Below are 57,515 nucleotides of genomic sequence, written 5' to 3' on the forward strand. Positions count from 1 at the left end.
GGCTACTGGCGCATATGACTTCGATTACCTGCTCGCTGGCAATTATGTGATTCAGTTTAGCGATTTGCCTGCTGGCTATGTGTTCACAACACCAAATGTTGGAGCCGACGACACCATCGATAGCGATGCAGACCCAGTTACTGGCTGTACTGGAATCATCAGCTTGGTTTTGAGCGAACACAACGAAACAGTTGACGCTGGGATTTATCAACCACTCGCGGTTGGCAATTATGTTTGGAACGATGCCAACAACAATGGTCTCTTCAATGTTGGCGAAACGGGCATTAGTGGGGTTGTTGTTAACTTATATCTCGAAGGCTCAAACACGATCCTGAGCACGACCACCACCAATGCTACCGGCTACTATCATTTTGCTGGCCTGACCGGTGGGAATTATGATATTGAGCTTGCTGCCAGCAACTTTAGCGGCGCAGGCGCGTTGATCGGCTATACCAGCAGCACCGGAACCGTTGGTAGCATCTCAGGTCCCTACGAAACCGCGCCCGATCCCGATAACAACGTCGATAACGACGATAATGGCACAATTGTTGGCACGCTAGGCACAACGGGCGTAATCCATAGCGCTAGCGTCACGCTGGCTGCTGGCAGCGAGCCAACTGGCGAAACCAATGGCAGTGGCGATTCAACGATTGATGCCAATAGCAACTTGACGGTTGATTTTGGGGTCTATCAACCACTCAGCCTTGGGAATCGGGTTTGGGAAGATACGAACAACGATGGCTTGCGCAATAACGGCGAAGCTGGAATCAACAATGTTACGGTTGATCTGTACATGGATCGCAACGGCAACGGCGTGATTGATGCCGCCGATGCACCAATCGTTGCGAGTGTTCAAACCAATCCAAATGGCTACTATCTGTTCAACAATTTGCTTGCTGGTAATTACTGCGTGGCCATTCCAAGCAGCAACTTCATCGGTATTGGCGCATTGCTTGGTAAGGGCAGCAGCACCGGTGCAACAGCCGCAACTGGCCCATTCGAGCCAGCGCCCGACCCAGATAGCGACAACGCCGATAATAACGATAACGGCTCAGTCGTGGGCACGCTCGGCAGTGGTGGCAGCGTTCAAAGTGCATGTTTCAGCCTCGCAGCTGGAGCCGAACCAACTGGCGAAGCCGATAGCAACGGCACGGGTGGTGCGATCGATGCCAACAGCAACTTGACGGTTGACTTCGGCTTTTACCATCTGCTTAGCCTTGGCGACTTGGTTTGGGATGATGACAATAATGATGGCTGGTACAACAATGGCGAAACTGGTATTGCTGGCGTAGCCGTAGACCTGTATGCCGATGATGGCGACGGTGTGTTTGATGCAGGCGATAGTTTAGTTGACCAAACAACAACCAGCGCTGGTGGATTGTATCACTTCGATAATCTCGTACCAGGCGAGTACATCGTGGTCTTACCTGCAACCAACTTTGCGACTGGCGGCCCATTACAAAGCATGGCCAGCTCAACTGGCGGCAATAGCGAACCAGCCAGCGATCCTGATACCAACATCAACAACGATGATAACGGCACGACGATTGGAACATTGGGCACAACTGGCGTGGTTGCCAGTCAAGCAATTAGCTTGAATGCTGGTAGCGAGCCAACCAACGATGGCGATACCGAAGCCGATAGCAATCTTTCGCTCGACTTTGGCTTATTCCACTTGGGTGGTTTGGGCAATTATGTCTGGTTCGATACCAATGGCAATGGCCTGCAAGACGGCTCGGAAAATGGCGTTGGCGGCATTCTCGTCACGCTTTACACGCCAGGCCCAGACAATCTGCCATGTACCGCCGACGATGTGGTCATTGCCAGTCAAACAACCAGCAGCACAGGCAACTATAGCTTCGGTCAATTAACGCCAGGCAGCTACTCGGTTCAGTTCAGTGGCTTGCCGACAGGCAGTGTCTTCACGACACCAAATGTTGGCGGCGACGACACGATCGATAGCGATGCAGACCCAGTTACTGGCTGTAGCGGCCTCGTCACGGTTACGGTCAACGGCTATAACGACACCATCGACGCTGGGATCTATCAATTGGCTGGCTTAGGCAACTATGTCTGGCACGATCTCAATGTCAATGGGATTCAAGATGGCAACGAACCAGGTATTCCAAATGTCACCGTCAACTTGTATCTTGATACTAACAATGATGGCATTCCCGATGGCGCAGCAATTAACACAACCGTTACTGGCGCACTTGGCGATTACTTCTTTGGTCTATTGTCACCAAACTCATATTTGGTTGAATTTGTTGCCCCAAGCGGCTACTTCTTCACCCAACAAGGTGCTGGCAGCGACCCAGCTCTTGATAGCAATGCCAATCCAACAACGGGCCAAGCTGCAACGGTAACCTTGGCGAGTGGTGGCTCTAACCCAACGATCGATGCTGGTTTGTATCAATACGCCAGCTTAGGCAACCTGATTTGGTACGATACCAATCTCAATGGACTCTTCGATGCTGGTGAAATTGGCGTAGATGGCTTGACGGTCAACTTGCTCGATAGCAGCAATGCAGTGATCGCCACGACCACAACCGTCAATGGAGCCTATCAATTCACAAACTTAATGCCAGGCGTGGGCTATTATGTTCAGTTCACCAAGCCAGCCAACTACAACTTTAGCCCAGTCAACGTCGATGCAAACGATACGATTGATAGCGATGCCAATCCAACAACGGGCGTGAGCGCCTTGATCATTCTCGCCTCAGGTGAGAATAATCCAAACATCGATGCTGGAATCTATGAACTCGCCAGCATTGGCAACTTTGTTTGGGAAGACAGCAATGGCAATGGGATTCAAGATGCAGGCGAGCCAGGGATTGCTGGCGTAACTGTCCATCTCTACAACAATAATGTGCTGGTCGACACCCAAATCACCGATGCCAACGGCAACTATAGCTTCACTGGCTTGATTCCAGGTAGCTATACCCTTGATTTCCAAGCGCCAGTTGGCATGCTCTTCACGACAGCAAACGTTGGTGGCGACGATACAATCGATAGCGATGTTGACCCAATTACAGGTGCAACAGCTGCGACCAGCTTGACCGCTGGCGAAGATGACCCAACCTGGGATGCAGGGTTCTACACGCCAGTCAGCTTAGGCGACTTGGTTTGGAACGATTTCAACAATAATGGGATCGTTGATGGTGCAGCCGTTGGGATCGACAATGTGACGGTTGATCTATACCGCGATCGCAACGCCAACAATCAACCAGATGCAGGCGAAATGCTCGATACGACCACAACCAATGCCGGTGGCAACTATCTCTTTGATAATCTCATGCCCGGTGATTATATTGTGGTACTGCCAAGCAGCAACTTTGCAGCAGGCGCAGCCTTGGAAAATTTCGTGAGCAGCACGGGCAACTTTGGCGCACAACCAACGCCATTCGAGCCAGCTAGCGATCCCGATAACAATATTAACGACGATGACAACGGAACTACCTTTGCAGGTGGCATCAAGAGCTTAGCCGTCACGGTTTTGGCCAATAGCGAGCCAACCAACGATGGCGATAGCAGCGCCAATAGCAATCTCAGCATCGACTTTGGCGTGTTTGTTCCCGCCAGCCTTGGCAATATCGTTTGGTACGACACCGACGCTGATGGCCAATATGTGCCAGGCGATGGTGGTGTACCAGGCGTGATTGTCACACTCTACGACATCAATGGCACGGCAATCATCAGCACAACCACCGATGCCAATGGCAACTATCAATTCGACAACTTGCCACCAGGCAGCTATATCGTTGGCTTCGACAACTTGCCAGCAGGCTTCGTCTTTACCCACGATGATACGGGCAGCGATGCAAGCGATAGCGACGTTGACCCCAACACGGGCACAACTGGCGTAATCGTCTTGAATCCAGGCGATAACAATGGCTCGATCTACGCAGGCGTAACCACACCAAATGCCATTGAGTTGGCTGATTTCAGCGCAATCCGTGAGGCAGGCAATGTGGTTGTTCAATGGACAACTGTCAGCGAATCCAAGACCTTGGGCTTCCATCTGTATCGCAGTAGCGACCGCAATCGGGCCAATGCTAGCCGCGTTACGAGCAGCATGATTGCAGCCCAAGGCCGCAGCGGCGGCGCAAGCTATCGCTGGCTCGACACCAACGTTGACGACAGCAGCACCTACTCCTATTGGTTGGTTGAAACCGAACTCGATGGCAGCACCAACGAGTATGGCCCAGCCAATACCAATAGTACCCAAGCCAATAAGTATCACATCTTCGTACCAATGACCACGCGGTAATCACGTCGGTAAGGGCTGGCTGGAATAATTCCAGTCAGCCCTTTGCGTTTGTTGTGTAGTTGAGGATCGGATTATGTGGCGTTACCTTATCCTTGTTTGTTTGCTCGGATCATGTATCTTTACCCAAGTGCCAGCGAGCGAAGCGCAACCATCGGCGCTGCAAACGCAGGCAACGCTCCAAGAAGCCCCAAATGGCATTATGGTCGAATGGCAAGCAGCCAAGGAATTACGACCTTTTGCCATTTTAGTGGCCGATGATTGGCAATTTCAGCCAACCCTGCAAGCACTCAGCCTCGATCAACAACCTATCAACAAGCTTGCAGAAGTGCTAGCACCACTCAATGTGCTACGCGAAGGCCGTTTTCGCGGCCAACGGATTGTTGTTTTGCAGCCCCAAACCACAATCAACCAGCAACGCATTAGCAAGGCAAAGCTGTATGTTGCCAATGCCCAATTGTTTGATCAGCCAAATCGTTTGATCGACCAACCGTTTCAGCTCAATCAAGCAGTACCAAGCCCGCAAATTGGCCAAGGCTGGCGCATTACAGCCAACCAAGCAGGGATGCAGCAATTAACTGGTGTCAGCTTAGCCCAAGCAGGCATTAACCTTGCCAACCTCGCACCCTATAGCCTTCAGCTGTGGTACAAAAATCAGCAACTTGCAATCGAAGAACGGGGCACGCTCGACGGCAGCTTTGATCAAAACGATGCAATTTGGTTCTATCTGCCCAGCATTGGCGATCGCTGGAACACCACCAGCAATCTCTGGCTCAAGATTGGGACGGCCAACAGTAGCCCCAAAATCGGGTCGATAACGCTTGATCCAACTGGCTTGCCAACCAGCACCCAAGCCTATCAAACCAGCCTCTGGTATAACCCACAAATCTACGATTCGTTGCAGGCTGGCACTGATGACGACCATTGGTTTAGCGCCGATTTGAAGGCTGGGCCAGAATTAAACCCAACAACCCAACAGCTTTGGCTCACCAGCACCTTGCCACTGGCGACAGGCCCAAGCACGGTTACATTAAACGGCATTGTTTACACCAGCAATCCAACCAGCATCGCCATCACCAGCAGCCAGCGAATTAACCTTGGCTTGAATAGCGGTGTTTTTACTAAATCGGCTCAGCTTGCGCCAAGCCACCAGCTGCAAATCGCAATTGCCAACACCCAACAGATTAGCGGCATCGCGCTCGATCGCGTGCTCTGGCAACGGCCTGTCGTGCTGAATGCAAACGCGCAAACAATCCAATGGCAAGCAGTCCGTAAAGCTAATTATTCAATTATTAATCGCCCAAACCAAGCAGTGAGTTATAACGTAAGCCAGCCTTGGCAACCACAGCGAATGCAATTTAACAATGATTTGCTGGCAGCTGAACCAGGCGATTATCTGCTGGTCAATCCGGCCAACCTGCCGCAACCAAGCATCGCAGCGAGTGCCCATGGCAATTGGCAAAACCCAGCCAAAACCATTTATCTTGCGCCCAAACAATGGCATAACCTACTGCAACCGTTGATCGAACGGCGTGAGCAGCAGGGTTTGCAGCCATTGCTCGTTGATGTGCAAGCAATTTATGATCGTTGGAGCAGCGGCAATGTTGATCCGTTGGCGATTCGCAATTTTATGCGCTACCTCGCTAACACTTGGCCACAAGCACCGCAAGCGCTGGTATTGGTTGGTGATGGCACGATTGATCCACGCAATTATTTGGGTCGCAATAATCCGAATCAGATTCCACCATTGCCCGTTAATAGCGACCCGTGGCTTGGCGAAATTGCCTGCGACACATGTTTTGTGCAACTTGATGGCGATAAGCCGCTGGCTGATCCGCTTCCTGATCTGCAAATCGGGCGTTTGCCAGCCAAAACTGAGGCCGAATTGACCAATCTGATCAATAAAATCGACAATTATGAAAGCGCTCCAGCAGATGTGCGCTGGCGTTCGCGCCAAATCTACGTTGCCGATAACTATAAAACTGCCAGCGGCCAAGCAGATTATGCAGGCGATTTTGCCGCGCTCAGCGACGCAATGATTGGCTATCAACCAAATAAGCTAGAAATTCAGCGCGTTTATTATGACCCGTGGCGCAAAACCAGCAACGGCTTGCCCCAAACCGACCCATGGCGGATTGCCAGCGCTGATCAAGCACGCCAACAAACCTTTGATCAATTGAATCAAGGGGCGGCAGTGGTGACTTACGTTGGGCATAGCCATCAATATCAATGGGCAATTACTGATTTGAGCAATAGCCAGCCCTATCTTTTGAGTTTATACGATAGTGATCGGCTGCAAAATAGCCCAGCCTTGCCGATGATCTTGGAGATGACATGTTTGACCAGTGCCTTTCAAACCATCGCGTGGAGTGGCACGAGCCTTGATGAACGCTTGGTTTTACAACCTAATGGTGGAGCAATTGCCACTTGGGGGTCGGCAGGTTTAGGCGTAGCCTATGGCCATGATCTGTTGAACGAAGGCTGGTGGCAACGCATGTGGAGCAACCCACGCCAAACCCAGATTGGTACGGGAGTCCTAGCTGGGCTTGTGCATTTGTTCAGCAATGGTGGCTGTTGCCAAGATAGCCTGCAAAGTTCGATTCTCTTGGGTGATCCCAACATATTATTACAACATCAGCAACGCGAAACGAGCTATCTCCCAGCAGTTATAAAATAATCATATAGGTAGAGAACTAGCTTCATCTAGGACTATCGGGCTACGCTATTGCAGTCACCTATGCCAACAAATATGGCTAGAGCATAGCTCATATATGCACACGAATGATTCAGCGGTTAAATCAGCTAAAACCCCTATTCTAGTATTAGTATGCTTCAACCAAGGATGAGCCAAATACCTAGGTGGGGGATATTTTGTACGTAAGCGTATCCCTCATTTATCAAAGCCATGACCTAAATCAAGATAGTACCTTTATGCTAGCTTTTTGGTGGAGTAAACAATGATAGCTACTACTATAATGCAAATGCATTTATTCAACACTTGATACTTAATTCTTAACTAACATTCATGTACGTTCTTCGGAAAGGCATCGTTGACGATGTTTTGCGACATAGAACTCTTTGGCTATGGAGCAAACATTTTTACTTCACCCAGCCATGCTGAGGAACTAGGAGCACCAGATGGTCGTTTTGATCACCGAGAGTAATGAACTTCGCCAACGGTTTATCGACCGTTTTGAAGTTTTGGCAATGCCATTAATGGTGACTACACCACGCATGATCAATGCATGCTTTCAACAATTTGTTCCCGAGCGTATTTTTGTCGATGCAAGCATTTGCACACCAGGTTTAATTCGTTGGCTTGATCAATGCGACGATGCAGAAATTATTCTGATCGCCAACTCGCGTGGCTCAATTCGACATGCACCGCGGGGGGCAATTATGTATATTCATCCTTCGTTAGAGCCAGAAGATATTATGCCGCTCTTGCCATTGCGCCAAGATGCCAATAGCGCCGCCTAACAGGTAGTTTCGCTCACCTCAGCCCTTCGTCTAGCACAGACGAGGGGTTTTTTTTGCGCATTCTTCAGGCCGCATGCGGATCAATCCAATTGCCTAGGCTGATTCAGGTAGAGATTTCACGAGAACTCGATGGTTTGCTTGGTGAAATGATGTGGATTATGCAATAATACAGCTCATGGTAGATTGTTCTTGGTTGCGAATTTTGAGGAAGCCCTATGTCGGTCTTGCAGGAATCATCTCCGTTGGTGATCGATCATCTCTATCTATGGGTTTCCAAAGATGGCACAGCCATGGATGCGCTGCGAAGTATTGGCTTCATCCCCAAAACGACAATTGGGATTCACGAGGGCGAGGGCACTGCTTCACACGTCATCTACTTCGACAACATGTACCTCGAACTCTTGTGGATTGAAGACCAAGCAGAGCTTGATGCTTCCTTGGCGAAACAACCGGATGTAATTCCAATTGGCGACACATGGCGCACAACAGGCCACTGTCCATTTGGGGTCGGGATGCATTATCGCACTCCTGATACAGCGCCCATGGGCTTTGAGACGCGGCGGCATACTGCGCAATGGATGCCTGATGATTCGTTGCTTGAACTGTTTCCGCAACCATCGTTATATGTGCCACCCTGCTCGATTCTGCATGGGTCGCTGGCCTATTGGGAAAGTCGCTTTGAGCACCCACATGGTCATGCCTTGGGCGTGCAGCAACTCACAGATTTCCAAATCACCGTGACCTCGCTCGATGCAGTGCCGCCGACGAACCCACTCCTGAGCCTTTTGCCGTTGAAACTTGGGGCTTATCCCTTGTTAGAACTGACCTTTGATGATCAGCGCCAAGGAAAAGTTTTTGACATGCGACCATTGCTGCCGCTTCGGCTCTATTGCTAACCAGCGACAGATTAGCCTGCTAATATGGTAGGGCTTGTTGTTTCAAAGATCTATCACGCTGAATCTTAGGGGCCATGCTTAAGGATATGCTTGTGTCGCGATGTGATCCAGCGCTGACAGGTATCTGCCACCTCAGGAAAGCGTTGGGCAATCCCTTCCAGCACTCGAAACATTTCATTGGCATCACGAAAGGGATAGGCTTCTCCATGGAGCGCAATCTGAATGCGGCGCAGATTTGTCCCTTCGCGCAACCAATCATCAGTTGTATCAAAATAAAGCTCCGCCATTATCACTCGTTTGCCAAATCAACATGCCAAATAAATCCGCGACAACTTCCCATGGCCATGTGTCAGCAATCGCTGCATCTAAGCGCTCAGCCAAGCGCTCCTCGCCTGCGTCGGCCACAAGCCGATCAACCCACTCATGGCTCGTATCAAAGCCGCCATGGATACGTTGGTCTTGAATTGCCTGCAATGTCTGCTCAAGAATCTCCTGATTCATCAATCACCTCTGTGGCAGTGAAAGCCGCCATTCATCTTATGCTCAGTTGAACCTGATAATACGCCATGGCTGGTTGTTTCGACAAGCAGCAAAACCGAGCGCGCAATGACGATCAGCACAATAATCATCGCTACGCCCCCTGATAACAAAAACGCACAATCCATTGCTGAATTGCGCGCTCGCCGTTAGATGTACTGATACATCAGGTTAACCACCGCCTGATCCCCTCACCCCAACCCCGCTCCCGTGGCGCGGGCGAGGGGCTTTAACCGCGTGGTTCTCCCGCAATTCCTTGGCGAAACATGGTCGGCTCCCCCTCGCCCGCGTTCAGTGGGAGAGGGGGTTGGGGGGTGAGGGGACATGGTTGCCATTTCGATCGTGCGCCTAGCATCGAGAACGCTTCATCCACCGACATCTATTTAATAACTAGCGGCAGAAAGACACGTTCGCCTGGCACCAGCACACTCAGCGAGGGCGAATAGAGCCGCAGCGTCCCCGCACCTGCATAGCGCCGACCAACAAAGTAGAATGTATGCACACCCTTGTTGATATTGAAAAGTGCCATATTGGAAACTGGACGATCGGTGCCGTCCGTAGCGTCGGTGTACACGTTGAGCCAGCGGTCGGTTATCGAAGTTCCCGTATCATTATCGATGCCCAGTCGGAACTGTCCTTCCCAATCATTGCCAGCAGCTGTGTCATTCAGGCCTGCCGAGGCACTAGCATCGACAAAGGCGAAGCCGTCGCGCGGCACATTCAACGTACATGAGCGGATAATCGAATAGCTGGTTGTATTATTTGTCCAAGTGTCAGAGCCACCAGCACCGCAGACTTTGAGCGTAACGTTTGGTGCTGGAAAATACAGCGCCGTGAGTGCAGGATCATACAGTTGGACGGGGCCAGTACCATTGTAGCGCGCCCCGCTTAAGTAGAAGGTGTGTTCACCTGCGTCGACCGAGGTCAGCAGCGAGGTCACCATGGCTTCATCAGTGCCGTCGCCAGCATCGGTTGTCACATTCACCCAACGGTCGGTACTGGCTGTGCCAGTAACACTATCAACCCCCAGCCGAAATCGACCTTCATAGGATGCGCCGCCGCTTGCCAAGCCTGCTGATGAAGTACCGCTGAGATACACAAATCCAGCTTGTGGCACATTCAGTGCACACGAACGGATCGCCTGAAACGAGGTTTCAGCGGTATTCCAGACCAGATTGCCCGACTCTCCGCAAGCTAAAACATCGCTTGATGAATTCGGGAAGTACAACACACTCAGCGATGGATCGTACAGTTGGACTGTGCCATCACCATTGTAACGTGCGCCGAGAAAGTAAAAGGTATGAGTGCCCGCGCTGACTGGAGCCAACATGGTGACTGCGGCATTCTTATCGGTGCCGTCGGTGGCATCAGTGTAGACGTTGATCCAACGGTCGGTATTGGTATTGCCGCTGGTTGAGTCGATATTGAGGTTCAAGCGCAGTTCCACGTTGCCGCCAGTGGCGACACCAATTGAGGTTGAGGCGGCCAGATAGACAAAGCCAGGTTCGCTAAACGTAAGCGAACACGACCGGATCACCGCGAAGGCTGCCGAGGTCGTTGTCCAGCCCCCATCTTGAATTGATCCGCAGGCTGTGAAGCGCCAGCCAGCGGCTTCATCCGTAGGGATGGCGCGATTGGCGGTCGGCTCAGGCGGACTGTAATTTTTAGTCCCAGGTAAGGCTGGGCCGCTCTTGGTAATGCCAGCGGGGTCGGTTGCTGGCTGTTGGGTCGCATTTTTGGAGCCAATAGGCGGCGGGCCGCTCCAAGTCGTGCTCATGCGATCAGGGGCTGGAACAATGGGACGTGCGGTCGTGGTGGTGAGCGGCAGAATGATGAGCACCAGCATCACCAAGCCACCGATGAGGCGCGTGACGATCTGGCGAGGATGGGGGCGAATGGAACGGTTGAACATTGCCTGCTCCTTTAAAGTAACGACCAAGGCGAACAACGACCAATCAGTGAGCATCGATCCTTGTCCTAAAGAATTTCGCTAGCGTTCGCGATGCGGATGTTTGCAAGAGCGATCACCAAGCAGATGATCCGATCAGAGCATAACTAGGCCTATAGCCATGAGCTTAAAAAACAGGTCGAACCATAGACTCTTATCATAGCGATAAATGATAGTGTTTTCAAGCTTATGACAAGTAAATAGTTATCGGCCTGATGGAGAGCTACGATAATTTGTAGCAGTTTGGTACAGCATCCCACAAGGCTCGTTTGATAGCTGCTGAATTGGCAGGCTCGTAGATTAACCCCGCTACTGCGGCTGCTCAACATTTAACCTCGCCCACGCAGTAGCAGCTTGAAGCTAGTCAGAGTTGACATGCTACATAGATAGTATATACTTAAACTATCTTTAGGAAGGACGGCGCTATGCCACCTCGTTTGAGTCAGGAAGTACGCACTTGGCTGCATCTCCATCGTGTGATGGCAACGATGAACAAGCGCCTAACAGCCCAGCTTGCAAGCTATAACCTGACACCAGCCCAATTTGATGTTTTGGCTCAGCTCTTCCGCACGCCGGGGCTTGTCCAACAAGCGCTCGCCGATCGTCTACTGGTGACTAAAGGTAACATTGTTGGCCTGCTTAATCGTATGGAACAGGCTGGCCTCGTCATGCGCCAACCCCACCCCGATGATGGTCGTGCCCATCTCGTTAGCCTAACAGCCCATGGAACGATGCTGGCGACGCAGGTTGTTCCCGAGCATGAGGCGCTGATTGCCGAATGTTTGGCAGTGCTCTCACCAGAGGATGGCCACAGCTTGCATGATCTGCTGCGCCGATTTAAGCATGCCCTCAGATCAGCGTAATTTTTTAATCCAACGAATAACCGAGTAACACGCTGATCGCATTTTTGGATGAGCATAAGCACTATGAACAACACCAATAACCAGCAGCCAACCCAACCAGTAGCAACACCTTCGGCCACGATTAAGACCGAGATTGTTGTGATCGGCGCTGGCCAAGCTGGCCTCTCGTCAGCGTATCAGCTTAAACGGCGCGGCTTGGCACCCCATCGTGGCTTTGTGGTGCTTGATCAAGCACCAGCGCCCGGCGGAGCATGGCAAGATCGCTGGGAATCGTTGACTTTGAGTACTGTCAACCGGATTCACGACTTACCGGGGATGGGTTTTGCCGAGGTGGTTGATCCAAACAGCTCCGAGGTGACAGCGCGCGTGGCCGTGCCTGAGTACTTCGCCGCCTACGAGCAAAGGTTCCAACTCCCAGTTTATCGACCCGTCCATGTCGCGCTAGTTTGTGCGCGCGGCGAGCGCTTCCGCGTTGAAACAGATCGCGGGATCTGGTCGGCACGGGGGCTGATCAACGCCACAGGTACGTGGGAGCAGCCCTTCATCCCAGAATATCCTGGCGCTGAACGCTTCCAAGGCCGCCAACTGCATACCCGCGATTACCAAACTGCTGAGGAGTTTAGCGGCCAGCATGTGCTTGTCGTCGGCGGCGGCATCTCGGCGATCCAGTTGCTTGACGAGATTTCGCGGGTTACAACAACGACATGGGTCACACGCCGACCACCAGAATTCTTTGCTGGCCCATTTACCGAGGAACGTGGCCGAGCGGCGGTAGCAATGGTTGAAGATCGGGTGCGGCGTGGCTTGCCACCCACATCGGTGGTTTCGGTCACAGGGCTGGCGCTTACTCCTGCGATCGAGGCAATGCAGGCTCGTGGCGTTCTGAAGCGCCAGCCCATGTTTGCCGAAATCCAAGCAGATGGCGTGCGCTGGGCGAATGGGAGCTATCAGCAGGTCGATGTTATCTTGTGGTGCACCGGTTTTCGCAATGCACTCGACCATCTCGCCCCACTCATGCTGCGTGAGCCGAGCGGCGGCATTACCATGACTGGACGGCTGGCAACCCAGGTCGCAAGCAATCCCCGCGTGCATCTGGTCGGTTACGGCCCTTCCGCCTCGACCATTGGCGCAAATCGGGCTGGTGCGGCTGCGGCAAGCGAGCTGATGGCAGTGCTTGGTTTACCCTAAAATCGAGTGTTATTGCTTTATTAACGCTGCATGGTTGCGAATCTGAATTAAATAGTTTATGCTTAAACCAAATAACAAAAGTGGAGAAAGAATGATCAGTGAAAAACAGCAGTTAATCTAATCGCACTACAGCACATTTTTTTACGCTAGTAGTTTAAGTATAAACGAAATTTTAGAAGTAGCTGGTGCTATGGCTGATTCAGCTACCCTCCAACTACTTCGAATAGACGAATCAGGCGCAAGCTACTCGCGATTGCACATCGTTGCTGGCGGCTACTCTGCTTAAGTTGGGCGCACTACCATTGCCCGACCCTTTTTAAGAGGCTTTTTTATGACTGATATTATTTTTGGCTTGGACACCTTCGGCGATGTGCCGACCGACGACTCTGGGAATCGCGTTTCTTATGCTCAGGCGATTCGCCAAGTTGTCGATGAGGCTGTGCTTGCAGATCAGATCGGGGTCGATGTAATCGCCCTTGGTGAACACCACCGCGAGGAGTATGCTATCTCAACGCCCGAGACGGTGTTGGCAGGAATCGCCACGCGAACCAACCGCATTAAACTCGCCTCAGGCGTGACTGTCTTGAGTTCCGACGACCCAGTGCGGGTCTTTCAGCGCTTTGCAACCGTCGATGCGCTTTCGAATGGGCGGGCCGAAGTTATCCTCGGACGCGGATCGTTCACTGAATCATTCCCTTTGTTTGGCTACGATTTGCGTAACTACAACGTGTTGTTTGAGGAAAAGATTGCGCTCTTTGCAGCATTACTTGATGAGCAGCCCGTTACTTGGAGCGGCACGACGCGTGCGTCGCTGGTCAACGCTGATGTGTTCCCCAAAACCGAGTCGGGAAACCTTCGAACGTGGGTTGGGGTTGGCGGCACTCCCGAGTCGATCGTGCGCACGGCCCACTATGGGTTTCCGCTAATGCTAGCGATCATCGGTGGTGCACCAGAGCGGTTTGCGCCCTACATGGAGTTGTATCGGCGCTCGGCTGCCGAGTTCGGCACCACAGCCCATCCGATTGGCATCCACTCGCCAGGCTTTATTGCTGATACCGATGAAGAAGCATGGGATGCCTACTGGCCGCATGCCCGCGTCATGCGCGATCGAATTGGCGCAGATCGGGGCTGGCCACGATCAAGCAGAGCCGAGTATGAGCGTGAACGCGATTCTGGCTCGCTCTACATCGGCTCGCCAGAAACAGTAGCCCGCAAGATAGCGCGCACGATTTCATCGCTCGGTGTTGGCCGTTTCGATCTTATTTACACCTCTGGAACTCAAACAATGAGTTCACGCATGCGTGCCGTCGAGTTGTATGGAACCAAAGTCATCCCGATGGTTCGGGAGCTACTCGCTGGCTAAATTGAGATTTGCGTAGGCCAACAGTACATCCTGGCGACGCGGAGTGCCGTTTATGCATACGCTAAATTGCCTCCGCGTTTGATCAATCACATAATCAGCAAGCCCCAAATCCGTGCGCTGAGCGTCGATAATCAAATGTTTAGGCTGCTAGATGCACGGTTAATCGAGGTGCGGTTCGATGCGCTCGGCAATCGCAACCGACCACTCAACAAAATTGATCGCCTGAACGGTATTGATCGCAAGCCACCAACTTGCGTTAAGGCAAGCATAAGCATACGTCCATGCAAGAATGCGCGCTCGATCAAGTTTAAGCAGATCTGCAAGGATAGTGGCGGTACTGAGCAGCCGCTGATCGTTATGAACGAGCTGAGGAATTACCGGATTACACAGGGTATTGGCGCACTCATAGGCTCGGTCTCCCTCAAGGCCCTTCGGATCAAAAGCAAGCCAGCCACGGGCTGAATGGCGAATATTGCGGTGATGAATATCGCCGTGGAGAATCCGTTGCTCACGCGATTCAGCAAATAACTGGGTCGCGCGTGTAGCTCCACGCACATAAATCGATGCGATTCCAGCTGCATGGTCGCTCTTTGCTTGGCGAAATAATGCCGCAAACCAGCGATCAAGCGCCATTAATCCGCTCGGCGGGCTGGTCGGCGGAACTGAATGTAAGCGCGTAATAACTTCGGCAACAATACATGTGGCTTCTGCATCAGCGCCCGATTCGACCAAGGTGACAAGCTCGGCTCCCGCTGCATATTCGAGTAATTGAGCATGCGCATCCGCCTGAAGCAGCTGCACAGCGCCATGTCCCTGAAACAAGTGCAGTGCCAAGGCACCACGCTGTTCATCAGTTTCTTCAGCATTCAGCAGTTTAAGCACACACGTCTCACCAGCATACATCACAGTATAGAGGGTGCTAGTTGCGGTGCGCTCAAGCAGCTGCGGGTTCGAAAGATGCCATGCCTGTAAATAGATGGCTAAGCGCTGTGAATCGTCCATGTCAGCAAGTATAACAGACGCATGAAAAGCCCAAGCATTGTGCAGTATTGGTCATAGCCAACGATCCCGCAACTGAGGCGGCCTTGGCTAACCAAAAATAGTTGGTAAAAACCATTGGCGACAAACCGCTTCGTAGGTAAAAGCTAGGTCAATTGCATCCCGCCAGCAGCGCATCACAAAACCATAGCGATTGACATCAGCCCAAGTCACAGGATGGGTTGTCCACGGCGATTGCCAAATGTCCTGATCGGCAGCATCAGGCGGTGGTGAGCCATCAATCGCCGTAGCAGGAATTGCAGCTTGGGCAATTCGCGCAAAGTCGCTAGCAAGTTTGGTCAATGGTTTCCAGATCGTTTTATCCATCACGGCCAAGGCAGCGTAGTTTTGCTCGGCAAACACGCGGGCTTGGTTCAGCAATGCTGTGTCACGTAACTGCGTTAATCTAGTCCATTGTTCCTGCCAGTGCTGACATTCAACAACGAAGCGTGGGCGTTGGGCATACCAACGGAGTTGATCAAATGAGGCATTTGTTGAACTCACGCGATTAGCAATCGGAATATGGATTGCCAGTTCATTGAGAGCGGGAAGCTGGCCTTGCTGTTGCGGCAGGATAAGCTTGGCAAGATAATCAGTGAGACTGATGAAAAAGATGGCCTGGGTCATCCGCACAATCAGCATCAACAGAACGTGAGCGACCGATTGCGATGCTTGGATTGCTTGGAAGATGTGCATTGGAATCGCTACGGTTATAACCTCGATCATGGCCGGTGGTACGTGTTGCAGTAACGGGTTATGCTGCTGATCGATCGGATGGCGATGCGACTCGATTGCTTCAACAGAATGCAGAACAAGCAGCAGCAGCTCGTCTCGTTCTGCCATTAATCCTTGACGTGAGTTTGCTACAAACAGGTAAAAAGGGAATTCTTGGGCGGTGGTTGCACAAGACCGTTTAACCAACCAATCAACCGGAAGTTTTGCTGCCAAAATCTCATGATCAGACCAATTCCTGTCGATACCTAGCTCAAGGTCGTGGTTGTCTGGTTCTGCTAAAACTGGTGCGGAAATGCAGGCAGGGTCATGACATGGCGCAATTCGTTGCTGGAGCCATTCCATAATGGGACGAAGACTTGTCGGATTCGTAATCGAGCACGCTATCTGGCGTGAGAAACCGACCGTATCGATTTTTTGAATTATCGGTTCCAGCCCATTAACTGTTGCTTGATCCTGTTTCGTAACCACCCACAGCCATGGAATCTTGCGCAGATCGCGCTTTGCTTGGGCAAAAGCCTTGAGTGTAGCCTGTAATTGGAGAACTTGACTGGGAAACGGAACCATCAGCCAATGTTTGTGGCTATGAATCGGCTCGATACAATAGATTGCGCCATCACAAGGGTAGGTAAGCAACTGAGTTAATGTTGTGCCTTCAGGCCCACAATCATAGGTTGTCGCCAGCATAAACTTTATCTGATGCTTATCGATGGTCATGATTTGCTGGGTAAGGTTGTTTTCGCCATAACTGGCTGGCTCAAGCTTGATCCGCGCTGGGTCAAGCAAGCCCAAAGCTTCGATTAAGCTATGGCGGCCTGAACGAACATTGCCAAAGACAAGGATGGTATGCATCGATGCTCCTTGCTGCACACATACCCGCTCATACTATGCGTGGGAAATGCTGATGGGCTATTGACGGGCTGGATTAAGCAGTGCATAGTGTTTCCAACATCTGATCAGTCAGATGATCGATCGCTGGCTCAGCCGTTTCGCTGCCTTGCGCCAACATATCGCGCAAGGCCGCACGTGCTCGATGTAACCGCACTTTCAATGCCGAGGGTGTTATCTGCAATAATTTGGCTGCTTCCTCGGTGCTGTAATGCTCAATATCACGGGCAATCAAGGCCATTTGTAAGCTTTGGGGCAATTGCTCAATCGCGTTGCGTAATTCAGCACTCAACTCACGATCCAAAACCCATAATTCAGGCCGTGGGCTGGTACTCTCCAAATCAAACTGCTCGTCGATTGATACGGTTTGTGCGCGCTTACGCCGCAACCGCATAAAACAGCTATTGACTACAATCCGTTGGAGCCACGCACCCAACGCACCATCACCACGATATTGCTCGATTTTACGGCACGCTTCAATAAAGCTCTCTTGAATCACATCTTCGGCTTCATCGGCATCACCCACCATACGGAGGGCCACATGATACAAACGTGAAGCATAACGTTTTAGCAGACAAGTACAAGCCATGCGCTCACGCCGCCGCAAGGCCTGAATCAACTCTGATTCCTCTTGATAGTAGGTGGCATCAATTTCCCATGGCTTTTGCATCGCACTTCCTTAACTGCAAACCAATCCATGTAACCATTGTACAAGCAAACGCATCAAGAATATGTAACAGCAAAATGGAGGGCTGTCTATGTTTTTCCAACGCTTATATCACGATGGATTGGCTCAAGCCAGTTATTTGGTTGGTTGCCAAAAAACCGGCGAAGGTTTAATTATTGATCCGCATCGTGATAGTACCGTCTATTTGAATGCTGCCAAAGCTGCTGGCCTGCGGATTAGCGCAATCACTGAAACCCATATTCACGCCGATTTTGTCTCAGGCAGTCGCGAGTTAGCGCAGATTACAGGCGCAAAACTATACCTTTCGGCGGCAGGCCCAGCAGCCTGGCAATATGCTTTTGCCAGCAGCAGCCCCAATGTTCAATTGATCAACGATGGCGCGAGCTGGATGGTTGGCAATTTGAAGATCGAGGTCTTGCACACGCCTGGGCATACCCCAGAACACGTGATTTTTCTCTTAACCGACACGCCGGTTAGCGATCAACCAATGGGTATTTTCACAGGCGACGTATTGTTTGTAGGCGATGTTGGCCGCCCTGATTTACTCGAAAAAGCCGCTGGCGTGCAAGGCGCAAGCCAAGCTGCGGCCAAAGATTTGTTCACATCATTACAACGAATTAAGCAGTTGCCCGATTTTCTGCAAGTTTGGCCAGGCCATGGTTCAGGCAGCGCTTGTGGCAAAGCATTGGGAGCCGTGCCGCAAAGCACTTTGGGCTACGAAAAACAGGTCAATTGGGCTTTCAAACAGCAGAACGAGGCTGATTTTGTAGCCGCAGTGCTCGATGGTCAGCCAAGCCCACCGCCCTATTTCGCCGCGATGAAGCGCATAAACCGCGATGGCCCTGAGCCACGCCCGCAAAGCTTGCCAGCCCTCAGCCTTGCCGACATTAAGCTCGCTAATCGCTTAGTTATCGATTTGCGCTCGGCCAATGATTTTGCCCAAGCCAGCATTCCAGGCGCGCTCAGCCTCAGCAGCGGCGCAATGCTCAATCGCTGGGCTGGTTGGTTTGTGTCAGTTGAGAGCACGCTGATCTTAATTGGCACGGAAGCAGAAGCGAAAACTGCCCAAACCGAGCTTAGTATGATCGGCATCGACCAGATTGAGGGCTTTATCACGCCCGATGTGCTAGCCGAATGGTGCAAAACCAATCCAAGCCAAAGCTATCAACGCCTACCAGCCGCCAGCTTGGTCGATCAGCTTGATCAGGCGTTTGTGCTCGATGTACGCACGCCAGAAGAATATGCCAACGGCCATGGAACTAATGCGGTCAACATTCCATTAAATGAATTGCCCAAGCGCATGGCCGAAATTCCCAATGATCAACCATTGATTGTGCATTGTCAGGCAGGTGGGCGTTCGCCAATCGCGATGAGTTTGCTCAAACCCCATTTCAGCCAGCCAATGCTTGAGCTGAGCGATGGCTGGAATGGTTGGTATGAATTACAACAGGAGCATCACATATGATCAACGAATTAAGTGTTCAAGAACTGCAAGTGTGGGTCAATCAACAACCGATCTTCTTGATCGATGTGCGCGAGCCAGCTGAATATGCCACGGGTCATATCAAAGGCAGCAATTTGATGCCCCTAAGCCAACTCAACAATTATCGCAGCCAAATCCCACATGATCTGCCAATCGTCGTAGTTTGTCGCTCAGGCCAACGTAGCAGCATGGCCGCCCAATGGCTGGCAAGCAATGGTTGGAGCACCATCTACAACGCCCATGGCGGCATGCTGGCATGGAACAAAGCTGGATTACCAGAAGAACGCTAATAAAAGGATAGCAACTAGCTCATGAATATAAGTTCGATTGGGCTAGCACTGTTGGTCGGTGCTAGCATTGGCATCACCTTGGGAATGTTGGGCGGCGGCGGCTCGATTCTGACCGTGCCAGCCTTGGTCTATGTGCTTGGACTAAGCGCTCACGACGCAACCACCAGTTCATTGGTGATTGTTGGCTTGAACGCCGCCTTTGGAGCATGGCTGAATTGTCGACGTGGCCCGTGTATGTTGCGCCATGCCTTTGTATTTGGCGGCATCGGCTTGGGCGCAGCCTTTTTGGGTGCCCGAGTTTCGCAATATATTCCAGCGGTATGGCTATTAACAATGTTTGGCAGCCTGATGCTGATCATTGGCAGTATGATGTTACGTCCCAAAGTTCAAGCCAAAACCAACGAACAAGCGATCGCATGGCCAGCAGTCGTGATGGGCGGGCTAGGGGTTGGCTTTTTGACCGGATTCTTGGGCGTTGGCGGTGGATTTTTGATTGTGCCAGCTTTGGTGTTGTTGCTACATATGCCAATGCGCACCGCCATTAGCTCATCGCTGATTGTGATTGCATTAAATAGTAGCGCTGGAATTTTGGGCCATTTGCAGGGCAGCCATTTCGATTGGACGCTGATTGGCTTGATTATCAGCGGCGGCGTGGTTGGCAACTTGCTCGGCACCCGCTTTGCCCAAAAAGTTCAAGTTCAAACCTTACAACGCAGCTTTGCCTTCTTCGTGATTGCCCTGGGCATCTTCCTCGTGATTAAAAACTTCCCCTTGGCTTAATTGTAGTGGCGCTGTTGTTGCGGCAGGAGCGCCATTTGCCAACCAATTCCACAGTATCGAGAAGCCTATGCTATAATCGGCAGGGTTGATGGTTCGTGATCTGTGTGAGGCATTGAGTTTGAGCTACGTTTTACCGCTTGGCCCGTTTCACCCCGACTGGCAAACCCCGATGCGCATGGTCTTACGGGTTGAGGGCGAACAGATTGCTGATGTTGAATTTCGCGATGGCTACACCAATCGCGGCATTAGCGAGCGTTTGACGCGCACCACCATTCCTCAGGGATTGCACCTTGTGAGCCATATTTGTGCTGCTGATAGCCATGCCCACTCGCTGGGATTTTGCTTGGCACTCGAACAATTACTTAACATTAACGCTTCTGAACGGGCTGCTGCCTTGCGGCTGCTGGCATGCGAAGTCGAACGCGCCACCGTCCATCTTAGCACCATGAAAGATGTGCTGACGATTTTGGGCTTGCAGCGCGATGCTGAGCATGTGCAAAAACTGCATCATGGCTTATTTGAAGTTATGCAACATTTATGTGGCAGCAGCTCGCCGCCCAACTATATTGTGCCAGGCGGAGTGCGTCAAGATCTCAGCAGCACCGAACAAGAATCGATGGCGCTACAATTTCGCCGCCTCGAACGCCTCATGTATCGCTTCGTTGATCGCTTTATCGATCATCGTGGGGTTTTGCGGCGTTGTGTTGGCATTGGCGTGCTGAGCCGCGAGGCAGCCGAACAATTTGGCGTGCGCGGCCCGATGGCGCGGGCTGCGGGCATTGGCTTTGATGCCCGAATTGATCGCGCTTACGGTGCGTATGCCCAATTTCCACCAAGCCGTGTCACCCAAGAGCGTGGTGATGTCTATGCGCGCTTGGTCATTTTTGCGCTTGAAGCCTTTGAAAGCCTCAAATTGGCAATTCGGGTGCTCGCCAATTTACCCAGCGGCGATTGGGCGGGCAATGCACCCGATAGCGTGCCACAAGGCAGCGTGACGGCGAATGTTGAATCAGCTCGGGGCACGCTGCGCTATAGCATTCAAAGCAATGGAGTCAAATTAACCAGCGTCAAGATCGATGCACCACGTCAATTCGATCGCTTGATTGCACGGACAATTTTGGCTGGAATGAACATCGACGACGCACCCTTAATTATCGCCTCGGCTAGTGCTTGCACTGCCTGTAGCGAAGAATAACGCATGAACGGACAAACACTACTCACCCTTGCGCCCTTTGGGCTGCTGATGATCATCGCTTTGGTCAGTTGGTTAACTGGCCAGCGTTTGCGCACGCGCTTGTTGGGCTTAATTGCCAGCGGATTGGCGCTTGGAGCACTGGCTATCATTTGGTGGCTCGCTCAAGGCGATTTGCCGCGTGATGTTGGCCAACGGGCTTGGCTTACCAGCTATGGAGTTGGCCCCAACCCCCTGATGCGCTCGCTGCTGACCTTGCACCTTGATGGCTTGAGTTTGCTCTTTGCAGGCATCACTTTATTGCTCACCAGCATTGGCTTTGCCCACTTGGCGCTAGCGCTTGGGCGAGGCTTGGTTGGTTATGGGCGGCTCTGGGCGGGCATTGCGATTATGGTCTTTGGCAGTTTGCTGGGCATTTTGGCTGGCGATTTGCTGCTGCTGGCGTTTGGCTGGGGGCTTGCCTTATTGGGCAGCACCCTTGCACGCCAAGTTGTTGGCAGCGACGATCAGCGCACGCCCTCGGCCTTGGGCATGAGCGGTATCAGCGGCTTTACAATCTTGGTGGCAATCCTCAGTCAATCAGTGCGGCCAGAAGATGTGCTTGATGGCTCGTTTGTGATGGCCGATATTGGAGTTGGCCAATATTTACGCACCTGGTTGCCGCTGGCAGTTGGGGTTGGCATTGCGCTTGGCTTCCCGCCATTTGGCCGCGTGCTCAGCGACGACGAAGATACAACGCCAGCCTTGCATGGCTTAATCATCAGTGCTGGCGTGCCTGTGCTAGCGGTCTATACCTTCTTGCGCTTCTTTGGGCTAAATCTTGGCACATGGCCAGAAACCTGGTTTATGGGCTTAAGCTACGTTGGCGCGTTAGCCAGCATTGTAGGGGCGGCCTATGCGTTGCGCGCAACCCGCTTTGGCCCATTGGTTGGTTGGCAGGCAGTTGCCCAATGGGGCAATGTGGCCATGGCCTTAGGTCGCTACAAGCCAAATCTGCCGCTTGGCGGCGAACATAATACTGCCGTTGTGATGGCAACGCTGACGATTACCGTCACAACCTTGGTTGCAACCATGCTTGGAGCCATGGCCCTCGGCACCTTGGAACGACGCAGCGGCAGCGACTTGATCGCCAAACAACCTGCGCTTGGCGCGCCATTGCGGGCGGCTGGCTTGGCCTATGCCTTGGCCACCGCAGCGGCGGTTGGCTTGCCTGCGCTACCCAGCTTTTGGGCACGCCGTTGGTTGATGGATTACACCGGCGCTGGCGGTTGGAGCATGGGTGTCTTTTTCGTCAGCAGTGGCTTGCTGTTGCTCTCGTTTATTGGCTCGAATGCACTGTTTTGGCGGGTCGATCCGCAACGCCCAGTTACCCCAGTCGATGCAGGCCGCGCCAACGATGGCCTTTTGCTTGGCCTAAGTTTACCCTTGATTGGCTTGAGTTTGGCTCCGGAAATTTTGGTTTGGGTGTTGCAACCAGCCCTGCGTACCTTGCAAGCAGTGCCCAGCCCAATGGATGATCTTGGCAGCATGAGTATTGGCTTGCGGATGAGCTTCGCGCTTGGTTTTAGTATTCTGCTCTTCGGTTGTTTTCGCAGCCACCGTCAAGCAATTATGCCGTGGACTGGCGGCGAGCAGCCAGATCGCGATGATGGTACGGCGCATTTGCCAGCAGCCAGCAGCCGCATGCTCAGTGGCCTTGCCTTGCTTGGCAATCCGCGTCCAGCCTTGCGCCAAAGTCATGGTATTTTGCAAGGCCTCAGTAGTCGCGTCGCCTGGGTTCTGCAACTCTTTAGCGGGCGCTACTATCTGACCGGCATCCTAATCGCAGCGATTACGATTGTTTTGTTATTAATTCAATAGAGGAAGCTTGCTCGGCTTGATCCGACGAGCATACACAGCCTATGACAATCACCATCTGGATTTTAATGACGTTGCTGGTGGCCAGCGGCGCAGTCATCGCGATTATGCGTGATTGGCGTTTTAGCCTGATTGCGGTTTTGGTTAATTATATTGCCCAAGGGCTGTTTATTGCCCAACAGCAATTTATTGTGCCAGATTTGGTGATTGCTGGACGGCAGTTTAGCTCACTGGTCTTTATTAAGTTGATTACCGGCGTGGGCGTGGCGATTATTTTGGGCATTACGGCGCTGACCTTCTCGCGCGAGTATGGCCTTGAAGATCTCGATGAATTTTCGTTGGCTGAGCTACGCCGCGCCGCCCGGGTTGCCCAACGCGCCAGCACCCAAGAAAATCGCAAATTTGGCGATTATATTGTGCCAATTTGGGCCACACTCTTGGTTGGCTTGGCCAGCTTTTTCTTGCCCCGCGTCTTGCCATTAGCGGTCGAAATGTATCCCGATCAGCTGGGCTTGGCGCGTGCAATCGATTTTATCTGGTATTGGCAGGTGTTTATTGGCTTGATTAGCCTCGTGCTAGCCACCGATATTTTGAAGCTTGGGCTGGGCTTATTGCTTTGTCTCAGCGGCTTAGACTTGCTCTACACCACCTTGGCCAATCGAATTAACATTTTGGCCTTAGGAACATTAAGTTTGGTTACCTTGCTCTTGGCTTTGGCCATCGCCTACCTCAGCGGTTTGCTCTATGGCCGCTTTAAAACCTTGAATCTGAGTGAAACGGAGCGCCTGAAATGACCTTCTTGCTGATGTTTTGCTTGCCATTGGTCATGGCGGCGGTCTGTTTTGCCCTGCGCCAACAACAAGGCTTGGTGCAAATTTTGGCGATTGGCACGACTATTCTGCTTGGCTGGGTCATTTGGCAAGTGCCAGTTGATCAGCCAATTAGCATCGTTGGCGTAAGCATGACCGTGAGGGCGATCAATCGCTTATTTTTGCTTGCCGTCGCTGGCAGTTTTTGTATAACCTTTATTGTGGCAACGCGCGTGGCCCACGGCGAAAATTTCGTGGTGATTGGCTTGATCATTTTTAGTTTGATCAATGCTGCATTAACCATTGACGTTCAATCACCATTCTTAATTACGCTCTTGCTGCTGGCCACGGGCTTGGCAATTATTCTGGCACAAGTCGATTTGCCAATTGGCACAACAAGCTTGCTGCGCGGTCGGGCGATTGGCAGTGGTTTGCGCTACTTGGTGATGATGCTGCTAGCTGGCGTTTTGTTGGCTTTGTGTTTTGTGCTGGCAGACCTCGAAAATACCCCCGATCGATTAAGCACAACCTCATTAGCACGGCCATTGTTGGCCTTATTGGTTGTGGGCATCAGCTTGCGCTTGGCAATTATTCCATTTCACAGTTGGCTGCCCGATTTGCTTGAAGATTCGCCACCCTTGGTCGGCATTCTGATTGGCATGATCAATTTGGCGGCGCTACTGTTTTTGGTTTCGGCGTTTCAGTTTTTGCTTGCACCTGGCTTGTTGACACTTGATCCTGGACGCTTGCGCTTGGTGCGCTTTGTGGCACTTGGCTCAGCCATCGGCGGTAGTTTGCTGGCGATCCACGAACGGCCATCATTACGCCGCTTTTTGGCAATGTTGTTAATTTCCGATAGCGGTATGATGCTGTTTGGCGTGGTTTCTTCGACGACTGGCTTAACGGGCGCGCTCTTCCAAGCCTTCAATCAATTGGTCTTGAGCGTGGTGTTGTGGACAGCAGTGGCCTTGTTAGAGCGGCCCGAACCAACCAGAGCGGCGGCTGGCGATGGCTGGTTGCGGCGACGACCTTGGGCCAGTGGCGTTTTTATCTGTGGGGTTTTGGCCTTGCTCGGCATTCCGCCATTCAATGGCTTTGCCAGCAGAACCTTGCTCTACCAAGGCGCTGCTGAAGAGGGCCGCGGCTATCTTGTGGCGTTGCTAATTGCCACGATGTTAGGCGCGTATGCCTTTGCCTTGGTTTTGCGCGACCACTTCTTGGGTCGTGCCCCAGCAGCCATGCCCGAAGAAGATTTAACCGATTTTCGCGGTTTGGGCTTACCGCCGCCACCGCCCCAGCGCACTGAACCATTGGGCGCAACCACCGTCGCTGTGGCCTTGCTTGGCATTTGTTTGGTGATTGGCTTGTATCCGCCGTTGGTGCTCGACCCAATTATTGAAGCAGTACGCGGCCTGACCTTTGTGCAATTCCTTTAATAGCAAGGACTGAGCATGAACGAGCAATGGCGGTGTTTTATTGCCCTCGATCTGCCCGCCGATTGCCATGCTCAATTATTGGCGATCCAAGCAGATTTACGCCGTTTGAAGCTGCCGATTCGCTGGAGCAAGCCCGAAAATCTGCATCTAACCTTACAGTTTTTAGGTAATGTTGCGGTCGATCGCTTGCCACGATTGCAACAAAGCCTAAGCACAATGCTCGCAACCCAAACAGCCCCAATCCTCAGTTGCACTACATGGGGCTATTTTCCAAATGCCAGCCAACCACGCGTCGTTTGGGCTGGCTTTGAACAATGGCCTGCGCAGCTACTTAAACTACAACAAGCAATTGTTGAGTGTAGCAGCCACATTGGGATTGTCGCCGAAGATCGGCCATGGCATCCGCATATCACCTTGGGCTACGTCAGCGCACAATTAACCAAGCAGCAGCGTGAAGCGCTTGCGAGCCAACTCCAAGCAAGCCAATGGCCAGCCAATCCGGTGGTATATTCCACCTGTCAACTTATCCGAAGCATTACCCAACCCCAAGCCAGTAGCTATCAAGCCCTTGAGACATGGAGCATCGATCATGCGTGATTATCGTTCAATGCTTACCTTAACCAATTTTATTATTGGGTTCTTTTTATTATTAAGTGGCTTTCTGTTGGGTTTTGACCCTGCAACTTCCGATTATCCGAGTTTTTATATTGCAGGCGAAATTGTCAAAGCAGATCATGCCCATTTGCTCTACGATATGAACACCCAAGCCGACTATCAACAACCATATCGTGGCTTTGCACCAGGTAATGTCAGCGATCTTTTGATTTATGTCAACCCGCCACATACCGCCATTTTTATGCTGCCCCTAACATGGATTCCCTTTACGGTATCGTTTTTTGTCTGGTATGCGATTAATTTAGCCATGCTGGCCTATTTTATGCGCCTCATTTGGAACGATCTGGGCGCGACCGAAACGGCTAATAAATGGTTGATAATCAGCACAATTTTTGGGTTTCATACCATTGCAACCGTGCTCTATCTTGGCACATTTTCAATTCTAATGCTTTTGGCATCCTATCAAATCTATCGTTCAAGCCAGCGCCAACAATGGTTTAAGGCAGCGTTTTGGCTCTTTATGGCGACGTTTAAGTTTCAATTTGTGCTATTTATCGGCTTATGGATGCTTATTCAACGCTATTGGCGCGGCTTATTCTGGTTTGCGCTGATTTGCGTTGGATTTGTTGGCATCAGCAGCCTCATCTGGGGCTGGGATATGTGGCCAAATTATTTAGCCAGCGGCAGCAGCACGCTCAATCTTTTTGATCAAAATGGCATCAAACCCAGCCAAACCTTTACCTTACGCGGAACCTTAGCTATGTGGTTTGGCGCAGAGAACAAACAATTGGTCAATACTGTTTCGCAAATTGGCTTAGGTTTAGCTGCGCTCTGTTTTGCTGGCTTAATCTGGCGCTCAGCCAAGCATCCACAGCAACAAGCATGGAATTATAGCTTGGCCATAACCTTTGGTGGCTTGTTTTCATTGCATATGTATGGCCATGATGCCATGCTCTACATTACACCAGTACTCTTGCTCTTCCAACTCTATCAACAACGCCAACAGCCAACTTGGCTACCAAAATATTGCTTGCTTTTGCCATGGCTCAGTTTAATTGGCAACTCGTTATTTCTTGATGGCGAATTGGGCATTCGCTTGCCAACCTTGGTTGCAATTAGTTTAGTCGTGGTCATTCTGCGCTTGCGCCCACAGTATCAGGCGATCGCGCTTGAACCAGCAAGCACAACCTAGCATTTAACCAAGCTTGCTTGCTGATGGTTAAGCATCACCATCAGCAAGCAACAGCTATTCGACCGTAATCAGGCTTTCGATTTCCGCAAAGGTGCTCGCACCAATCCCTTTGACCTCTTGAATGGCCTCAATCGTGGCAAATGCGCCATGCTCCTCGCGATAGGCCACAATCCGTTCGGCAATCGCTTGGCCAATTTTGGGCAAGCTTTCTAATTCAGTAGCGCTTGCCGTATTGATATTGATTAATGTTGGTTGCCGCGCAACGCTGGTTGGCGCTTGCGCAGGCACTGCCGCTTGGGGCACAGGCGTTGGCTCACTGGTTGGCGCAGGCGTTTCGCCAACAATTGGCACATGCACATGCTGAGCATCCTGCAAATAGGCTGCTAAATTCAGCGCCTGTGAATCCGCATCGGGCTGCAAGCCACCAGCCGCCTGCACCAAATCATCAAGCCGCGCGCCAAGCGGCAACTCATAAACCCCAGGCTTAGCCACCGCGCCACTAATATATGCACCCAACAAGCCTATCGTAGGCGTTGCTTCGGCGATAGCCAGGGTCGGCGTTAATGCCAAAGTCGGCGTAATTGGCTCAAGCGTTGGCGCTTCAGTTGGCGCGCTAGTTGGCCATAAACTCAAGGCCTCCTCGCCCTCCGAGCCAGCGCTGGCGGTCGATTGCCAGAGATTCCAGCCCAAAAAGCCAGCCACGACAATTCCCAGTAGCCATTGCCAACGAATCTGTTGTAACATCGGCGCACCTCCCAAGCACAATTAAAAGTCTGGTATCTTTAGAGCCACAGATTGGCATTTTTTGGCATGAAGGAAGCCCAATTGAAGCAAATTCGTGATCTTTTGCCCCATTTCTGCTCAATTCCGCATGGGATTTTGCAGATGGGCACACTCAACGAGCAACTCAGCGATTTAGCGCGACGTTTCGGTGGCACGCGCGAATCGTATGCGGAAGAAGCCCCGCAACATCCAGTTGAAATTGCCGCCTTTGCGCTGGCCCAAGTGCCAGTTACCAATGAACTGTATGCGCACTGGATCAAGCATTCAGGCCAGCGTGCGCCGATTGTCTGGCATGGCTCGCAACCGCCCGCCGAGCTTGCCGCCTATCCGGTGGTCGATGTAACATGGGATGAAGCGGTGGCCTTTTGCGGCTGGCTAAGCGGCGAAGTTGGCCTAGCTCTGCGCTTGCCAAGCGAAGCAGAGTGGGAGCGAGCGGCGCGTGGCGACGATACGCGAATCTATCCGTGGGGCGATGATTTTGACCCGACGCTGATGAATATTAAAGAAAGTATGCGCGGTGGCTTAGCGCCAGTTGGCAGTTATCCACAGGCTGCAAGCCCGTTTGGGGTTTACGATTTAGCGGGCAATATTTGGGAATGGACAAACTCGCTGCAAAAATCGTATCCCTATGTTGCTGATGATGGGCGCGAAGCGCTGCAACCTGCTCCAGAAGCCGATCGGCGGCGAATTATGCGCGGTGGCTGCTGGGGTAATCCTGGCCATTTTGCCCGTAATACCTGCCGTTTTCGCTTGCCCCCTGAACGCTCGACCCATTTATTGGGCTTTCGGCTGGCCTACAACTTGCCCAAGAGTGATTAATCGCTGACTGCATAATCAAGCTAATTCAATCGAAAAAAAAGCCAAAAGCGTGGTATAATCGCAGGCTATTCACGGGAAGCTAATTCGACATTTCAGCTACTTTATCCAGCAGGCGTAGCCTTCCTAGCGCATCGGAGGATGGTATGTCACGGGAACATTACGAGCAGCAACTTCGGTCACTGAATGATGATCTCTTACGCATGGGAGCGTTGGTCGAAACCGCCATTGGCCAATCGATTCAGGCCTTAACCAACCACGACGAGGCCATGGCCCAGGATGTTATTCGCAACGATGATTTAATTGACAAAGCCCAATATGCTTTGGAAGAAAAAGCCCTCTTGCTGTTTGCAACCCAACAACCATTAGTCGCGCGTGATTTACGCTTAGTGAGTGCGATTATTACGATTGCGAGTGAGCTTGAACGCGTTGGCGATTATGCTGAAGGAATTGCCAAAATTGCGATTCGGCAAGGCCAAACGCCAGCACTCAAGCCGCAAGCTGAAGTGCCATCGATGACCAGCAAAGCGCAAACGATGCTACGCACCGCTTTGGAATGCTATACGCGGATTGACGTTAAGCTGGCCAAAACCCTCAGCGCTGCCGATGACGAAATCGACAACCAAACCGATCGCGTTCAACGCGAAATTCTCGAAGTTATGATTGCTGATGCCAGCACTGTTGAACAAGCAACCCGTTTATTGTACGTTGTGCATAATCTCGAACGCATCGCCGACCGTGCCACCAATATCGGTGAACGGGTTGTCTTTATGGCAACAGGGCAAATCGCCGACCTGAATGAACAACGGGCGTAATTGAGGAACAGGTTGGCAAATTCTCTGTTGGAGGTTTTCAATGGGCGTGTCTCACCGTCAAGTTTTTGATGAACAACTCACCGAGTTGCACGATGGGGTTTTTCGCGTTGGCACCATGGTTGAAGCAGCCTTATCTGAAGCGCTGCAATCAATCAAACTTTACGATCAAGCGGCGGTGCGCAAGGTTGTGCAAAACGACCAAACAATCAATCACGAGGTGCAGCGGTTGCATGATCAAGCCCTGTTGATCATCGCAACCCAACAGCCATTAGCCCGTGATTTGCGCTTGGTGAGTGTGGTTCTCAGCCTTCTGCCAGAGCTAGAACGCATGGGTGATTATGCGGCGACGATCTGTAAATTGCAGGAACGAATTGCTGCCACCCCCAATTTTGTGAGCGTCGCCGAAATGCCGCAGCCAATTCCGCGCTTAATTAGCGAATTGAGCCAGCGCACCAGCGAAATTTTGCATGCTGGCCTCGAAGCGTTGCGCAAAAACGATCGTAGCTTTGCCGACCGCGTAACGACGCTCGACGATGTGATCGATCAATTGTATCGTGAGATGTTCGAAGCCACAGTTAAAATTTCAACTAGCAGCCCTGAACTGGCTGCCGCCGCCATTCACTTGCTGACCTTGGCGCATAATCTCGAACGGCTCGGCGATCGGGTTACCAACTTGGCTGAACAGATCGAATATCTGATTACGGGCAAAGTTGTGGCGCTCAATCACTAAATTGGGCTGGAACCTCGGGGCGTGAGCAGCGTAGTATCCTCGGATTGCATTTGCTTGGCATTGGAGGATGTATGATTTGGACGTTATTGGCGTGGCTCGGCTTTTTGGCATTGCTGGGATTCGGCTGGGTTGCAGTAGCGACATTGCGTGGTGCGATCCAAGGTCGCGCAAGTATGCTCTGGCTGCTTGGCATTTGGACTGGCCTTTCAGCGCTTGGCGCACTGCTCGTTTGGCGGGCGGCGCTGCTTGAAACTTGGTCGCTTAGCTTGTGGCTAGGCTTAGCCTTGGCCGCAATCGCCCCAATTGCCTGGGTTTTGGGCAATGTTGGCAAACGCTTGCAAGCCCACGGAATCAAATTGGGCAATTTGCTCAAATTCCGCTAGCATCACAGCCATGGCTATGGCATAATAAAGCGCCACAGTTGGCGCAGCGAGTCTCCAACAGGAGGCTCGTTTTTTTGTTTAGGCTGAGGTAGGTAGCATGATCGATCTTGAATATGTTCCAATGGAGACGCTTGAAGCTGGCTTAGACCATATTCGCCAAGCGCCCAAGAATCAAGGGGTTTTGCAATTAATCGTTCGTCGACCTGCCAGCGAGCAACGCGAAGTGCTCGATCAAGGCCAGCTTGATTTGGGCGAAGGCTTAGTTGGCGACAATTGGAAAACTCGCGGCAGTTCGCGCACCGAGGATGGTAGCTCGCACCCCGATATGCAGCTGAATATTATCAATGTACGGGCGATTGGCCTGCTCTCGCCAGATCAAGAGCGTTGGCAATTGGCTGGTGATCAATTATTTGTCGACCTTGATTTGAGCGACGAGAATTTGCCAGCAGGCACGCGCTTGGCAATTGGCGATGCAATTATCGAGGTAACCGATCAACCACATAATGGCTGCAAAAAATTTGCCCAGCGCTATGGCCAAGATGCGATTAAGTTTGTCAATTCGGCGGTCGGCAAGGAATTGCACTTGCGCGGCATCAATGCCCGAGTTGTGCAGCCAGGCACAATTCGCCAAGGGGATATTGTTAGCAAAATCTAACCCTCATGGCAGGCAGGAATATAGGACTATGGGTGTGAGCAATCGTTAGGTTCTCGGTAAGCTAGGAAGGCGATACTATACACAAATCCTTCCTCCTCACACACACTCTTCTCTTCTTCAAGCGGCCCAACTGGGCCGTTTGGAGTTTTAGGGCTTTCACAGATTATTTCGGTACTGCGGCGGTTGGGCATTCACTTGCTTTGGATTCTCCAAGCAAGAGCACATACCATGTGCGATGAACTTGTTTCGATTCGGCTGGAATACCACGACTGTTCGTGGGATCAGTAGCAATGAGCCTCAGGGTCAGTGCATCTTTTGACCACATAATCTCATCAGCATGCGCGATGTTTTGCGACCATCCTTGCTGCTGAAGATAGTTGCTGTAGGTCTGGAAGACGCTGCTTGTATTCTGCATACTGCCCATCACGACGCGGACAACCCCATAATATGGGCTTTCTTGATAATTTTCCCCACTAGTTGCCTCATAACTCAAGCGAACCGTATCAGCTGGCAAAAAGGCAACTTCCGCACGTTGTTCGATCTCATTCAGGGGATAACATGCAGCTGAGGGTGCGGCAGTGCCGCAGGCAGCAAGCACGAGCATCAAACCTAAGACCATGGATAATAGTGCAATGCGTAAATAATTCATCAGTTTCTCTCCCTCGCACTGATTAGCAGCCAAAGTTTACTTAATTTGCTATACTAGCGCAATCAATCTTCGCAAAGGAGAATGCTCATGCGCTATGCAATTGTGATTGAACAAGGCCCAAACAATTGTTCAGGCTATATTCTCGATGTTTTAGGCTGTGTTGCCACTGGTGAAACGCCAGAAGAAGTTAAACAACTGTTGCAAGAAGCGATTGTATTCCATTTGGAAGGCGAAGAGATTCCGCCATCGACTACCTTAGTTGATTATATTGAATTTGAGCCTGAAGCCAAGGGCTAAAATCAACAACCCCCAGCATTTTGAAACTGACTGGGGGTTGCCAAAGCTCATTTAGCGATTAATCTTTGTTGGGCAAAAAGCGGAACATCCCTGCGCCACACACTTCGCAGGTTCCGCGCAAGGCACGGCGGCCATTTTCGGTCAACTCTTCATGAGCATCGATCATTGGCTGCTTGGCGCGACATGAGACGCAGTAGCTGCGCAACTCATCCTCATCCTCATCATCCTCGGCTGGGGTTTCAGCTTCAGCGACTGGCTCAGTGGTTTCAGCGCTCGCAGCGTCATTGCCACCAACTTCGCGTTCCAACAATGGCGCTTCATCAGCAACTGGCTCTGGCTCGATGGCAACCGGATCGGCTTCGACTTCGGGAGCGCTGGTCGCGACTTCAGTGGTTAAAATATCGGTTGGCAAGACGATCCGCGGTGGATCTGATGGTGGCGGCGGTGGCGGTGGCAAAATTGGAGACGAATCGATTGGTTGCAGCTTGCGCCGCACAATCACCACCACAGCGGCCAAGCCCAACAACAACGACACCCACAACCGGCGTTTGCTTTTTGGTTGGTTTCCCATTTATACCTCGCTTTGTGGTGCTGAGCTAACAACTGAGCGGCGCAAACCACGCAGCGTTGCTAAATTGCGAATATCTGCGCTTTCATCTGGTTCTTTCGGGGTCTCTAAGGCCATCGGAATCGTTTGAAAGCGAGGATCGTTCATAATTAACTCAAAACCGCTCAAACCCACAAATCCCTCACCAATATGGGTATGACGGTCAACGCGACTGCCAAGATCGTTCTTGGAATCGTTGAGATGGAAGGCCCGCAAGCGCTCAATGCCGATTAAACGATCAAAATGCTCAAACGTGCGTTGGTAGCTTTCGGCAGTGCGAAAATCGTAGCCAGCAGCCAAGCCATGACAGGTATCAAAGCAAATTCCAAGCCTTGGATGACCATCGCATAGCTCGATCAAACGGGCTAGTTGCTCAAAGCTATGGCCTAAAGCTGTGCCTTGGCCAGCGGTAATCTCAAGCAAAATTTCGGTTTCGCCAGCATTTTCGGCCAATAAGCGGCGCAATGCAGCGCCAACCCGCTCTAAGCCTGCGGCCTCGCCTGAGCCAACATGCGCGCCAGGGTGGGTGACCAACGCGCCAACCCCCAATTGCTGACAACGTTCAAGCTCCACCCGAAACGCTGCGATCGATTTTTCCCATAAGCTATCGTCGGGACTGCCTAAGTTGATCAAGTATGAATCGTGGGCAATCAAGGGTGGCATGCCAGCCTCACGATGCGCCGCCTGAAAATTAGCACAATCGGCGGCAGTTAATGGCTTAGCATTCCATTGGCGTTGGCTTTTGGTAAAAATTTGAATCACATGACAGGTTGTGGCATGCGCGCGCTCAAAGGCTGTGTGCAAACCACCAACGGTTGAAACATGCGCTCCTAAATTGGGCATGGGGTTTCTCGCTCCAAACAAGTGTCGCCTGCAATTATAGCACTTTCAAGCTATGCCTGAGATTAGGACTTGGCAGCAATTATTTATTCTTCAAAGCAGACTATAATTCCAAATAGACATTTATCAAAAAAGAATGAATGATCACCACCCTTCCGTCTTACAAGGGTAGGTTGTTAAGATCCCCTCACCCCAACCCCGCTCCCGTCCAACGGGCCAGGGGCTTTAACGAGGTGGTTCTTGCAAAAATCCTTGGTAAAAATGGTTGCACACCCTCGCCCGCGTTTTCGTGGGCGAGGGGGATGGGGGGTGAGGGAATATTTAACCACCACGCTTTTTTTAAACCTACCCTTATAAGCACCCCCAAATATTCACGTGTAGGATTGTTGTTGTTTATTTTTATTCCTAACCTTCGTGGAATTCGTGCTCTTCGTGTCCTTCGTGGATCAATCGTTTAACGCGGAGACAAGCTGGCTATTGGATATAGACTATTGGAACGCGAATCAAAAAATCTGTGCCATCTGTGGCCAAAAACTTAACCTTCGTGCACTTCGTGCTCTTCGCGGTTTCGTTTCCCAATCCCCGACCCCTAGCCCCTGATCCCTCACCCCTTCGTGCTCTTCGCGGTTGCCGTTTTCCGATCCCCAGCCGACCAGTGGTATACTGCCAGACGTTCGAATGAGCCAACGAGGAATGTGTGGTGGGATTTTTGCGCCGTTCAAGCAAATGGTTCTGGCTAAGCTGTGGCCTGTTGCTGTTAATTTTTATAAGCTATGGGTTGCGCTCTAGCGGCACCTACAGCGACGATTCGATTCAGCATTTTTTGATTGCCCGCTGGAGCCTCAAACACCCAGAATTGTTGCTTGATGTTTGGGGGCGACCTGGCTTTACCGTGCTGTATGCGCTGATCAGCCAGTTTGGCTTGACGGCAGTGCACATGCAAAGCGCCATTTTGGCAGCTTTGATCTGTGGTTTAGCTGCCTATTTGGCAGCAGAATTCGCGGTTGAGTGGTATTGGTTGGCGGCAATCTTCACTGGCATTCAGCCAGAATTTGCTCGCCTCAGTTTTGCTGCATTAACTGAATTGCCCTGCGCGGCTTATTTGGCAGCAGCCTTGCTGGCTCAACGCCGCCAACGCTGGAATTTAATGGCCTTGTTTGCAGGCTTGATTCCGCTGGCTCGTTATGAAACGCTGCCACTATTAATCTTCTTCGCTTTTAGCCTGGTCAAAGAGCGGCGCTACTGGCAGCTTGGCCTGATGGCCTTGCCAATGTTGATTTGGAATTGTTTTTGGGCGTTGCGGCTCAACGATTGGACAAACCTGCTGTTTCCGCTTGATCGGGTGTTGTTTGAAAAAGGCGGCAGCGTGGCGTTTTATGGCACTGGCCCGTGGTGGCATTACATCACGCGCTTGCCAGTTGCCTTTGGCAGCGTGCCGTTTGCGCTGGCGGTGTATGGCTTTTTGCGCATGCGCTGGAACTCCCTGCACTCGTGGACGGTTGGCTATATCGCAATTTTGGCACTCAGTTATTGGAAAATTCCCGCGACCCAAATTGCTGGCTACGATCGCCATTTAGCCATTTTAGCGCCGCTTATTGGCACATTTAGCGCCTATGGACTGCACGCATTACGTCAACCAATAACCATCAATTGGCAGCGTTGGGCAATGCGCGGAGCCTTAGGTTTGGTAATCGTTGGCATGCTCGGCATGGCCTGGATTCGCTGGCGAACTCGGGGAATTGTGCTCTATGATGCGTTGCTCAGCATTGGTTTGGTGGCGTTGCTGATGCTGCCAACCCTCAAAACGTTGTGGTATCAGCGCTTGGTTGGTGCTAGCGTGATCGTCGGGCTATTGGGGCTATTCATTCGGGTGCAACCTTTTATCATGCAGGATAGCGACCAGCAAGTGCTCAACAGCACTGTATGGTTTAAGCAAAGCGAGCATCGCCAGCAGCTGGTTTTGGCGGCAATTCCATGGTTTGCCTATGGCACAGGCATCGATCCCTATGATCCAACCAAGTATCAGTCGATTACGCCTAGCGCCGTGGCGCAAGCGCCAGTTGGCAGTATTGTGGTTTGGGATTCGCGCTTTGCTTGGACGCTGCAATGGCAAACGCCCCGCAGTTTGTTGGAAAACCCCGCCCAGTTTCGTTTGCTCAAGCAGTATTATGGGGTCAACAGCAATGGCAACCCCTTCGAGCTAGCAATCTATCAAAAATTACTTAATTAGGAGCATTCATGGCACTCAGTGCAACCATTTATACGATTAATGTTGATCTGGCGAATGTTGACCGCAACGTCTACGAGCAATTAGAGCTGCGCGTCGCTCGCCAGCCATCTGAATCAGCAGAATATATGTTGATGCGGATTTTGGCCTATTGTTTGGAATACACGGATGGCATTGCCTTTACCCAAGGCGTGGCTGCTGGCGACGAACCAGCTGTCTGGATTCGCGATTTGACCGGACAAGTGACTGGCTGGTTTGAAGTTGGCGCGCCAGATGCCGAGCGTTTACATCGCGGCAGCAAACGGGCTGGACGCGCGGCGGTCTACACCCATCGCGATGTTGCCCAAGTGCTGGGCAATTTCAGCGGCAAAACCATCTATCAAGCAGAGCAAATTCCGGTCTATGCCTTTGATCGACGCTTTATTGAAACCGTTGCCAATTTGATCGAACGCCGCTGTGATTTAGGTATTTCAGTGACTGAACAACAAATATATGTGGAAATTGCAGGCCAAAGCCTGAATAGCCAAATTGAAGAACATCGGATTAATAACTAGCAACGATAATTATAAGTGTAGGTCTTGAAGCAGCCAGAAACCTTTGTTATACTCGGCAGAAACGTAGCCTGCGCGCAAGTGCTAGCAGCGGCAAAATCAAGCTTGCATACGCTTATTCGCCTATGGTATATTGAGGGCTAGCATCGTCATTGCGAGCGACGTGAGGTTTCCAAATGTCCAATCCACAATACATGGCCCCTAGTGGCGATGAAGAACGGGTGATTGAACTCCACTTGCCGAGTCGGCTGGGGTACGAGAAAGTCGCCATGGATACCGCCAGTGCAATGGCGAAACGGATGGGCTTCTCTCATGATCGCGTTGATTCGCTGCGCACTGCCGTCAGCGAAGCAGTAACGAATGCAATTGAACATGGCAATCAACACGATTCAGCAATGAAAGTCGTGGTGGTCTTTACTGGCAGCGATGACGGGTTGATTGTTGATGTGGCCGATCAAGGGCGTAAAATCCTCGATCAGACCATCACTGAGCGTACACCCGACATTCACCAGGTATTGCATAGCGACGATAAAGGTGGTTGGGGAATCTGGTTAATTAAAGAACTGATGGATGAGGTCCAGTTTTCGGTCGCACCATCAGGCGGCAATAAATTACGGATGGTTATCCACCTAGATCGTTGAGTTGAAGAACATGGCGCAAACCCAAGCCTCCATCGAACTGATATTTCCCAGCCAGCTTGGCTATGAAAAAATCGCCCGTGAAGCAATTGGTACGCTCGCACGGAATATGGGGTTTGACCCAACGCGCGTTGAGGATTTACGCACGGCGCTCAGCGAGGCCTGTATCAATGCCATCGAACATGGCAATCAGCGCCAAACCCAACGCCGCATCCATATCACCTGCACGATTTCACGCAATCGGCTGGTGTTGGTTATTAGCGATGAAGGTCTTCGTTTTCACCCCTCCCAAGAGATCGAAACAGCAACCATCGAGCAAAAACTTGCTGGGCTGGCATCGGCGCGAGGGATGGGCTTAATGCTCATTGAACAACTTGTTGATGAGTGCGGCTTTCTACCGTCACGGCCCGGACAAGGCAATCGTTTCCGATTAGCGATGTATAATCCACCACGACGGCATGGATCAGCCACAGCCTAGCGCGATCCTTGGTCAAGGAGTTTTAGACCTATGATTGATGATGAATTGAAAGTTACCACCCGTCAACGTGACGGGATTTGGATTATTGATCTCGAAGGTGATGTCACGACATTTGCCGAAGAGGCCATTACGGGTGCATACGAAGGCGTTAGCAAAGATGGCGCTAAGTATATTATTATCAACTCGCGCCAAAGCGATTATATCAACAGCGCGGGGATTGCTATTTTAATTGGGGTGGTCACTGAGGTCAATCGCCAAGCCCAAAAGCTGGCAATTAGCGGCCTTAGCCCCCACTTCCAAAAGATTTTCCGCATGGTCGGTCTCGCCCAATATGCCGACATCTTCGCCACCGAAGAAGAAGCTATCGCTGCGATGCAACGCCATCAAAAAGCCGCCAGCGAACCAACCAAACAATAAGTACAGATGCTTAAATAAACAGCGCCGTTGGAGTAATTCCAACGGCGCTGTTTGGGTTTAATGAACCAAGACTTCGACATCTGATTGGATTAAGTTTTCCATTACCGCCGATTCTGGCACGCTGACTGGTGCTTCGCTCGGCTCTTTGCGCAAGGCTAGCTCAATCACTTGGCCAACATGCTCAACGCCGTGGAATTCCATTTCGGCCAACACTTCTGCTGGAATTTCATCCAAATCAGCGAGATTGCGCTGTGGCAAAATGATCGTTCGAATGCCTGCGCGATGGGCTGCCAGCACTTTTTCGCGCACGCCGCCGATTGGCAGCACTTTGCCGCGCAAGGTAATTTCGCCAGTCATCGCCACATCGTCGCGCAAGGCACGGCCTGTGAGCAATGAAACCAAGGCCGTGGCCATGGCAATCCCTGCCGATGGGCCATCTTTTGGTTGCGCGCCTGCTGGCACGTGCACATGCAAATCGAAATGCTGGGCAAAATGGGGGTCGATACCATAGCTTTCGCCTTCAGCCCTCACCCAACTTAATGCAGCCCGCGCCGATTCTTTCATCACATCGCCCAACTGGCCACTCAACGCAAAGTTGCCGCGTCCGGTCATTTTGGTGGCCTCGATAAAGATAATATCGCCGCCAACCGGAGTCCAAACCAAGCCTGTCACAATCCCAGGCCGATCGGTGCGCTCGTGAATTTCCGAGAAATAACGTTGCTTGCCCAAATATTCACGGGTTTTAGCTGGATCAACCACAATTGGCGTGGCCGAACCAAGCGCAACTTGTCGCGCTGCTTTGCGCATCACCGTGCCAATGTGTTGCTCCAAATTACGCACGCCAGCTTCGCGGGTATATTCTTCAATTGCGACCAATAAGGCATCTGGCTGAATTTCGACTTCGCTTTGCTCAAGGCTATGTTGCTCGCGTTGCTCTGGCACCAAATAGCGCTGGGCAATTTCGTACTTTTCGCGGGTTGTATAGCTGCCAAGCTGAATAATTTCCAAGCGATCGCGCAATGGCCCAGGAATGGTTTGCAAGGTATTGGCGGTTGCAATAAACATCACTGGCGATAAATCCCAAGCCACATCCAAATAATGGTCGCGGAAATTGGCGTTTTGAGCTGGATCAAGCACCTCAAGCATGGCCGAGGTTGGGTCGCCACGATGATCTGAGCTGAGCTTATCCATTTCGTCGAGCAGCACAACTGGATTGTTGACCCCGCTACGCCGAATTGCTTGGATTAAGCTGCCAGGCATTGCGCCAATGTAGGTGCGGCGATGGCCACGAATTTCAGCCTCGTCGTGTACGCCGCCCAACGACAAACGCACAAACTCGCGATTCATAGCTTTGGCAATCGAACGGCCAAGGCTGGTTTTGCCAACGCCTGGAGGGCCAACGAAACACAGAATTGCCCCACGGCCCGGATCACGCTCTGGCGAACGCTTGCGCCGCAGCTCGCGCACCGCTAAGTAATCCAAAATCCGCTCTTTGATTTCAGCCAAGCCATAATGGTCGGCATCGAGAATTTCGGCAGCTTGCGCTACATCAATCGTGTCGTCGCTGCGTTTTTGCCATGGCAAGGCAATCAAGGTTTCCAAATAGCTGCGAATGACACTATATTCGGCGGCAGCAGCAGGCATTTGGCGCAGCCGATCAAGCTCGCGCATGGCTTGCTCGTGGGCTTCGGCGCTCATGCCAGCAGCTTCGATTTGCTCGGCCAAACGATCAACTTCCACTTCTTGCTCATTGGTTTCGCCCAACTCTTTACGAATTGCTTTGAGTTGTTCGCGCAACACATATTCGCGCTGCGATTTGCCAAGCTCATCTTGCACCTGCGATTGAATTTGCTGACCAATTTGCAGCACATTCAGCTCGCGGGTCAGCACTTCGTTTAATTTGAGCAATTTTTGCTTGATGCTTGGTTCGCTCAAAACCGCTTGGCGGTCGGTCACGCTCATGCGGGCATACGAAGCCACCAAATAGGCCAAACGGCGTGGATCTTCTTCACTCAGCACCGAATTCAACAACTCGGTTGGAAATTGTGGAATCAGGGGCGCAATTTGGCTGGCAATTGTACCAATCGAGCGCATCAAAGCGATAACTTCAAGCTCTTCGCTCTCGATCAATTGGTCGGGCACAACCCGAATTTTGGCGCGGTAATATGGCTCAGTTTGAATAATTTCAACAATCTCAATCCGCTCAAGCACTTGCATCGCCACGCGCAAGGTACCATCGGGCAATTTCATCAATTTATGCACAACCGCAGCGCTGCCAAGTTGATAAAAATCTTCAGGCGTAACTGGGTTGGGTCGTTCTTCTTCGTTTTTTAGCGCCACCAAGCCAACAATTCGTTGCCCAGCCATCAAATCGTCGATCAAACGAATCGACTCTGGCTGACCAACGGCCAAAGGCACGATGGTTTGAGGATAGGCAACCGTTCCCAATAATGGCAAAATCGCGATTTCATCTGGAATCGTGGTTGTTCGTTCAAAATCTGACATACAAAAACCCCTTTTTAGCACCAATGCGAGTTAGACGTTGGTTTGTTCAATCGTGATCCGCCGTGGTTCGGCTTGGGCTGGATTGCGCTTGGGCAAGGTGATAATCAACATGCCATCGTCATAGCGAGCGCTAATTGCGGCCTCGTCGATTGGAGCACGAAGCGCGAACTCTAGCTCAAAATGGCCATAATTAATCCCCAATTCATGGATGTGAACACCTTGGCTTGGGCAATGCTCCTCACGTTGGCCGCTGACATACAACACACCATCGTGGAGGGTTACTTCAATTGCAGCATCGCGCATGCCTGCCAGTTCAACCTTAATTACAAATTGCTCGGCGTACTCATGAACATCTGCTTGCGGTCGCCAGATCAGGGCGCGGGCGCTGCTGGTTCGCGGCCATGGGGTTTGCCAATCGCGTTCAAAGGCGCTCCGTTGGGTGTGGAGGCGCGGCAATTGGCGAACCACAAGAAACTTAGCCATCGATTTAGACCTCCACTACAAAAAAGAACTGCTAGAAAAAGCATAACACTGCTCCATTAACACAGTAGTGACGCTGCGTTGGCAAAGTGTTAATCTTGTAATCTTATGCTGAAGGTCTATAATTTAAGCAGCGGCATCCCTTCATCAAACCCAAAGACAGGACGTTTCCATGACTTGGCAGGTTGATTTCACTCCATCCGACCACACATTGCATGCCTTACTAAGCCAAAATCGGCTTGAATCAGCCTATGCATTAGGAGATTTGCAACCACCATTTCGCGAACGCTCGCAATTTAGCCTTGCGCAAAATGGCGCACAATGGGCAATTTTGCTGTGGTATCGCACCAGTACCTTTACCGCATTAATTCCCTATGGCGCTGCCCAAGGCATTAACGCGATCTTGGCAGCCAAAAACGAATGGCCAAAAGCCTGTATTGTGGCGAATATGAACGAGCACTATCGCCAAGTATTGGGCCAACGCTACCGTTTCAGCAACGAGCAAGCGATCATTCGGATTGCGATTGCGGCTGGCCAGCTCAGCGATTTGCCGAATGGCACGCAGCTTGAGCAACTGGAAGATCAGCATATTGGCGAATTATCGGCGTTCTATACCATGAACGATGTGCCAACGTTTAGCCCTGATCAGTTGCATGGCGGGTTATATTATGGCGTGCGCCGCCATGGAGCTTTAGTTGCAGTTGGCGGAACCCACTTGGTCAATAGCCGCGATCATTTGGCGACGATTGGCAACGTCTACACCGACCCAGCCTTGCGTGGCAATGGCTATGTGCGCACGATCATTGCCCATCTGACCCAAAGTTTGTTTGATCAAGGCTGTACCAATATCATTCACGATGTCAAAAGCAACGATTTTGCAACCCGCCAAATCTATGAGCCGCTTGGCTATCAGCAAGTTGGCAGTTTTTGGGAGGCAACCGCACGGTTACGATGAAACGAGAAGAACGCAAACTTATCGCCCAACGCACGCTCGATTGTTTGAGCGAGGGCGGCTATTTCAATCAGGCTGATCAATGGGTCAGTATTGCTGCAGCGCAACATGCCGCCGAGCAAGCCAGCACAATTGTTTGGCCTAATATGGCCTTGGCGGCAGCCCGCAGCACCAGCCAACAACCAGGCATCAAGATCTATGCAGCCACAACCTTGGAGGCTGCCCAACGTGCTGCCCAAACAGGCCAACGGGTGGGGATTTTAAATTTCGCCTCGGCCAAAAATCCAGGCGGTGGTTTTTTAGGTGGCAGCCAAGCCCAAGAGGAAAGTATCGCCCGTTCGTCGGGGTTGTATCCGTGTTTGACCAACTGTAGTGAGTTTTATCGCTATCATAAACAGCAAAACGATTTGCTCTATTCCGATGCCCTGATTTGGTCACCGAAGGTTCCAGTGGTCTGCGATGACGCTGGTAATTGGCTTGATCAACCGTATTTGGTCGATGTAATTACCATGGCGGCGGTGAATGCTGGGGCAATTCGCCAAAATCGCACTGGCCAAAGTGCCGAGGTTGAGCCAGTTATGCGCCAACGCATGCAGCGGCTATTGGCGTTTTGCGCCAGCCAACCAATCGAACGCTTGATTTTGGGAGCATGGGGTTGCGGGGTCTTTGGCAACGATCCAGCGCTGATCGCGCGCCTATTCAAAGAGGTTATCGGCCAACAACCATGGCCTTTTGAACAAATTGATTTTGCCCTCTACGACCCAAGCCCACGCCAAACCAACGTCGAGCTATTTGCCGAACTATTGCAATGCTAAATGCCCTAACCCTAAACCTCGCCCGTGCTACGGGCTTTAAGCCCATGGTTCTTGCGCAATTCGTCGATGAAAAATGGTAGCTCCCCCTCGCCCGCATTTAGTGGGAGAGGGGGCTGGGGCTTACAAGGGAGGTTTTAAGATTCCCTCACCCCAACCCCTTTCCCGTGGCGCGGGCGAGGGGCTTTAACACGCTGGTTCTCCCGCAACTCCTTGGCGAAAAACGGGTGCTCCCCCTCGCCCGCGTTTTTGTGGGAGAGGGGGTTGGGGGGTGAGGGAAAATAAAAGCCCTTGGTTAAGCTGTTCAATGAGGAGCGAGCAACGTGGTTATGCCAAGGCATAACAGGCAAGCATCAAACAACGAACCAAGGGCTGTTAATTAAGTTTCCGTCCAGCGAATCGTAAAGACACAAGCAGGAGCGCCATTGCGGATGCATGGGTCGTGGGTAATCTGAACATCGCGTGCGCCCAAGCCTTGCAACACGCCTTCCATTGCCGCTTGTTCGAACATACAGTTATAGGGTTGTTTCAATTCGACTTGGGCATGATACGCGGCCAAAATTGTGGTTCGCCATTCGCCACTCGCGCCACGAGTTGCTGTATGCCACACGTCGGGCATTGCCACCAACATGGCGGTTGGCGAGCTGAGGCCCATTTCGCGAAATTGCGCTGCTAGTGAGTAGTAAATCCCACGGCCAATTTCCATCAATAAGCGTGGATCACGATCCTCAAAATAGTTCAACATGGTTTCAAACAGTTGGCCATGATACCATTTGTCAGCGCTAATTTGATCGAGCAAATTCAGAATTTCCGGCGGACACTCATCCCCAGCAACCATTCCCAACATTAAAAATGCACTGCCTATACTCAATGGTGGGCCTTCGCGCTGATCAATGCCTGGGTCAGCAAATTCTTCCACCACCAATGGGGCAGATCGCGCAAAGCGATGCACAGGCCCTCCTTCTTTGCAAAATTCAACGGCCAATCAACCTCTATCCCCACAAACAATTATAGACTATTGTCACGCTATTGCTGACGAGGATCGGGCAAAAGTTCATCACGAATTTGCACTTGTTCGTCAACTACGGTGACCGGTAGTTGGCCCAAGCGTAAGCGCCGATTCTCGCTAATCAAGAAGCCCTGTTCATCATACACCCGATCGGAGCATTGATCACGATAGGTTTGGTTGGATTGTTCATAAATTACAATACAACCGCTCAGACTATCCCAGGCCAGAAAGGCGCGCCATTGGTCGGCACTCAGCCGCGTCACCAACACCGGATCATCGCTAACTTCAGGTCGACTAGCGATCGTTTCCGAGGCAACTAATTGTTTAACTGAAACTTGAACCGTCTGGCCAAGCGGAAATTGGCTCACCGGCCCAAGCGTGTAGGTGCGGGCTGGCGGGCTGATAATATAGACAAATAACGCGCCGCAAAATATGGTTGCCAAACCCATCACTAGCGTCAACAAGCGGGTTGCCCGTTTCCGCGAACGTTCGAGCCGTTCAACCTCATAGGGATCAAGCATGCTCATTGGGAAATTCCTCGTGCCACAATCAACATTCGTTCTGATTCACTTGTATAGGGATCAAGCTCATACGAGCCATAGACCGCCTGCAATGCAAAGCCACAGCGCGCCAGCAAATGCTCGGCTTCGTAGCGATAGAGCCAACGCATGCCAAATGGTAAGACGCAGCGCCGCACTTGGCCATCGGGCTGAATTTCATCGTAGCAGAATTGAACCTGCTGGTGCTGGGCCGCTAAATCAACACTGCGATAAACAAATTTTTGCACCAAATTACCATTGCTCGCGCGAAAGCTCTTATCAAGCACCATCAGGCCATCAACCGCACTTAGTTGGCTTGGCTCGGGATTAAACAAATCGAGCAACAACAGGCCATTCGGTTTTAAATGGCGCTTGATTGCATGTAAGGCGGCAATTTGGGCTTGGGTTGTTTCCAAATGCATAAACGAATTAATCGCTACAAAGGCCATGCCAAATTGCTGGTCAAGCTGAAAATCGGTTACATCGGCCACTGCAAACTTCAAATGTGTATCAACGCCAGCACTCACAGCGGCAGCATTCGCCTGTTCAATCATCGCAGGAGCAATATCAATGCCGACCACATTCAGCTTAGCTTGGGCCAACGGAATTGCCACCCGACCAGTGCCACACATCAGCTCTAAAACACTGCCACCAGCCATGCGCGCATATTCGCGGTAGAACAGCACATCATCCTGAAAATCGCCATAATCTGCATCATAATAGGGTACAAACTGATCAAACATCCAAGTTCCTTACATAGCAACGCCATGGCTGCGCTCTGGGTGAGCAAGCAACCATGGCATGCTTGAAATTGAGTTAGCGTAATGTAATCGTTTTGGAAATGCCGCCACTGGTTGGTCGCCAAACCAACTGGACCGATTTAATCCCGCCATTATTAGCTTGAGCTACCAAGATTCCAGCAATTGTATTGTTGCCAGGTATTGTCAGGGTGCTCAGAATGGTTGATTGGGCCGTAATTGGCAACGCCCCAACATTGGTCTGGATGGTAAAATCGGCAGCCCGAAAGCTTACTGGTCGGTTGGTAGGATTTTGGAGCGTCACATTAACCAGTACCTGATTGCCATCATTCGACACAACTGTCTCGCCAATCGTTAAGAAATAGCTGCGCGATTGATGAAGGTTACCGCTGGCCACTGGCTGGACTGGTTGGACAGGGCTAGGCTGAGCAGGATCAATCACGACCTCGACAACCGGCGTTGGGCGACCAGTATTCCAGCCAAGCAAGGCTTCACTAGTTGCCCGCTCGCTCGCAGTAACAGCGTTGCTATCGCGCGAGCCAGCAAGCCGCCCAGCTAAAGCCGAACGCACTAGATTAAAGCCGCCAACCAGCAATACAAGAAGAATAGCGGAAATGATCAATTCACTTCTGGTCGGCAGCACTGAGCGTTTTTTGGGGCCTTTGGCAATTGCAGGGCGCAACGAACCAACCAAATCATTCGCATAATTTACGGCATTTTCTGCCTCTGGCGTTGGCTTAACCTCGACTACTGCTGGAGCTACTGTTTGTGGCTGAGCAGCATGCGTTGGCAGGCTAGGAGCCACAGTATTCAAGCTTTGGTTGCTTGCAGGCACAGCTGGGCTGGGATCGAAACTAGGTCGAGGCTGCAGTAAACTGCTGTTGCCTGCGGCGCGGGCTGGTGGCGGAGAAAAACTGGCTTTCGCTGGAGCGGCAGTGCTTGTCTGGCCTAAATTTGCAAAATCAATTTGGGTTGGCTTAAGCATCTCAAGGCCACGTTTGGCCGCAGCATTGGCTGGATTAATCGCCAAAACCTGTTGCAAAGCGGCGATTTTCTCGCTATTTGTTGCTTCAACTGCGCTTAGCCAAAGCCAAGCCTGCTCGTTGCTTGAATCAGCGCTCAGCGCTTGGCGCAGAATCAGGCGGGCCTCTGCATGGTTGCCATCCCGCGCTGCTTGAATGCCTTGTTGAATTAATTGTTGAACAGGTGCTGACATACAACTCCTACGGTTGGGGCTTCGCACGCACAATCAAGCGATGCGAATAGACACCGATTGGCACACAGGTGATCAACGTAACCGTTTCTTCAGCGGTTGGGTCCATCACCCACGTTTGGTCGGGGGTCACGGTACGAATCTCAGTCACTTGGTAGCGCCGCTCTGCGCCATCGACAGTTAATAGCAAGCTATCGCCGACAACTGCGTTGGGTAGCTGACTGAAGATAATACCACGATAGCCGACATGCCCTGCTAGGACTATATTCCCAGCCGTTGTTGGAAAGCCTGCCACTGGCCAATAATGCGCCGCTGCATCAGTTGGCACATCCCACGTGCCAAGCGAAAAGCCAGCTTCGATAATTGGGCTATCAAGGTCAATTCGCGGCATCGTGATACGGGTTGGGAGCAAGGCTTGCCAAGCAGCCTCAGCATTATTAACTTTGCGCTTGGCCCATTCCGGCGCAGTATTCGTCGCATCCAAATATTGGCGGCCCAAGTGGCCCAACGATACTTGATAGGCTGCTGGCAGCTCTGGATGATATTCAAAGCGCGTCCGCTCAAAATATTGCACCGTATAAATCTGGCCATCTTGTTGGTTGCGCTCTAAAAATTCTTCCGATAGCGGATAGCCAAAGGCTTGCAAGCCACCGTTGCGCTCCCAATACTGGCGAAATAGCCCGCCCAAGGTGTGTTTTGATTCGGGGAAGAAAATTTGGCCAGGGTAGGCGGCCTCGCTGCGCGGTTTGAAGGCTGGCTGATCAGCAGAATCTTCGGCGGCCCAGCGCCCAAGATGGCCCGCTAAAGTCCAGCCAATGGTTGCATGCCACTCTAAACGTGCTCGCTCAAAGTATTGCACCGGACGGCCAGCCTCAACAAACACTTCAGTAATTGGATAGCCAAAGATCGCCAAGCCGCCGTTACGCTCCCAAAACAGCCGAAAATTGTAGGCTAAAGTGTGGCCAGTTTCGGCAAAATAGCGCGGCTGGCCCGCAGCAGTTTCCGCTGAGCCAGCACTGACGGTCAACGCCAACAAGCCAACGATCAAGAGATAGATTCGTAATCGGCGCAACATAGGCTCACCTGTTATCCAACTAAACGCGCTTCGGGGCCAGCACCATTAACGATTGTCCACTGGACAGCATCCAACTCGCAGAGCCGCGCTTCGACTTCAGGCGCATCTTTGGCTTCGCAAATCACATGTACATTCGGGCCGGCATCAATCGTCCAGTAGCTTTGCAAATTATCTTGCACCCGCCAGCGCTGCACTGCCTGCATCACCGCCAAGGTGCCAGGCAACCAATACATTGTTGCTGGGTGGGCGGTCATGGCAATCACATGCATCGACATGGCATCTGCTTCCGAGGCTTGGCCCAAACGCTGAATATCGCGCTCAAGAATGCCTTGGCGCACATCGGCTAAGCGTTGTTCAATGCCTTCCAAACGCACAGGGAAATAGGGGCTGGTGGTGGCAACACTATGGCCGCTGGTTGAAGCAACATGTTTGGCTTCAGTGCTAATTACGGCCACAATATCAACTAAATTCCAGTGCTCTGGTGGCGCAATTTGGGCTGCATACGAGCCAGCATGCGTGCCATCATCAAACCATTCAACAAAGCCCGCTGGAATCGAACGGCAGGCCGAGCCAGAGCCAGAAAGCCGCGTTAGGCGTGATAATTCTGCTTCATCAAGCTCTAAGCGAAAAGCCGCAGCCGCAGCCCTGGTTAATGCAGCAAAGGCCGCAGCCGATGAGGCAATGCCAGCATCAGAAGGGAAATTATTGCGCGAGCGCACTTCGACCCGCTCACTAACCCCCGCCAATTGGCGCAAACGCTCAATCTGTTGGATGACTCGCTCAAACTGGCGACCTTTGGCCTGAACTTCCTCGCCACCGCTCAAGGCGAGCCAAACGCTATCTTCCACGGCTTCGGGCAAACATTGTACGGTTGTCTCGGTTAGACAGCCATCAAGATTCATGGAGATCGAGCCATTGGTTGGAAGAGTCAGATGCGCGTCGCGCTGGCCCCAATACTTGATAAACGCAATGTTGGCACAAGCCACTGCCGTTGCCGCATGCGAAAGCTGTTTCATACCATTCCTCACGTACAAATAAACAAATTCAGTAGCTCTATTGTAGCAGATCAGCAGGCCAATTTAGGCTGGCGTACACACCACACAGCCTTGCGCATGCAGATGTTGGGCTGGCAGCCAGCGCTGGCATTGGTTGCAGCAACCACTCAATTTGATTGGCTCAGCGCTCATAGTAGGCACTTGGGCAATACCAAGTGCGGCCCGTAATTCGTCGTAGTCACGTGCCGCAATCAACACCGCCCGATCAACCCGTTCGCCACTAAATTCGAGGGTCAAGACCATTCCAGCCAACAAATTATGCCGCTCTGGAATATTTTCCAAGGCTTTGGCATCGATCACCAATGGTCGCCAATCGTTGTGATCAGCAATTGCCATCACGTCGAGGGTCACTGTATCGCCGCCAAAAAATCCGCCATAATTGTGCACTTCGCTAACTTCAAAAAGCTCAGACATCGTTGTCCTCAACTAAAACTAGGCTTTGCTGCTCAGCACCGCTTCGATGCTATAGGCTTGTACCAACTGCGAGATATGGCGCAAACTTAATGGCGCAACTGGCACGGCCTGCACATGCGTTTGGACTGCATCATAGGTTGTTTGGCTGACCAAAATTTGGTTGGGCAAAGCAGCGCTACACAAACGAGCAGCCAAATTCATATCGGGGCCAATCGCGGTGTAATTCATCATTTGGGCCGAACCAATGTTGCCAACCACCACCTCGCCAGTGGCAATCCCAATTCCAATCGCCACTGCTGGCAAGCCTTGGCTCTGCCATTCGTCCATCAATTGATTATGGCGGGTTTGCATCAACAAGGCGGTTTGCACAGCTAACAACGGGTGTTGCTCGTAGGGCAAGGGTGCGCCAAAAAAGGCTACAATTTCATCGCCCACAAATTTATCGACCGTGCCGCCAGCATTACGAATAATCGTGGTCATGGCTGAGAGATGTTCGTTGAGCATGCGCGCCACCACATCGGCAGGCAATTGCTCGGAAACCGTGGTAAAGCCGCGCATATCCGAAAAAAGCATCGATAATTGTTGGCGATGCACATTCATATAATCGTTGCCAGGCGTGCGCAACATCAAATCGACCACATCGGGGCTAACATAGCGCGCAAAGGTTTCGCGAATATGGCGTTGTTGGCGGTCTTCAAATAGCGCCGTATCCATTTGCGAAGCAATTGCGTTCAGCATTTTAACTTCGTGAATGCTAAACCCACGCATGCCCGGTGGATTGGCCCCGCCAAACACGCCAATAATTTGATTTTTCAAAATCAAGGGCACGCCAATATATGAACCAATTGTTTGATCGATCTGTTCGCGACGCACCATTTTGCCTTGATCAACCGTGTTGCGAGCCAAATCGCGCAATACCTGCGAAACTTGCGAGTTTGGGTCGGCCAAATCGTCGTGCGAAGCGGCGCGAAATTCTAGCTCATGTTCCTCGGCAGTATAGAGCATAATAAAGCTCCACGTTGCGCCAATCGTCTCGGAGAGCAGGCCCAAGGCCGCACCTAAGCCTTGGTCAAAATCGGGCGTGGCATCGATCAACCGATCCAAGCGATAAATTGTTTCTAGCTCACGGTTGCGCGATTGCACCTGTTGGAACAAACGCAGCCCAGCCATGGCCGAATCGATTTGCGAACACATCGCATCGATCAAGCGGCGATCATCAACCGACCAATGATGATCTTCAGAACCAAGCACCAACACGCCGAGCCGATCGCCTTTGACCGAGAGCGAACGCACAATAATTTCCGCATCGCCCTCCTGCAAACTCGTCGTTTCGCCGCCAGCCAAGGCATTGGTCAAGGCCAACATCAAACCTGCTGCGTTATTTGGTCGCCAGCGTTCAATCGTAATATTTTGGGCTGGGCAATCTTCCAAATCGAGGGTGATTAATTGCAGTAAATCGGGCTGAAGCACGCCCCGAATAATCGTCGCGCAGCCATTTAAAAAGGTTTCGGTCGAATCGGTTGTGTCGCGGAGAGCATCGAGATCGTAAATCGCCCGTAGCTCTCGATGGCATAACGAGAGTTCATGCTTTAATTGTTCGGGCATACGCGCAGCACCTCCTTGAGCCGGCAAAACGCTGATTAACAGCGTCAGTATAGCATGAACTCTGCGTGGTCGAATAGCACAAAAAAAGGCCGACAGCGCCACACTGCCAGCCCTTAACCAAGGTTTTGGATTCAGCTTTAGCCAATATCCCACACCAACTCGCCGCTCAGCACGCGGGCAATTTGGTCGGGAAAGGTTTTGAGCGAAATTGGCTTGGCGATAAAGCCATCGAAGCCAGAAACGCGTGCCCGTTCTGCTTCGTCGCGCGAGCCATTGGCGGTCATAGCGACAACTTTGGTGCGCTTGAGTTCAGGCAGGGCCCGCAGTTTTTGAAACACAATATGGCCGTTTTCGCGGGGAATCCGAATATCAAGCAAAATTAAATCAAGAAAGCTCAGAATTGGATTTTGGCGCACCTGCGGCGAGTTGAGCCAGCTAAAGAAGGCATCGCCGGAAGGTCGCGCATTGCAGTAAGCAACCCCAATCTGCTCGCGAAGAATCCGTAACGTCAAATTCATACTATCAACGTTATCTTCGATGACCATCACTTTCGCACGGCTGGCAACGACGATAGGCGAAGCGCTCGCTCGAACAACCGGATACATGGACTTGCTCCAAAACGAATACAATAACCGTTTCTACGCAGCAGCCGTCGATGCATGGCTGGTTAGTATTCGTTATACTGCTCGATATAAGTCATCCTAGAGAGTAGTCCTTTTGGGTCATCGAGCTTGTACCCAAGGTACTGTTGTAGTGTACCTGAATTTTGACGCTTAAATATCAACTTTGGGTTAAGAAAATTGGGCTTAAATTTAGCCAATCTTCATCTAAAGCTACGAGCCTTTGTAGCAAACCCAACCGCACTGGATGCTGGCCCTTGCGTGCGATGGCGGCTGCAACTTGGTTGGAATGAATCGCGCGCAAGGCCATTGCCTGATTTGTTTGGCTAGTGTACCGTAGGGCTAGCAGCTGGCGCATCGACTGTTAACCCGATTCCAGCGCCAAATAACCTACCATCGTTCACAAGGAGTCGCTTGCGTCTATGCCAGAACCACGATCATTTGGCCAACAATTGCGCGAATATCGCCACCAACGCCAACTTACCCAAGCAGCTTTGGCCGAGGAAGTTGGCTGCGCGGTCGAGAGTATTCGCAAGATGGAAGCTAATCGCCAGCGGCCATCACGCAGTTTGGCTGCTCGTTTAGCCACAATTTTGCAGCTATCAAATGAGCAAACTCAGCTCTTTTGCGCTCAAGCGCGCCTTGTTGGCACGGCTGAAACCAAACAAACGCCAAGCGGATTGCCCTTAACCGCTAGCAAATTAATCAATCGCCAAAGCGAAGTTGCAACCCTGCACCAATATCTCAACGCTGAACATATTCGGATGATCACGTTGACTGGGCCGGGCGGCGTGGGTAAAACTCGCTTGGCCTTGCAGATTGCCCAACAAAGCTCGAAGTATTTTCCTGATGGAGTCTATTTTGTCGATTTGGCCCAAGCTACCAGCGTCGCCGAGCTTGGTTTAGCGCTGAGCCAAGCGCTCAATTTGCCAAGTAGCAAATATAGTTGGCAACGCCAAATTCAGCTTCATTTTCAGCATGCCCGCATCTTGTTGATTCTCGATAATCTTGAGCAATTGTTGAGTGCCACCGCAGTCTTGCGCTGGTTGCTCGATCACACCACCGGCCTCAAATTATTGTTGACCAGTCGCGCCTTGTTGCACTGCGCTGGCGAATATGCTGTGCCGCTTGCGCCGTTGCGGTTGCCGACATCCAGCGCTACGCTTAGCGAACTCAAAACCAATCCAGCGGTTCAGCTTTTTGTGCAACGCGCCCAAACCTTGAACCCGCAATTTAGCCTAACCAGCGCCAACGCCGAGGCTATCAAACACATTTGTTGGCAGGTCGATGGCTTGCCCTTGGCCTTGGAATTGGCGGCAGCCCGCACGCGCTTGCTCACGCCAGAAGCCTTGCTGGCCTATTTGCAACCGCCCTTAGCTCTGTTGACGACCAATGATCCGACTGCGCCAGCCCGCCACCAAAGCATGCACAACGCGATTAATTGGAGCTACCAACAAATTTCGCCGCAACAACAGCAACTGTTGCGCCAATTGGCAATTTTTCAGGCTGGCTGTACGCTTGATGCGATTCAGGCAATCGTGCCCAATCCACAACAGCTTGATTTGCTCGATCAATTGGCGGGGTTAATTGATCATAGTTTGTTAGCGATGCAAGCTGAACCAGAGCAACCACAGCGCTTTCGCATGCTCAGCTTGATTCAAGAATTCGCAGCCCAAGAATTGAGCAACCATGGCGAATTAAACACGCTTGCCCAACGCCATCTTGAATATTATGTCATGTATTGTGAATCGCTGAGTGAGCAAGTGTTGGAGCAGCGCCACGCGCTTTTGGCCGAGCGCGAGAATCTGCGAGCAGCAATTAATTGGGCTATTCGCACGCAAAACTGGCTAGCAGCCAGCAGCTGTATCGTGCCCTTGGCTGAATTTTGGTATCGTTATGGAACGAGCGAGGAATTGCAAAGCTGGCTCGATTGGCTAAGCACCAAGCCGCTCTCGCCAAGGATGCATGCTCGTTGCAGCGAAATGCAGGGCTATATTGCGGCCTTTTTGCAAAGCCAATATCGCGCTGGCCAAGCCTGGTATCAACAAGCGTTGGCCCAACGCCAAGCCATGCAACAACCAGCAGCAATTGCTGAAAATATGGCAAAATTGGGTGAAATTACGATGGAGCAAGGCCATTATGCCCAAGCGCTTGAGCATTATCGCAGCGCTTGTAGCCTCTACGAGCAGCTTGGCGATCAAGAGGCTGTGTTTGCCATGCACGATTGCCAAGCGATGGTGTTGGTGCGCCAAGGCCAATTGAAGCTTGCCCAACAGCTTTTGCAGCAAAGCCTTGCTTATTGGCAGCAGCAGCACATTTTGCCAAGCCTCGCATTTAGCCTGAATTATCTCGGCATGATTGCGCTTTATCAAACCAACTTTGCCGAAGCGCAACAAGCCCATGAACAAGCCTTGGCAATTTGGCGCAGCCTTGATGATCAACGTGGCATCGCTTCGGCCTTGAATGCACTCACGCCAGTGTTGGTGCAGCAAGGCCAAATCAGCGCAGCACTTGCCGCGATCCAAGCCAGCCTAAAAATTCGCTGGAGCTTGCACGATTATGATGGCTTGGCATGGAATTTGGAACGCTTTGCTGAATTATTAAGCATGCAAGGCCAGGCCGAATTGGCAATTCAATGTTGGAGCAAAGCCCAGCAATTGCGCGCTGAATTGGCTTTGCCGTTGTTCGAGGCTGAGCAACAACGCTTACAGCCAACTATCGCCCATTGTCAGCAGCAACTAAGCTCGGCTCAATGGCAACAAATCTGGTTCGATAGCCAAAACCTTGGTTTGGCAAACCTGATTGAAACGCTTTTAGCTCAAACTTAATTCTTAAATTTATTTAAAAATACCCCGCTTTTGCCCCGCTTTTTATCCTTCTGTTGGCTGGTGGCGTTTGGTCTAATACAGCTGCTAGTCAACGAAGGAGGCCATGCGCAGCGCAAACCGAGGCACATAGAGAGTGGCACAATCTAGTACGGGGTACACGATGAAAGTTTATAAACCAATGCTCAAACTCATTGTCGCGTTTTTGGTCTTTTTACCGCTCGTCACCAGTGCAGCCAGCAGCACCGAACAGTTCAACCAGCCAATCAGCAATTCGAGCATGTTTAGCTGGTACACCAACTCAAGCACGGCGACTGGCACGGCCAACATTAGCGATAGCCAAGCCCAAGATGGCAAAATTCTGCGGCTTTCGATTGGCGCGAACCAAGCTGCCTATCCAGGTCAAGGCTCGAACTTAGTTTCACGCCAAATGTATCATTATGGCACCTACGAAGGCCGGATGAAAACCGCTAATTGCGCCAGCGACGAAGGCGTAATCAATGGCTTTTTTACCTATTTCAATGATGGTAGCGATAGCAATGGCAATGGCTTGCCCGATAACAGCGAAATCGATATTGAATGGCTGTGTGCTGAGCCACAATCAATTTTGATTACGATTTGGACTGATTACAACGACCCAACCGCGATCAGCCGCCGGGTCTATCGCAAGATCAATGTGGCCACTGGCACGGTTGAGTATACCCGCTATGCCACAACCTTCGGCGGGAGTTACACCGATTTATCGAACAGCCAAGGCGAAAATCAGCCCACCACGGTGCAGGCGATTCCAGGCTACAATTCGGCCACTGCATTCTACGAATATGGCTTCAATTGGACTGCCAGCAACGTGACCTTGTGGGTTGTTAATCCCAGCAATGGCCAAAAAATTGTGCTTTGGGATTATCGCGGACCAAGTGCGCGGATTCCGCAAAATCCAGCGGCCTTTATGGTCAACTTATGGCATCACCCCAACTGGACTCCAGAATGCTGCGCCAATGCCACCAATCCACCTCGGGCTACCCGTTCGCTCGATGTCGATTGGTTGCGCTTCACGCCCCAAGGCGACATCCCAAGTGATATGGTTGCGCCAAGCGCGCCGAGCAACCTACAATCAGCCAGCAAAACCCATAACAGCGTGAATTTGAGTTGGAATGCAGCAACCGATAATGTTGGCGTAGTTGGCTACGATATTTATCAAAATGGCGGCAGCAATCCAGTTGCTAGCAGCAGCAGCACCAATATTACAATCAATGGGTTGAATCCCAGCACCGTCTATAGCTTTGCGGTCAAGGCTCGTGATGCGGCAGGCAATCGCTCGGCCAACAGCACCAGCCTCAGCGTCACCACCAACAACCCACCAACGAGCGGCAACGGCTTGCAAGCCACCTTTGTCAAAACCTCGGATTGGGGCAATGGCTACGTTGGCGTGTATCGCATCACCAACAATGGCAGCAGCGCGGTCGATGGCTGGACACTTAGCTTTGATTTACCAAGCAATGCGACAATTGCCAGCTGGTGGGATGCGACCCAAGCTAAGAATGGCAACCGCTACACCGCTGGCAACTTAGGCTGGAACCAGCGGATTGAGGTTGGCCAAACTCGCGAATTTGGCTTTAGTGGCAGTTACAGCGGCGCATGGGTTAATCCCAGCAACTGTATTGTCAATGGCCAAAGCTGTAACGGTAGCACAACCAGCCCAAATCTGGCACTTGGGCGACCAGTTCAAGTTTCTTCAGCAGAAACCAGCGCACTAGGTGGAGCGAACGCCACCGACGGCAATAGCAACACCCGCTGGGCCAGCAGCTACAGCGATCCGCAATGGATTCAAGTTGATTTGGGCAGCAGCAAAAACCTCAGCAAAGTTGTACTAAATTGGGAAGCAGCCTATGCTCGCGCCTATCAAGTGCAAGTTTCCGATGATGCTAGCACATGGCGCACGCTGAGCACGGTCAGCAACGGCGATGGCGGCACCGATACGTTGAATGTCAGCGGCAGCGGACGCTACCTGCGAGTGTATGCGACCCAACGTGCCACCGAATGGGGCTACTCGCTGTGGGAAATCGCCGCCTATAACTAAGGAGTAATCCTAACCCTCTTCAACCCCTTTGTTCTCGTTGAACAAAGGGGTTTTGGTGCTTAAAGAGCGCGGTTAACTCTCCTTTTAAAAAGGCAAGAATGCCATGAATTGGCGGGAGCTTCAGCTTCATATCGATGCTAGAATGGCGTGTTGCGAGGCGATACTCGCCATTTGCTGGGGCTTGCAGCAGGGTCATTGCCATAAGTAAACTAAGCAGGAATTCGTGCAAGGAGATTTTAGGCTATGAACAGGCAAAAACGACCACTCTCAACCAGCGAACAGCGAATTATGCAGCTTCTGATTCAAGGTCAGACCAATAAAGCAATTGCCATGGCCTTAAATTTAACCACAGGCAGCGTCGAAACCAGTTTACACCGGATTTATGCCAAATTAGGAGTTGACAATCGGGTGCGAGCCGCCTTGGTCTATCTCCAATTAACCAATCCTAGCCAGCCATTGCCAGCGCGCGAAAACGGTTCGCCTGCATGAATCCTGTTAGATTAAGCTAGCAATTACTAGATTAATCACGCAAACTGGGGGTACAATACTGCTAGAACAACGCTGACCAACAGCATTTCAGCGTTTTTAGCATGTGATGGAGTACTCATGGAAGCCACCGTTGGTCAAACCAGCCCTGCCCAAACAACCAGAAAAATAGCATTTTCGGTGCTCGATTTAGCCACCGTTTTCGAAGGCAGTACGCCTGCTGATGCGTTTAAAAATAGTTTAGCACTGGCACAACATGCAGAGCAGCTCGATTTTAAACGCTTTTGGCTGGCCGAGCATCATAATATGGCCAATGTTGCCAGCGCTGCGACTGCCGTGGTCATTGGCCATGTGGCCGCAGGCACCAAGCGCATTCGGGTTGGTTCTGGCGGGGTGATGTTGCCCAATCACTCACCATTGGTGATTGCTGAACAATTTGGCACGCTCGAATCGATCTATCCAGGCCGCATCGACTTAGGTTTGGGTCGAGCGCCAGGCACCGATGGCCGCACCGCGATGGCTTTGCGCCGCGATATGATGGCCAGCGCCGAGCGCTTCCCCGATGATGTGCGCGAATTGCAAGCCTATTTTGCCGAGCCAAGCCCAGGCCAATATTTGCGGGCAATTCCCGGGGCGGGCTTGCATGTGCCGTTGTGGTTGCT

At 51.6% G+C, this 57,515-nt stretch carries 54 protein-coding genes (2 of these 54 only partly in view); 33 read left to right on the plus strand and 21 right to left on the minus strand.

Going from position 1 to position 57,515, the window contains the following annotated elements; genetic code table 11:
* From ACFMKP_RS15480 to ACFMKP_RS15495, 4 genes are all read left to right on the plus strand, one after another.
* Positions 1-4,270, plus strand: the 3' end of a protein-coding gene (locus tag ACFMKP_RS15480) for an SdrD B-like domain-containing protein (protein ID WP_382292871.1). The gene continues 4,784 nt to the left of window position 1, outside the view; only the last 4,270 of its 9,054 coding nucleotides appear in the window; its start codon lies off the left edge, out of view; the stop codon is at positions 4,268-4,270.
* A gap of 73 nt (positions 4,271-4,343) precedes the next feature.
* Positions 4,344-6,944, plus strand: a complete 2,601-nt coding sequence (locus tag ACFMKP_RS15485; protein WP_382292873.1) for a C25 family cysteine peptidase — start codon at positions 4,344-4,346, stop codon at positions 6,942-6,944.
* A gap of 461 nt (positions 6,945-7,405) precedes the next feature.
* Positions 7,406-7,747 carry a hypothetical protein gene (locus tag ACFMKP_RS15490; RefSeq protein ID WP_382292875.1) on the plus strand — a complete coding sequence of 114 codons (342 nt, stop codon included), beginning with the start codon at positions 7,406-7,408 and terminating at the stop codon, positions 7,745-7,747.
* Between the two features lie 215 nt (positions 7,748-7,962).
* Positions 7,963-8,643 (plus strand): VOC family protein, encoded by a 681-nt coding sequence (locus ACFMKP_RS15495; protein WP_382292877.1) that lies wholly within the window; start codon positions 7,963-7,965, stop codon positions 8,641-8,643.
* Positions 8,644-8,708: 65 nt separating this feature from the next.
* Here ACFMKP_RS15495 and ACFMKP_RS15500 read toward each other — a convergent pair whose 3' ends face one another.
* From ACFMKP_RS15500 to ACFMKP_RS15510, 3 genes are all read right to left on the minus strand, one after another.
* On the minus strand, positions 8,709-8,930 hold the full coding sequence (locus tag ACFMKP_RS15500; RefSeq protein ID WP_382292879.1) for a hypothetical protein: 222 nt from the start codon (positions 8,928-8,930) through the stop codon (positions 8,709-8,711).
* A complete protein-coding gene (locus ACFMKP_RS15505) occupies positions 8,911-9,144 on the minus strand; it encodes a hypothetical protein (protein ID WP_382292881.1) in 234 nt (77 codons plus the stop codon). Before ACFMKP_RS15505 ends, ACFMKP_RS15500 begins: the two co-directional genes overlap by 20 nt.
* 415 nt (positions 9,145-9,559) lie before the next feature.
* On the minus strand, positions 9,560-11,092 hold the full coding sequence (locus ACFMKP_RS15510) for a hypothetical protein (RefSeq protein WP_382292883.1): 1,533 nt from the start codon (positions 11,090-11,092) through the stop codon (positions 9,560-9,562).
* Between the two features lie 461 nt (positions 11,093-11,553).
* Here ACFMKP_RS15510 and ACFMKP_RS15515 point away from each other — a divergent pair, with 461 nt between their 5' ends.
* The 3 genes from ACFMKP_RS15515 to ACFMKP_RS15525 all read left to right on the plus strand — a co-directional run bounded on the left by ACFMKP_RS15515 (position 11,554) and on the right by ACFMKP_RS15525 (position 14,542).
* Entirely contained in the window at positions 11,554-11,991 is a 438-nt protein-coding gene (locus ACFMKP_RS15515) for a MarR family winged helix-turn-helix transcriptional regulator (RefSeq protein WP_382292885.1), read from the plus strand.
* A 63-nt stretch (positions 11,992-12,054) separates the two neighbouring features.
* Positions 12,055-13,179 (plus strand): NAD(P)-binding domain-containing protein, encoded by a 1,125-nt coding sequence (locus ACFMKP_RS15520; protein ID WP_382292887.1) that lies wholly within the window; start codon positions 12,055-12,057, stop codon positions 13,177-13,179.
* Positions 13,180-13,510: 331 nt separating this feature from the next.
* Positions 13,511-14,542: an LLM class flavin-dependent oxidoreductase gene (locus ACFMKP_RS15525; RefSeq protein ID WP_382292889.1), complete on the plus strand. Its 1,032-nt coding sequence runs from the start codon at positions 13,511-13,513 to the stop codon at positions 14,540-14,542.
* Positions 14,543-14,701: 159 nt separating this feature from the next.
* Here the strand turns inward: ACFMKP_RS15525 and ACFMKP_RS15530 are convergent, their stop codons facing one another.
* The 3 genes from ACFMKP_RS15530 to ACFMKP_RS15540 all read right to left on the minus strand — a co-directional run bounded on the left by ACFMKP_RS15530 (position 14,702) and on the right by ACFMKP_RS15540 (position 17,870).
* Entirely contained in the window at positions 14,702-15,544 is an 843-nt protein-coding gene (locus tag ACFMKP_RS15530; RefSeq protein WP_382292891.1) for an aminoglycoside phosphotransferase family protein, read from the minus strand.
* A gap of 87 nt (positions 15,545-15,631) precedes the next feature.
* Positions 15,632-17,164: a GTPase domain-containing protein gene (locus tag ACFMKP_RS15535; RefSeq protein WP_382292893.1), complete on the minus strand. Its 1,533-nt coding sequence runs from the start codon at positions 17,162-17,164 to the stop codon at positions 15,632-15,634.
* A 73-nt stretch (positions 17,165-17,237) separates the two neighbouring features.
* A complete protein-coding gene (locus ACFMKP_RS15540) occupies positions 17,238-17,870 on the minus strand; it encodes an RNA polymerase sigma factor (RefSeq protein WP_382292895.1) in 633 nt (210 codons plus the stop codon).
* An 88-nt stretch (positions 17,871-17,958) separates the two neighbouring features.
* Between ACFMKP_RS15540 and ACFMKP_RS15545 the strand changes: the two genes are divergently transcribed.
* From ACFMKP_RS15545 to ACFMKP_RS15585, 9 genes are all read left to right on the plus strand, one after another.
* Positions 17,959-19,353, plus strand: coding sequence for a rhodanese-like domain-containing protein (locus tag ACFMKP_RS15545; protein WP_382292897.1), 1,395 nt, complete (start codon positions 17,959-17,961; stop codon positions 19,351-19,353).
* Entirely contained in the window at positions 19,350-19,661 is a 312-nt protein-coding gene (locus ACFMKP_RS15550; RefSeq protein WP_382292899.1) for a rhodanese-like domain-containing protein, read from the plus strand. Before ACFMKP_RS15545 ends, ACFMKP_RS15550 begins: the two co-directional genes overlap by 4 nt.
* A 21-nt stretch (positions 19,662-19,682) precedes the next feature.
* Entirely contained in the window at positions 19,683-20,441 is a 759-nt protein-coding gene (locus tag ACFMKP_RS15555) for a sulfite exporter TauE/SafE family protein (RefSeq protein WP_382292901.1), read from the plus strand.
* Positions 20,442-20,559: 118 nt separating this feature from the next.
* Positions 20,560-21,636: an NADH-quinone oxidoreductase subunit D gene (locus ACFMKP_RS15560; protein WP_382292903.1), complete on the plus strand. Its 1,077-nt coding sequence runs from the start codon at positions 20,560-20,562 to the stop codon at positions 21,634-21,636.
* Between the two features lie 3 nt (positions 21,637-21,639).
* Entirely contained in the window at positions 21,640-23,493 is a 1,854-nt protein-coding gene (locus ACFMKP_RS15565) for a hypothetical protein (protein ID WP_382292905.1), read from the plus strand.
* A gap of 41 nt (positions 23,494-23,534) precedes the next feature.
* Positions 23,535-24,284, plus strand: a complete 750-nt coding sequence (locus tag ACFMKP_RS15570; RefSeq protein ID WP_054533064.1) for a hypothetical protein — start codon at positions 23,535-23,537, stop codon at positions 24,282-24,284.
* Positions 24,281-25,735, plus strand: coding sequence for a proton-conducting transporter membrane subunit (locus ACFMKP_RS15575; RefSeq protein ID WP_382292907.1), 1,455 nt, complete (start codon positions 24,281-24,283; stop codon positions 25,733-25,735). The genes ACFMKP_RS15570 and ACFMKP_RS15575 overlap by 4 nt, the downstream gene beginning before the upstream one ends.
* Before the next feature lie 15 nt (positions 25,736-25,750).
* Positions 25,751-26,332 (plus strand): RNA 2',3'-cyclic phosphodiesterase, encoded by a 582-nt coding sequence (gene thpR, locus ACFMKP_RS15580; protein WP_382292909.1) that lies wholly within the window; start codon positions 25,751-25,753, stop codon positions 26,330-26,332.
* Positions 26,325-27,542 (plus strand): glycosyltransferase family 87 protein, encoded by a 1,218-nt coding sequence (locus ACFMKP_RS15585; RefSeq protein WP_382292911.1) that lies wholly within the window; start codon positions 26,325-26,327, stop codon positions 27,540-27,542. Before thpR ends, ACFMKP_RS15585 begins: the two co-directional genes overlap by 8 nt.
* 54 nt (positions 27,543-27,596) lie before the next feature.
* Here the strand turns inward: ACFMKP_RS15585 and ACFMKP_RS15590 are convergent, their stop codons facing one another.
* Positions 27,597-28,286, minus strand: a complete 690-nt coding sequence (locus tag ACFMKP_RS15590) for a helix-hairpin-helix domain-containing protein (RefSeq protein ID WP_382292913.1) — start codon at positions 28,284-28,286, stop codon at positions 27,597-27,599.
* Between the two features lie 81 nt (positions 28,287-28,367).
* On the opposite strand from ACFMKP_RS15590, the gene ACFMKP_RS15595 reads away from it, so the two are divergent.
* The 5 genes from ACFMKP_RS15595 to ACFMKP_RS15615 all read left to right on the plus strand — a co-directional run bounded on the left by ACFMKP_RS15595 (position 28,368) and on the right by ACFMKP_RS15615 (position 31,724).
* Positions 28,368-29,144 (plus strand): formylglycine-generating enzyme family protein, encoded by a 777-nt coding sequence (locus ACFMKP_RS15595; protein WP_382292915.1) that lies wholly within the window; start codon positions 28,368-28,370, stop codon positions 29,142-29,144.
* Between the two features lie 143 nt (positions 29,145-29,287).
* Positions 29,288-29,956, plus strand: a complete 669-nt coding sequence (gene phoU / locus ACFMKP_RS15600; RefSeq protein ID WP_382292917.1) for a phosphate signaling complex protein PhoU — start codon at positions 29,288-29,290, stop codon at positions 29,954-29,956.
* 40 nt (positions 29,957-29,996) lie between these two features.
* Positions 29,997-30,686 carry a phosphate signaling complex protein PhoU gene (gene phoU, locus ACFMKP_RS15605; RefSeq protein ID WP_382292919.1) on the plus strand — a complete coding sequence of 230 codons (690 nt, stop codon included), beginning with the start codon at positions 29,997-29,999 and terminating at the stop codon, positions 30,684-30,686.
* A 71-nt stretch (positions 30,687-30,757) separates the two neighbouring features.
* On the plus strand, positions 30,758-31,069 hold the full coding sequence (locus tag ACFMKP_RS15610; RefSeq protein WP_382292921.1) for a hypothetical protein: 312 nt from the start codon (positions 30,758-30,760) through the stop codon (positions 31,067-31,069).
* A gap of 97 nt (positions 31,070-31,166) precedes the next feature.
* Positions 31,167-31,724: an MOSC domain-containing protein gene (locus ACFMKP_RS15615; RefSeq protein WP_382292923.1), complete on the plus strand. Its 558-nt coding sequence runs from the start codon at positions 31,167-31,169 to the stop codon at positions 31,722-31,724.
* A 163-nt stretch (positions 31,725-31,887) separates the two neighbouring features.
* Here the strand turns inward: ACFMKP_RS15615 and ACFMKP_RS15620 are convergent, their stop codons facing one another.
* A complete protein-coding gene (locus tag ACFMKP_RS15620) occupies positions 31,888-32,373 on the minus strand; it encodes a hypothetical protein (protein ID WP_382292925.1) in 486 nt (161 codons plus the stop codon).
* 87 nt (positions 32,374-32,460) lie between these two features.
* Between ACFMKP_RS15620 and ACFMKP_RS15625 the strand changes: the two genes are divergently transcribed.
* Positions 32,461-32,670 (plus strand): type II toxin-antitoxin system HicB family antitoxin, encoded by a 210-nt coding sequence (locus ACFMKP_RS15625; protein ID WP_382292927.1) that lies wholly within the window; start codon positions 32,461-32,463, stop codon positions 32,668-32,670.
* Positions 32,671-32,728: 58 nt separating this feature from the next.
* On the opposite strand, the gene ACFMKP_RS15630 is transcribed toward ACFMKP_RS15625, so the two are convergent.
* The gene (locus ACFMKP_RS15630; protein ID WP_382292929.1) at positions 32,729-33,241 is read right to left on the minus strand and encodes a DUF5679 domain-containing protein; all 513 of its coding nucleotides are present in this window, start codon (positions 33,239-33,241) and stop codon (positions 32,729-32,731) included.
* Positions 33,242-34,120 (minus strand): deoxyribonuclease IV, encoded by an 879-nt coding sequence (locus tag ACFMKP_RS15635; RefSeq protein WP_382292931.1) that lies wholly within the window; start codon positions 34,118-34,120, stop codon positions 33,242-33,244.
* Positions 34,121-34,814: 694 nt separating this feature from the next.
* Here ACFMKP_RS15635 and ACFMKP_RS15640 point away from each other — a divergent pair.
* The 5 genes from ACFMKP_RS15640 to ACFMKP_RS15660 all read left to right on the plus strand — a co-directional run bounded on the left by ACFMKP_RS15640 (position 34,815) and on the right by ACFMKP_RS15660 (position 38,428).
* Positions 34,815-36,347: a hypothetical protein gene (locus ACFMKP_RS15640; RefSeq protein ID WP_382292933.1), complete on the plus strand. Its 1,533-nt coding sequence runs from the start codon at positions 34,815-34,817 to the stop codon at positions 36,345-36,347.
* Positions 36,348-36,355: 8 nt separating this feature from the next.
* Positions 36,356-36,898 (plus strand): YaeQ family protein, encoded by a 543-nt coding sequence (locus ACFMKP_RS15645; protein ID WP_382292935.1) that lies wholly within the window; start codon positions 36,356-36,358, stop codon positions 36,896-36,898.
* Positions 36,899-37,071: 173 nt separating this feature from the next.
* Complete coding sequence (locus ACFMKP_RS15650; RefSeq protein WP_083469822.1) at positions 37,072-37,536, plus strand: ATP-binding protein; 465 nt, start codon at positions 37,072-37,074, stop codon at positions 37,534-37,536.
* A 10-nt stretch (positions 37,537-37,546) separates the two neighbouring features.
* Positions 37,547-38,011: an ATP-binding protein gene (locus ACFMKP_RS15655; protein ID WP_204756380.1), complete on the plus strand. Its 465-nt coding sequence runs from the start codon at positions 37,547-37,549 to the stop codon at positions 38,009-38,011.
* Positions 38,012-38,041: 30 nt separating this feature from the next.
* Positions 38,042-38,428, plus strand: a complete 387-nt coding sequence (locus ACFMKP_RS15660; protein WP_054534364.1) for an STAS domain-containing protein — start codon at positions 38,042-38,044, stop codon at positions 38,426-38,428.
* A gap of 57 nt (positions 38,429-38,485) precedes the next feature.
* Here ACFMKP_RS15660 and lon read toward each other — a convergent pair whose 3' ends face one another.
* Both lon and ACFMKP_RS15670 read right to left on the minus strand, forming a co-directional pair.
* The gene (gene lon / locus ACFMKP_RS15665; protein ID WP_382292938.1) at positions 38,486-40,933 is read right to left on the minus strand and encodes an endopeptidase La; all 2,448 of its coding nucleotides are present in this window, start codon (positions 40,931-40,933) and stop codon (positions 38,486-38,488) included.
* Between the two features lie 30 nt (positions 40,934-40,963).
* A complete protein-coding gene (locus tag ACFMKP_RS15670) occupies positions 40,964-41,416 on the minus strand; it encodes an Hsp20/alpha crystallin family protein (protein WP_204756378.1) in 453 nt (150 codons plus the stop codon).
* Between the two features lie 169 nt (positions 41,417-41,585).
* On the opposite strand from ACFMKP_RS15670, the gene ACFMKP_RS15675 reads away from it, so the two are divergent.
* Complete coding sequence (locus ACFMKP_RS15675) at positions 41,586-42,368, plus strand: GNAT family N-acetyltransferase (protein WP_382292940.1); 783 nt, start codon at positions 41,586-41,588, stop codon at positions 42,366-42,368.
* Entirely contained in the window at positions 42,365-43,180 is an 816-nt protein-coding gene (locus ACFMKP_RS15680) for a TIGR02452 family protein (RefSeq protein ID WP_382292942.1), read from the plus strand. Before ACFMKP_RS15675 ends, ACFMKP_RS15680 begins: the two co-directional genes overlap by 4 nt.
* Before the next feature lie 376 nt (positions 43,181-43,556).
* Here the strand turns inward: ACFMKP_RS15680 and ACFMKP_RS15685 are convergent, their stop codons facing one another.
* The 9 genes from ACFMKP_RS15685 to ACFMKP_RS15725 all read right to left on the minus strand — a co-directional run bounded on the left by ACFMKP_RS15685 (position 43,557) and on the right by ACFMKP_RS15725 (position 51,450).
* Positions 43,557-44,129 (minus strand): hypothetical protein, encoded by a 573-nt coding sequence (locus ACFMKP_RS15685; protein ID WP_382292944.1) that lies wholly within the window; start codon positions 44,127-44,129, stop codon positions 43,557-43,559.
* A 74-nt stretch (positions 44,130-44,203) separates the two neighbouring features.
* The gene (locus tag ACFMKP_RS15690; protein ID WP_204756374.1) at positions 44,204-44,713 is read right to left on the minus strand and encodes a hypothetical protein; all 510 of its coding nucleotides are present in this window, start codon (positions 44,711-44,713) and stop codon (positions 44,204-44,206) included.
* Positions 44,710-45,468 (minus strand): class I SAM-dependent methyltransferase, encoded by a 759-nt coding sequence (locus ACFMKP_RS15695; protein ID WP_382292947.1) that lies wholly within the window; start codon positions 45,466-45,468, stop codon positions 44,710-44,712. Before ACFMKP_RS15695 ends, ACFMKP_RS15690 begins: the two co-directional genes overlap by 4 nt.
* 73 nt (positions 45,469-45,541) lie before the next feature.
* Positions 45,542-46,699, minus strand: a complete 1,158-nt coding sequence (locus tag ACFMKP_RS15700; RefSeq protein WP_382292949.1) for a tetratricopeptide repeat protein — start codon at positions 46,697-46,699, stop codon at positions 45,542-45,544.
* A 7-nt stretch (positions 46,700-46,706) separates the two neighbouring features.
* Positions 46,707-47,771 (minus strand): sortase, encoded by a 1,065-nt coding sequence (locus tag ACFMKP_RS15705; protein ID WP_382292951.1) that lies wholly within the window; start codon positions 47,769-47,771, stop codon positions 46,707-46,709.
* 11 nt (positions 47,772-47,782) lie between these two features.
* Positions 47,783-48,787, minus strand: coding sequence for a diphosphomevalonate decarboxylase (mvaD, locus tag ACFMKP_RS15710; RefSeq protein WP_382292953.1), 1,005 nt, complete (start codon positions 48,785-48,787; stop codon positions 47,783-47,785).
* Between the two features lie 63 nt (positions 48,788-48,850).
* On the minus strand, positions 48,851-49,240 hold the full coding sequence (locus ACFMKP_RS15715) for a hypothetical protein (RefSeq protein WP_382292955.1): 390 nt from the start codon (positions 49,238-49,240) through the stop codon (positions 48,851-48,853).
* An 18-nt stretch (positions 49,241-49,258) separates the two neighbouring features.
* Entirely contained in the window at positions 49,259-50,845 is a 1,587-nt protein-coding gene (locus tag ACFMKP_RS15720) for an adenylate/guanylate cyclase domain-containing protein (RefSeq protein WP_382292957.1), read from the minus strand.
* Between the two features lie 137 nt (positions 50,846-50,982).
* A complete protein-coding gene (locus ACFMKP_RS15725; protein ID WP_382292959.1) occupies positions 50,983-51,450 on the minus strand; it encodes a response regulator in 468 nt (155 codons plus the stop codon).
* A 437-nt stretch (positions 51,451-51,887) separates the two neighbouring features.
* On the opposite strand from ACFMKP_RS15725, the gene ACFMKP_RS15730 reads away from it, so the two are divergent.
* The 4 genes from ACFMKP_RS15730 to ACFMKP_RS15745 form a co-directional block, all read left to right on the plus strand.
* Positions 51,888-54,293, plus strand: a complete 2,406-nt coding sequence (locus ACFMKP_RS15730; RefSeq protein WP_382292961.1) for an ATP-binding protein — start codon at positions 51,888-51,890, stop codon at positions 54,291-54,293.
* Between the two features lie 160 nt (positions 54,294-54,453).
* Positions 54,454-56,367 (plus strand): cellulose binding domain-containing protein, encoded by a 1,914-nt coding sequence (locus tag ACFMKP_RS15735; RefSeq protein ID WP_382292963.1) that lies wholly within the window; start codon positions 54,454-54,456, stop codon positions 56,365-56,367.
* Between the two features lie 243 nt (positions 56,368-56,610).
* The gene (locus ACFMKP_RS15740; RefSeq protein ID WP_382292965.1) at positions 56,611-56,856 is read left to right on the plus strand and encodes a response regulator transcription factor; all 246 of its coding nucleotides are present in this window, start codon (positions 56,611-56,613) and stop codon (positions 56,854-56,856) included.
* A gap of 117 nt (positions 56,857-56,973) precedes the next feature.
* Positions 56,974-57,515 carry the 5' portion of an LLM class flavin-dependent oxidoreductase gene (locus tag ACFMKP_RS15745; protein ID WP_382292967.1) on the plus strand. The gene runs 511 nt beyond the window's last position, so 542 of the gene's 1,053 nt are visible here — the first part of the coding sequence; the start codon lies at positions 56,974-56,976; its stop codon lies off the right edge, out of view.

The organism is Herpetosiphon sp. NSE202, assembly GCF_042688385.1.
Classification (GTDB): Bacteria; Chloroflexota; Chloroflexia; order Chloroflexales; family Herpetosiphonaceae; genus Herpetosiphon.

Excerpts from the sequence above, each read along its gene's own strand:
- ACFMKP_RS15485 (WP_382292873.1), top strand. The coding sequence starts at position 4,344 with ATGTGGCGTTACCTTATCCTTGTTTGTTTGCTCGGATCATGTATCTTT.
- ACFMKP_RS15490 (WP_382292875.1), top strand. The coding sequence starts at position 7,406 with ATGGTCGTTTTGATCACCGAGAGTAATGAACTTCGCCAACGGTTTATC.
- ACFMKP_RS15495 (WP_382292877.1), top strand. The coding sequence starts at position 7,963 with ATGTCGGTCTTGCAGGAATCATCTCCGTTGGTGATCGATCATCTCTAT.
- ACFMKP_RS15500 (WP_382292879.1), bottom strand. The coding sequence starts at position 8,930 with ATGGCGGAGCTTTATTTTGATACAACTGATGATTGGTTGCGCGAAGGG.
- ACFMKP_RS15505 (WP_382292881.1), bottom strand. The coding sequence starts at position 9,144 with ATGAATCAGGAGATTCTTGAGCAGACATTGCAGGCAATTCAAGACCAA.
- ACFMKP_RS15510 (WP_382292883.1), bottom strand. The coding sequence starts at position 11,092 with ATGTTCAACCGTTCCATTCGCCCCCATCCTCGCCAGATCGTCACGCGC.
- ACFMKP_RS15515 (WP_382292885.1), top strand. The coding sequence starts at position 11,554 with ATGCCACCTCGTTTGAGTCAGGAAGTACGCACTTGGCTGCATCTCCAT.
- ACFMKP_RS15520 (WP_382292887.1), top strand. The coding sequence starts at position 12,055 with ATGAACAACACCAATAACCAGCAGCCAACCCAACCAGTAGCAACACCT.
- ACFMKP_RS15525 (WP_382292889.1), top strand. The coding sequence starts at position 13,511 with ATGACTGATATTATTTTTGGCTTGGACACCTTCGGCGATGTGCCGACC.
- ACFMKP_RS15530 (WP_382292891.1), bottom strand. The coding sequence starts at position 15,544 with ATGGACGATTCACAGCGCTTAGCCATCTATTTACAGGCATGGCATCTT.
- ACFMKP_RS15535 (WP_382292893.1), bottom strand. The coding sequence starts at position 17,164 with ATGCATACCATCCTTGTCTTTGGCAATGTTCGTTCAGGCCGCCATAGC.
- ACFMKP_RS15540 (WP_382292895.1), bottom strand. The coding sequence starts at position 17,870 with ATGCAAAAGCCATGGGAAATTGATGCCACCTACTATCAAGAGGAATCA.
- ACFMKP_RS15545 (WP_382292897.1), top strand. The coding sequence starts at position 17,959 with ATGTTTTTCCAACGCTTATATCACGATGGATTGGCTCAAGCCAGTTAT.
- ACFMKP_RS15550 (WP_382292899.1), top strand. The coding sequence starts at position 19,350 with ATGATCAACGAATTAAGTGTTCAAGAACTGCAAGTGTGGGTCAATCAA.
- ACFMKP_RS15555 (WP_382292901.1), top strand. The coding sequence starts at position 19,683 with ATGAATATAAGTTCGATTGGGCTAGCACTGTTGGTCGGTGCTAGCATT.
- ACFMKP_RS15565 (WP_382292905.1), top strand. The coding sequence starts at position 21,640 with ATGAACGGACAAACACTACTCACCCTTGCGCCCTTTGGGCTGCTGATG.
- ACFMKP_RS15570 (WP_054533064.1), top strand. The coding sequence starts at position 23,535 with ATGACAATCACCATCTGGATTTTAATGACGTTGCTGGTGGCCAGCGGC.
- ACFMKP_RS15575 (WP_382292907.1), top strand. The coding sequence starts at position 24,281 with ATGACCTTCTTGCTGATGTTTTGCTTGCCATTGGTCATGGCGGCGGTC.
- thpR (WP_382292909.1), top strand. The coding sequence starts at position 25,751 with ATGAACGAGCAATGGCGGTGTTTTATTGCCCTCGATCTGCCCGCCGAT.
- ACFMKP_RS15585 (WP_382292911.1), top strand. The coding sequence starts at position 26,325 with ATGCGTGATTATCGTTCAATGCTTACCTTAACCAATTTTATTATTGGG.
- ACFMKP_RS15590 (WP_382292913.1), bottom strand. The coding sequence starts at position 28,286 with ATGTTACAACAGATTCGTTGGCAATGGCTACTGGGAATTGTCGTGGCT.
- phoU (WP_382292917.1), top strand. The coding sequence starts at position 29,288 with ATGTCACGGGAACATTACGAGCAGCAACTTCGGTCACTGAATGATGAT.
- phoU (WP_382292919.1), top strand. The coding sequence starts at position 29,997 with ATGGGCGTGTCTCACCGTCAAGTTTTTGATGAACAACTCACCGAGTTG.
- ACFMKP_RS15610 (WP_382292921.1), top strand. The coding sequence starts at position 30,758 with ATGATTTGGACGTTATTGGCGTGGCTCGGCTTTTTGGCATTGCTGGGA.
- ACFMKP_RS15615 (WP_382292923.1), top strand. The coding sequence starts at position 31,167 with ATGATCGATCTTGAATATGTTCCAATGGAGACGCTTGAAGCTGGCTTA.
- ACFMKP_RS15620 (WP_382292925.1), bottom strand. The coding sequence starts at position 32,373 with ATGAATTATTTACGCATTGCACTATTATCCATGGTCTTAGGTTTGATG.
- ACFMKP_RS15625 (WP_382292927.1), top strand. The coding sequence starts at position 32,461 with ATGCGCTATGCAATTGTGATTGAACAAGGCCCAAACAATTGTTCAGGC.
- ACFMKP_RS15630 (WP_382292929.1), bottom strand. The coding sequence starts at position 33,241 with ATGGGAAACCAACCAAAAAGCAAACGCCGGTTGTGGGTGTCGTTGTTG.
- ACFMKP_RS15635 (WP_382292931.1), bottom strand. The coding sequence starts at position 34,120 with ATGCCCAATTTAGGAGCGCATGTTTCAACCGTTGGTGGTTTGCACACA.
- ACFMKP_RS15645 (WP_382292935.1), top strand. The coding sequence starts at position 36,356 with ATGGCACTCAGTGCAACCATTTATACGATTAATGTTGATCTGGCGAAT.
- ACFMKP_RS15650 (WP_083469822.1), top strand. The coding sequence starts at position 37,072 with ATGTCCAATCCACAATACATGGCCCCTAGTGGCGATGAAGAACGGGTG.
- ACFMKP_RS15655 (WP_204756380.1), top strand. The coding sequence starts at position 37,547 with ATGGCGCAAACCCAAGCCTCCATCGAACTGATATTTCCCAGCCAGCTT.
- ACFMKP_RS15660 (WP_054534364.1), top strand. The coding sequence starts at position 38,042 with ATGATTGATGATGAATTGAAAGTTACCACCCGTCAACGTGACGGGATT.
- lon (WP_382292938.1), bottom strand. The coding sequence starts at position 40,933 with ATGTCAGATTTTGAACGAACAACCACGATTCCAGATGAAATCGCGATT.
- ACFMKP_RS15670 (WP_204756378.1), bottom strand. The coding sequence starts at position 41,416 with ATGGCTAAGTTTCTTGTGGTTCGCCAATTGCCGCGCCTCCACACCCAA.
- ACFMKP_RS15675 (WP_382292940.1), top strand. The coding sequence starts at position 41,586 with ATGACTTGGCAGGTTGATTTCACTCCATCCGACCACACATTGCATGCC.
- ACFMKP_RS15680 (WP_382292942.1), top strand. The coding sequence starts at position 42,365 with ATGAAACGAGAAGAACGCAAACTTATCGCCCAACGCACGCTCGATTGT.
- ACFMKP_RS15690 (WP_204756374.1), bottom strand. The coding sequence starts at position 44,713 with ATGAGCATGCTTGATCCCTATGAGGTTGAACGGCTCGAACGTTCGCGG.
- ACFMKP_RS15695 (WP_382292947.1), bottom strand. The coding sequence starts at position 45,468 with ATGTTTGATCAGTTTGTACCCTATTATGATGCAGATTATGGCGATTTT.
- ACFMKP_RS15700 (WP_382292949.1), bottom strand. The coding sequence starts at position 46,699 with ATGTCAGCACCTGTTCAACAATTAATTCAACAAGGCATTCAAGCAGCG.
- ACFMKP_RS15705 (WP_382292951.1), bottom strand. The coding sequence starts at position 47,771 with ATGTTGCGCCGATTACGAATCTATCTCTTGATCGTTGGCTTGTTGGCG.
- mvaD (WP_382292953.1), bottom strand. The coding sequence starts at position 48,787 with ATGAAACAGCTTTCGCATGCGGCAACGGCAGTGGCTTGTGCCAACATT.
- ACFMKP_RS15715 (WP_382292955.1), bottom strand. The coding sequence starts at position 49,240 with ATGTCTGAGCTTTTTGAAGTTAGCGAAGTGCACAATTATGGCGGATTT.
- ACFMKP_RS15720 (WP_382292957.1), bottom strand. The coding sequence starts at position 50,845 with ATGCCCGAACAATTAAAGCATGAACTCTCGTTATGCCATCGAGAGCTA.
- ACFMKP_RS15725 (WP_382292959.1), bottom strand. The coding sequence starts at position 51,450 with ATGTATCCGGTTGTTCGAGCGAGCGCTTCGCCTATCGTCGTTGCCAGC.
- ACFMKP_RS15730 (WP_382292961.1), top strand. The coding sequence starts at position 51,888 with ATGCCAGAACCACGATCATTTGGCCAACAATTGCGCGAATATCGCCAC.
- ACFMKP_RS15735 (WP_382292963.1), top strand. The coding sequence starts at position 54,454 with ATGAAAGTTTATAAACCAATGCTCAAACTCATTGTCGCGTTTTTGGTC.
- ACFMKP_RS15740 (WP_382292965.1), top strand. The coding sequence starts at position 56,611 with ATGAACAGGCAAAAACGACCACTCTCAACCAGCGAACAGCGAATTATG.